Source organism: Caulobacter sp. GW821-FHT12F03 (genome assembly GCF_058806855.1).
Map to the genome: position 1 here is coordinate 1 of NZ_JBXAQC010000004.1, position 55,289 is coordinate 55,289.

Below are 55,289 nucleotides of genomic sequence, written 5' to 3' on the forward strand. Positions count from 1 at the left end.
GGCCAGGTCGGCGGCGGTCGGCGGGGGCGCGGCGTTCGCGGCGGGCGCGGCCTTGGCGTCGACCACCGGGACGGTCTGCGCCGGGCGATCGGCGACCGTCCTGGCCGGGGCGTCGGCGCGCGGCGGCTGGGCGGCGGCGGCCGACATCAGGACCGGAGCGGTGGGGGTCGGCGCGGGAGCCGTCCCGGCCGGCTGGGGGGCGACATCGGCGGGCGGAGAAGCCTCGGTCCCGGCCTGCGGCAGGGTGGAGGCCGGAACCCGGATCTGACGGGCGGCGAGGTCTGACGTCTCGGCCGCTTCACCTGTCGGCGCGGGCGCGGGAGTCGGCGCCGGCGCCGGGCCGGGAACCGCCAGCAGCAGCGCCAGGGCGGCGTCCTGCGGGGTCGTGGCCGCCTGGACGTCCGTATCCTCGGTCGAGTCCGTGTCCAGCACGCCGGTCGCCGGGCGGGGCGTCCCGGCGACGCTGGCGAGGCCGGCCTCCCCGGTCTGTTCGGCCAGCAGGCCCTCGAACAGGCCGCCCCCGGCGCCGGACGCGCCGCGACCGGCCGGCGCGCTGGGGGCGCCGGGCAGGACAACGGACGGACTGAACGCGGGCACGGTCATGGAGGGCGGAAACGCCTGTGTCTGGGGGAAACGGTCGGCGCCTGCTGCGCCCGGATCATTCGACAGGGTCAAAGCAACGGCCGGGCCAGTTTGGCGAAGCGGCCACAAACCCCTGCTACGCAAGGGATCACGCGGACTGGCGTTGATCGGTGGCCGGACGGGTCGAGGCGGTTTTTGCCGGGCCGGTTGCGTCCCTGGCGGCCTGAAACTGCCGCCCCCGCGCCGTGGCGCCACTCTTGCGTTTGGTTAACACGACCGGTCTGGCGGTTGGAACATAACCGCCAAGGAATTCAACGGGTTGGGTTTTGTCTACGCGAGCGCGGACGCGTTCGCCCGGCAAAAAACGCCAGAAAATGCGTCAGGCTTTGCCGGGCGCAGGGCAAAGTTCGCATGGGCCTGAACTCGATCATGTCGTCGGCGACGACCGGCCTGATGGCCGCCCAGACCGGTCTTCGGACGGTTTCGGACAACATCGCCAACGTCAACACGGCCGGCTACGTCCGCAAGACCGTCAACCAGGCCCCGCTGGTCTCGGCGGGCATGGGCGTCGGCGTCAACATCACCGGCATCAGCCGGGCGGCGGACGCCTTCCTGCAGCGCGCGGCCCTGACGGCCAAGTCCAGCTCGGCCCAGGCCGGGGTGCTGGCCAGCGCCTTCGACCGCGCCCAGGCCCTGTTCGGCGATCCGTCGTCCAGCAGTTCGTTCTTCAACCAGCTGGATCAGGTCTATTCGGCGTTCGCCGCGGCGGCGGGGGATTCCGCCTCGTCGATCCAGCGCGGCGCGGCGATCGACGGCGTCTCCAACTTCCTCACCGAGGCCTCGCGCATCTCGTCCTCGCTGAAGAGCCTGGCCAGCGAGGCCGACGCCCGCATCGGCGGGGCCGTCGACCGGGCCAACCAGCTGCTGGCCCAGATCGACGCCCTGAACACCGACATCAGCCGCGCCCAGGTCGGGGGCGGCGACTCGACGGGCTCGGAGAACATCCAGGGCCAGCTGATCAACGAACTGTCGACCCTGATGGACATCGGGGTCAGCGCCCGGGCCAACGGCGGGTCGGTGATCCGCGCGTCCGACGGCACGGTGCTGGCCGGCAACGGCGGCGCGGCGACTCTCTCCTATGTGCACGCGGACGGGGCGTCCGGGGAGATCGCCGTCACCCTGCCCGGCGCGGCGGGCCAGACCTCGCTGCGCGCGCGCCTGACCTCGGGCGAGATCCGCGGCCTGCTGGACCTGCGCGACCGCGAACTGCCGGCCGTCGGCGCCCAGCTGTCGGAGTTCGTCACCAAGGCCGTCGACGAACTGAACCGGGCGCACAACGCCTCTTCCAGCGTCCCGGCCCCGGCCACGCTCAACGGCCGCAATACCGGCCTGGACCTGCCAACGGCCGTGTCGGGCTTCACCGGCAAGACGACCATCGGCGTGGTCGCGGCCAACGGCCTGCTGCAGCGGCAGGTGGCGGTCGACTTCGACGCCGGGACCATGAGCGTCGACGGCGGGGCGGCGGTGGCGTTCACCGCCAACACCTTCCTCTCGACCCTCAACAGCTCGCTCGGCGGGTTCGGCTCGGCCAGCTTCACCGACGGCGCCCTGTCGCTGTCGGCCACCGGCGGCGCGGGCGTGGCCATCGCCGACGACGCGACGACCCCGTCGGCCAAGGCCGGCAAGGGCTTCTCCCACTACTTCGGCCTCAACGACCTCGTCAGCTCCGAGGGCTATCCCTATTACGACACCGGGTTGACCGCCACGAGCGCCCACGGCTTCACCGCCGGCGACACCATCAGCCTGCGGGTGGCCGACGCCGACGGCGGGCGGGTCAAGGATGTCACCGTGGCCATTCCAGCCGGCGGCACGATGCAGGACCTGCTCAACGCCCTGAACTCCAGCACCACCGGCGTGGGCCTCTACGGCGCCTTCAGCCTCGACGCCGACGGGGCGATGACCTTCGCCGCCAACGCCAAGGGCTCCAGCCTGTCGGTGCTCAACGACGACACCGAGCGCGGCGCCGGCGGCCCGTCCGTCTCCGAGCTGTTCGGCATCGGCGTCGCCCAGCGCGCCGGCCGCGCCGAGCGGTTCGAGGTGCGCAGCGACATCGCCGGCAACCCGATGAAGCTGGCCCTGGCCAGCCTCGACCTCAGCCAGGCGGCGTCGGGCAAGCCGGTGCTGGCGGTCGGCGACGGCCGCGGCGCGGTCAAGCTGGGCCAGGCGGGCGAGACCTTCGCCGGGTTCGACGCGGCCGGCGGCCTGGCCGCCTCGACCATGACCGTCTCGCGCTACGCCTCCGAGCTGGCCGGGTCGGTGGCCCGCAAGGCCGAAGCCGCCACCTCGCGCCAGTCGATCGCCGAGGCCGTCTCGTCCGAGGCCGACACCCGCCGCAGCTCGGCGGAGGGGGTCAACCTCGACCAGGAACTGATCAGCATGACCACCTACCAGCAGGCCTTCAACGCGTCCGCGCGGCTCGTCCAGGCCAGCAAGGACATGTACGACACCCTTCTGACGATGGTGAGATAAGCCATGAACCGCGTCGCCACCGGCAACAGCTACTCCTCGGTCCTCAACGACCTGATGCGCGCCCAGGTGCGCCAGAACGACGCCAACACCCAGGTCTCCAGCGGCAAGGTCGCCTCCGACCTGAAGGGCTACGCCAGGAACGCCGAGACCCTGCTGGCCACCCGCTCGATCCAGACCAAGGTCGACAGCTACCTGGCCCAGGGCAAGACGCTCAGCTCGAAGCTGGAGTCGCAGGACCTGGCGCTGACCCAGGTGACCGACGCCGCCGCCGGCGCGCGGCAGGCGATCAGCGAGGCCCTGGCCACCGGTCGCGGCGACTCGCTGATGAGCGAGCTGAAGAGCTGGTTCTCGTCGGCCTCGGACGGCCTGAACGCCAAGTTCGGCGGCCGCTACCTGTTCGCCGGCGGGCAGGTCGACACCGCGCCGGTGACGGCGACCAGCATGGCCGACCTGACCGCCAGCCCGACGGTCGCCGCCGTGTTCAAGAACGACAACCTCGCCCCGACCAACCAGCTGGACGAGTCGACGACCATCCAGTCCGGCTTCCTCGCCGACCAGCTGGGCACGGGTCTGTTCGACTCCTTCCGCCAGGTGCAGGCCTTCGTCGACGCCAACGGCGACTTCACCGGCCAGCTGACGCCGGCCCAGGAGACCTTCCTGCAGGGCATGCTCGGCGGCTTTGAATCGGCGCGATCGAGCCTGACCGACGCCACCGCCCGCAACGGCCTGATCCAGAACCGCGTCGACACGACGATGGAAAGCCAGGACGCCCGCAAATCGATGCTCGAGGGCATGATCGGCGGCGTCACCGACGTCGACATGGCCGAGGCCATCAGCCGCCTGGAACAGGCTCGCACCACCGTCCAGGCGACCGCCCAGGTGTTCAACACCCTCAGCCAGAGCTCGCTGCTGACGCTGCTCGCGCCGTAGCGGTCAGCGCGGCGACACCGGCGGGTCCGCACGGCGGACGTCACGGAAGAACCAGGCCTTCACCGCCTCGGTGGTCGCCGCGTAGGCGACCAGCGTCGCCAGCAGCGCGGCCATGATCGGCAGGGGCAGCGGGACGAGGTCGAACAGCGCCGACACCGGACCCAGATAGGGCGAGGCCAGCGCCGCCAGGGCGACGATCACCGTGCTCGTCACCAGCAGTCGCCCCGGTCGGCTGCGCCAGGCCGGCCCCTGCGTGCGCAGCACCAGCAGCACCGCCAGCTCCGTCAGCAGGGAGATGACGAACCATGCCGTCTGGAAGCCCGCCTCCCCGGCGTGGAACACCTTGAGCAACAGGCCGAAGGTCAACAGGTCGAACACCGAGCTGACCAGGCCGAAGACGATCATGAACCGCTGGATGTCGCCTATGCTGAGCCGCTGGGCCCGGGCGAGCCGCGCCGGCTCGACGGTGTCGCTCGACAGCGTCACGGCCGGCAGGTCCGAGAGGAAGTTGTTCAGCAGGATCTGCGCGGCGGTCATCGGCAGGAACGGCAGCAGCGGCGTGGCGATGGCCATGCTGATCATGTTGCCGAAGTTGGCGCTGATGGTGATGCAGATGTACTTCAGGGTGTTGGCGAAGGTGCGGCGGCCTCCCTCGACGCCCTGTTTCAGCACCTCCAGGTCGCGGCTCAGCAGCACCACATCGGCGCTCTCGCGGGCCACATCGACCGCGCCGCTGACCGAGATGCCGACATCGGCGGCGTAGAGGGCCGGAGCGTCGTTGATGCCGTCGCCGAGATAGCCGACCGAATGGCCAGTGCGCTGCAGGGCGCGGATGATCCGCTCCTTGGCCTGGGGATCGACCTCGGCGAACAGGCTGGTGCGGGCGGCGACGGCCCACAGCGCCTCGTCCTTCAGTCTGGCCAGCTGATCGCCGGTGACCACTTCGCCGACGTCGAGGCCGAGCGCGCCGGCGACGTAGGCGACCACGTGCCGGTTGTCGCCGCTGATGACCTTCACCGACACACCCAGCGCGGCCAGATCATGAATGGCGGCGGCGGCCTCCGGCTTGGGCGGATCCATGAACACCAGCAGGCCGCGGAGGCACATCGCCGTCTCGTCGGCGATGTCGTAGTCGGCGCGGGCCGGCAGGCGGCGGGTCGCCAGCGCCAGCACCCGGAACCCCTCCTCGCCGCGCTTGCGGAACCAGGCCTCGACCGCGTCGCGCGCCGCCGCGTCCAGCGGCGCCTCGCCGTCCGGCGTCATCCAGGTCGTGCAGAGGTCCAGCACATTGGCGAAGGCGCCCTTGGTGACCAGCAGCCGGCTGTCCGTCGCGTCGGGCGCCTGCACCACGATGGTCAGCCGTTTGCGCGTAAAATCGTAGGGAATCTCGTCGGCCTTCAGCCAGCCGTCGGTCTTGAGACCCGCCGCGCCGCCCCAGGCCAGGATCGCCTGGTCGAGCGGGTTCTCGATGCCGGTCTCGAAGGCCGCGTTGAGGTAGGCCAGCTGGCCGACCTCGGGCGACGGCGCCCCGAGCGGATCGACCGCCTCCTCAAGATGGATCTGGCCTTCGGTCAGGGTGCCGGTCTTGTCGGTGCAGAAAACCGTCATGCTGCCGAGGTTCTCGATCGCGTCCAGCCGCCGGACGATGACGCCCTTCTTCGCCAGTCGCCGGGCGCCGGCCGACAGGGTCACGCTGATGATCGCCGGCAGCAGTTCGGGCGACAGACCCACGCCCAGCGCCACCGCGAACAGCAGGGAGTCGAGGAACGGCCGCCCGAGCAGGTGATTGACGATCAGCACCGAGATCACGACCACGATCATGATGCGGATCAGCATCGCGCCGAACCGGCGGACGCCGCGGGCGAAGTCGGTCTCTTCCGGTTTGGCCTTCAGCCGCTCGGCGATGACGCCGAACTGGGTGCGCTCGCCCGTCTCGACGACGAGCACCTCGCCGGTCCCGCTGCGCACCGAGGCGCCGAGGAAGACCATGTTGGTGCGGGCGGCGACGCCGGCCTCTGCCGCGCTGACGCCGGGGCGCTTCTCCACCGGGAAGGACTCCCCCGTCAGCGCCGCCTCGCTGACCAGCAGATCCTGGGCCGACAGCACCACCGCATCGGCGGGCACGACCGCCCCGGCCGACAGCAGCACGATATCCCCGGCGACGATGTCGGCGAACACCATCGGGACGACCCGGCCGCCCCGCCGGACCCTGGCGGTCAGGGCCAGGCGCTGGCGCAGCTCGGCCACGGCGGCCGAGGCCCGGTATTCCTGAGCGAAGCCGAGCAGGGTGCTGCCGAGCACGATGGCCAGGATGATCGAGGCCTCCAGCCACTGCTGGGTCGCGCCGGCGATCAGGGCGGCGACGACGAGGATCAGCACGAGCGGACTCTGGAACTGGCGCAGCAGCAGGGCCGCGGCCGACAACCGGGTCTCGGCCCGGACGCTGTTGGGTCCGTCGCGCGCCAGGCGGGCCGCCGCCTCGGCGTCGGACAGGCCGGCGGCGGAGGCGCCCAGCTCGACCAGAAGCCGGTCGGCCGGCACGCTCCAGACCGGCGGGCCGGAAGGACTGGCGTTCATGATGACGGACCCGGTGGAACCTGACCGACGTTCTAGGTCGCCAGCCAGCGCCCGGGCTTGATGCTTGTCAAAGCGGTCGCGGTCGCAATTTTCGCGGCGAGCCTCTACATAGCGGCCCATGAACGCGCTCCCGCCCCTGATCGATATCGCCGACGACGTCGTGCGCGCGGCCGTCGGCCTGCCGACCGGCTCGCGGGTCGTGGCGGCCATGTCGGGCGGCGTCGACTCGACGGTCACGGCCGCCCTGATGGCCCGCGCCGGCTATGACGTGGTCGGGGTGACGCTGCAGCTCTACGACCACGGCGCGGCGATCCAGAAGAAGGGCGCCTGCTGCGCCGGCCAGGACATCCTCGACGCCCGCCAGGCGGCCGAGGCCATCGGCATCCCGCACTACGTGCTCGACTACGAAAGCCGCTTCAGGGAACAGGTGATCGAGGAGTTCGCCGACGCCTACCTGCGCGGCGAGACGCCGATCCCCTGCGTGCGCTGCAATCAAACCGTGAAGTTCCGCGACCTGCTGGACGTGGCGCGGGACCTCGGCGCCGCCGCCATGGCCACCGGCCACTATGTGCGGCGCGAGGACGGCCCGGACGGCCCGACCCTGCACCGCGCGGTCGACGCCAACCGCGACCAGAGCTACTTCCTGTTCGCCACCACGCGCGAGCAGCTCGACTACCTGCGCTTCCCGCTCGGCGGCCTGCCCAAGCCCGCGGTGCGCGGCGTCGCGGCCGGCATGGCGCTCAGCGCCGCCGACAAGCCCGACAGCCAGGACATCTGCTTCGTGCCCGAGGGCAAGTACCACACCGTCATCGACCGGCTGCGGCCGCAGGGCGCGGTGGCGGGCGATATCGTGCACCTCGACGGCCGGGTGCTCGGCCGACACGAGGGCGTGACCCGCTACACCATCGGCCAGCGCCGGGGCCTCAACATCGGCGGCGGCGACCCGCTGTTCGTCGTGCGCATCGACGCCGACGCCCGCCAGGTGATCGTCGGCCCGCGCGAGGCGCTGCTGACCCGGGCCCTGACCCTCAAGGAAGCCAACTGGCTGGGCGACGAGGCGACGCTCGAGGCCGCCGCCGCCATCGGTCGGCCGGTGCTGGCCCGCGTCCGCTCGACCCGCGAGCCGGTCGCCGGGCGGCTGGCGATGGTCGATGACCAGATCGGCGTCGCGCTCGATGTGCTGGAAGAAGGCGTCGCCCCCGGCCAGGCCTGCGTGCTCTACGCGCCGGAAGACCCCAGCCGGGTGCTCGGCGGCGGCTTCATCGAGCGCGCGGTGCGGGCGGGTTAACGGCGGTCGTTAGGACCTTCGCCCGCCGCGCGATCAGCAGACAGACCCATCGAGGGCGCGGCGGTTTGACTCACGCCGCGAATTTTTCGCCGAAAATGGGCCCGCGCCGGAGTCGGACCGGAGTCCATTCCCCCACTGTGGCAAGGGCTGGCTGAATCCCACGGGATTCACTGGAGATTCAGCGATCACGAAAGAGTCATCTTAACCTTCGGTCCACCCCGCCAGATGGTCGCTTGCTCCCGATTCGCAAATCGGCTTAACGATTCTTTCCGAGGCGGCGTTCACCATTAACCAGTCTTAAAGCAGCTTAATTCCAATGTCGGAATTGAGCTTCGGGAGCGGATTCCGCTCCGTCCAATCGTTACCGCGGGGGCCGCGGGGAGGGATCGATGCGCGTACTGTTGATTGAGGATGACAGCGCGACGGCGCAGACCATCGAGCTGATGCTGAAGTCCGAGGGTTTCAACGTCTATACGACGGACCTGGGCGAGGAAGGCGTCGATCTGGGCAAGATCTACGACTACGACCTGATCCTGCTGGACCTGAACCTGCCCGACATGAGCGGCATGGACGTGCTCCGCACCCTGCGCAATCACAAGATCAACACCCCGATCATGATCCTGTCGGGCTCGGCCGAGATCGACACCAAGGTCAAGACCCTGGGCGGCGGCGCCGACGACTACATGACCAAGCCGTTCCACAAGGACGAGATGGTCGCCCGCATCCACGCCGTGGTGCGCCGCTCCAAGGGTCACGCCCAGGCGGTCATCCAGACCGGCGAGATCGCCGTGAACCTGGACGCCAAGACGGTGGAAGTGAACGGCATGCGCGTCCACCTGACGGGCAAGGAATACCAGATGCTGGAGCTTCTCTCGCTGCGGAAGGGCACGACCCTGACCAAGGAGATGTTCCTCAACCACCTCTACGGCGGCATGGACGAGCCCGAGCTGAAGATCATCGACGTCTTCATCTGCAAGCTGCGCAAGAAGCTCGCCACGGCCTCCGGCGGCCAGCACCACATCGAAACGGTCTGGGGCCGCGGCTACGTGCTGCGCGACCCGCAGGAAGGCGTCGTCGCCGCCTGATCGACCCGTTCAGTAGCGTAAAGCGTACCAACGCCCGCCGGTCCCTCCGGCGGGCGTTGTTGTTTCCGCCCTACCGCCCGACCGGGCGGGCCGAGGAAATCTGGTTGTTCAGGCCCAGCGCGCCGAGGTCGTAGACGCTGTCGCCGAGAATCTCGCAGCGGCCGCCGTAGTTGATCTTGGTGCAGACCTGCCAGCGGCCGACGCCGCGGATCTGCAGCGACTTGGCCTTGTCGCCGAACGACCAGGGCGCCAGCGTCGGGGCCGGGCCGCGCAGGGTGATCTTCGCGCCGTTGTAGCCGGGCTTGCCGTACAGCGTCAGGCTGGCCGGCGGCAGCGGGCCGGGGTTGCCGCCCGGGCGCGGGCCGCCGGGAACGGGACTGGCCCGGCAGGTCAGCCGCCCGTCGACATTGGCGATGTCGCCGCGACAGTCGTCGAAGCGCAGGCTGCTCTGCATCCAGACGCCGTTGGCCCGGCGGCAGCGGGCGGAGACCTGCTTGCCGCCGTTCGGGCCGCGCCAGGCGCTGATGTTGCTGCAGCTGGTCTGATAGCTGCCGTTCGGGGCCTGGATCGACTGGGCCCGGGCGGCGACGGCGCCGACGCTGAGCGCGGAGGCTGCGGCAATGGCGAGGACGGTCGCGATTTTCATGATGGCTCCTGGTCACGGTCCCGACGGAACGCCACGCTAGCATCGGCGCCGGCGGTCCGCGACGTCAAGGACCTGTGATCGCCGAACCTGTTCGCCGTTGCGCCGGGCGGGCGGCCGTGGCTCCCTGCCCGCTCAAACGGGTTCGGGGAGACACCGGCATGGGACGGATGATCGCGCTGACGGCGGCGCTGGCGGGCGCCCTGCTGCTGGCCTGGACCGGGACGCGGACGCCGCCGCCCGAGCATGGTCCCGTCGTGCTCTCCACCGGCGGCTTCAATGTGCCGACCGCCGCCTACGACATCGGCCGGATCGCCGCGAAGCCCCACCCCGTCGGATCGGCGCAGAACGCGATGGTGCGCGACTATCTGATCGGCAGGATGACCACCCTGGGCCTGCAGCCGACGATCCAGTCCGGTCTGGCGATCAACAACGGGGCCCGCGCGGGCGGCATCCTGGCCGGCCAGATGCAGAACCTCGTCGGCGTGCTGCCGGGCCAGGACCGGTCGGCGCCGGCGCTGGCCATCATGGCTCACTACGACAGCGTGCCCGCCTCGCCCGGCGCGGCCGACGACGCCACCGGGACCGCCGTGGCGCTGGAGGTCATGCGCGTCCTGGCCGCGCAGGGGACGCCGAAGCGGGACGTGATCCTGATCCTGACCGACGGCGAGGAGGCCGGCCTGCTCGGCGCCCACCTGTTCTTCGCCGAGCACCCGCTGCGAAGCCACATCGGCATGCTGATCAACCTGGAAAGCCGCGGCGGCGGCGGCCGGGCCAACATGTTCCAGACCGGCCCCGGCAACGGCGCGCTGATCCCGCTGTTCGCGAAGACCGCCTGGCAGCCGATCAGCAACTCCCTGGCCGTGTTCCTCTACAGCAAGATGCCCAACGACACGGATTTCACCGTGTCGAAGGACGCCGGCATCCGCGGGCTGAACTTCGCCTTCATCGGCCGGCAGTTCGACTACCACTCGCCGACCTCGACGCCGGCCAACCTCGATCGCGGCTCGATCGCCAGCATGGGCCGGCAGACGCTCAACGCCGCCTCGGCCCTGGCCTTCGCGGACGCCCTGCCGGGCAAGGCGCCGGACCTTGTCTACAGCCAGACCTTCGGCGACCACCTGCTGGCCTACCCGGCCTGGGGCGGCTGGATCGCGCTGCTGATCGCCGCCGGGCTGATCGGGCTGGCGGCGCGGCGCGGCCGTCGCGACGACGACGTCCGTCTGATCGACGCGGCCCGCGGCGCGGGGGCGGCGCTGTTCCTGCTGCTGGCCGGCGCGCTGCTGCTGCATCTGGCGCGACGCGCTACGGGGGTCGAGTTCGGCTTCCTCGGCCAGCGGCCGCTGCTGGCCCAGTGGGCGCTGTGGGAGACGACGCTGGCGGTGCTGGGCGTCGGCCTGCTGCTGCTGGTTCCAACCCTGCTGGCGCGGTCCGGCACGCGGCTGTGGCTGGCAGGGGCGGGCCTGGCCGGCGGCCTGCTGTGCCTTGCCTTCGCGGGCTGGGACCCGGTCGGGGTCGGCCTGGGCGTGGCCACGGCGCTGGTCGGCTACGCCGCGTTCGGCAAGGCGGCGGCCCTGCCCGGCGCCTGGCTCGGCGTGCTGCTGACCGGCCTCGTCGTCGGCGCGATCCTGCAGATCACCCTGCCGGCCGTGGCCTTCCTCGTCGCCTGGCCCCTGGCGCTGGCGAGCCTCGGCGCGGCGGCCAGCCGGATGGGCGCCCGGATGGACCGGTCGCGGACCACGGCCCTGGTCCTGCTGGCCGCGCTCGGCGGCGGCTGGCTGGCGGTGATGTTCCATGTGGTGTCGCAGGGGCTCGACCTGCCCGAGCTGCTGGCCCTGTTCCTCTGGCTGGGCAGCTTCGTCCTCTGGCCGCTGGCCTGGCCGGAGAAGCGGCCCGGGCTGGCGGCGGCGCCGGCCGCGGGGCTGCTGCTGCTGGGCGTGATCCTGCTGGCGGTGGTGCGGTTCGGTGATCCGTGGAGCGAGCGGCATCCGCGCGCGACCTACGTGCTGCATGTGCAGGACGCCGTCACCGGCAAGGCCTGGCGCGTGGCCCCGACACCCGATCTGTCGCCCTGGGCGCGGTCGGTCCTGACGGCCGACGGCGGCGCTGTCGGCAAGACCGCCCTGCCCCCGCTGACGCGCGCGAAGGTCTGGACCGCGCCGGCCCGCGCCCTGCCGCCCCGGGCCGCGCCCGTCACGGCCGCCCGGCGGACGGACGGCCGGATCGAGATCATCCTGCCGCCGACGCGCGTCAGCGTCCTGGCCCTCGACCTGCCCCCGAGCCTTCGCGACCTGACGATCGACGGCAAGTCCGTCCGCCTCGCCGACGCGCCGGCCGACACGGCGACCCCGGCCGGGTCGCGGAACCTGACCCTGCGGTTCGCCGGCCAGCCGGTGGCGCACAGGATCGTTCTGGCCCCGACGGGTCACGGAACGCTCGACGGCCGCTACGGCGTGTTCGACGAGCACTGGCCGGCGACGGCAAGGCCGCTGCCGCCCCGGCCGTCGACGCTGATGCCGTTCGACCTGTCGGACTCGGCGGTGACCACCGGAGCCTTCTCGACCGCCTACTGATCGGGCGTGTCGACGCCGCCCTCCCCTTGACGACGGCTTATATTTCTATATTTCTCGAATAGTCGATTTATAGGAGACCGCCATGAAGCGTCTGCACCTGCATATTTCCGTCGAGGACCTGGGCCGTTCGATCGGCTTCTACTCCACCCTGTTCGGCGCCCGGCCGACCGTGGTGAAGGACGACTACGCCAAGTGGATGCTTGAGGATCCGCGCGTGAACCTGGCCATCTCGCAGCGTGATCGCGCCGCGGGCGTCGACCACGTCGGCGTCCAGGCCGAGACCGCCGCCGAACTGGCCGAGATGGCCGGCCGCCTGAAGGCCGCCGGCGAGACGACCTTCGACCAGGAAGCCACGACCTGCTGCTACGCGAAGTCCGACAAGAGCTGGGTCACCGACCCGTCGGGCGTGCGCTGGGAGACCTTCCATACGCTGGGCGAGGCGACCACCTACGGCGAGGACGAGGTGATGCCGGCTGTGGTTACCGCGGCGGACGTGGCGAAGGCGAGTTGCTGCGGCTGAGTGCGTGGTTCGAGACGCGGACCTGAGGGCCCGCTCCTCACCATGACGAACAGGGTGAACGATCAACCCCTCTTCGTCATCCTGAGGAGCGAGCTTCAGGCGAGCGTCTCGAAGGACGCACGTCTGTCACAAAATTCGTCTATTCTCGAATCATGGAACAGACTGACGCCGTCGCCGCCCTGTCGGCCCTCGCCCATCCCGGCCGGCTGGCCGTGTTCCGCCTGCTGGTGAAGGCCGGGGCGGACGGACTGCCCGCCGGGCGCATCGCCCAGGCCACGGGCACGCTCAGCAACACCCTGTCGACCAGCCTGGGCATCCTGACCCAGGCGGGTCTGGCCCGCTCGCGGCGCGACGGCCGGCAGATCATCTACACCGCCGACTACGAAGCCATGCGCGGCCTGCTGACCTTCCTGGTGGAGGACTGCTGCCAGGGCGAGCCGGCCATCTGCGGCCCGCTCACGGGCCTCGTCGGCGGGGCCTCGTGCGGAGCGAAGACCTGCTGATGACCCACACCGTCCTCTTTCTCTGCACCGGCAATTCGGCGCGCTCGATCCTCGCGGAATCGATCCTCAACCGCCTCGGCGCCGGAAGATTCACGGCATACTCGGCCGGCTCGATGCCGACCGGAACGGTGAACCCGCACGCCATCAAGCTGCTGGAACGGTTCAACTACCCGACCGCCCATCTGCGCTCGAAGCCGTGGGAAGAGTTCGACCGGGCGCACAATCCGGACGCCCCGGAGCTGAACTTCGTCTTCACCGTCTGCGACAACGCCGCCGGCGAGGTCTGTCCGATCTGGCCGGGCCAGCCGATGACGGCCCACTGGGGCGTGCCCGACCCCGCCGCCGTCGAGGGGTCGGACGCCGAGATCGCGCTGGCCTTCGCCGACACCTACGGGCGGCTGCACAACCGGCTCGAAATCTTCGTCAACCTGCCGATGGCCAGCCTCGACCGCATGTCGCTCCAGGCCCGTCTCGACGGCATCGGCAAGGCCTGATCCATGTCCATCTTCGAACGCTTCCTGACCCTGTGGGTCGCCCTGTGCATCGTCGCGGGCATCGCCCTGGGCCAGCTGTTTCCCGGCCTGGTCCAGACCATCGCCGGCTTCGAGATCGCCAGGGTCAACCTGCCGGTCGCCGGGCTGATCTGGCTGATGATCATCCCGATGCTGATGAAGATCGACTTCGCCGCCATGCGCGAGGTCGGCCGCCACTGGCGCGGTATCAGCGTGACCCTGTTCATCAACTGGGCGGTCAAGCCGTTCTCGATGGCCTTTCTCGGCTGGCTGTTCATCGGCGTGCTTTTCCGCCCGTTGCTGCCGGCGGTGCAGATCGACAGCTACATCGCCGGCCTGATCATCCTCGCCGCCGCCCCCTGCACGGCGATGGTGTTCGTCTGGAGCAACCTGACGAAGGGCGAGCCGCACTTCACCCTCAGCCAGGTGGCGCTGAACGACGCGATCATGATCGTCGCCTTCGCCCCGATCGTGGCCCTGTTGCTGGGCCTGTCGGCCATCACCGTGCCGTGGGAGACGCTGCTGCTGTCGGTCGGTCTCTATATCGTCGTGCCGGTGATCATCGCCCAGATCCTGCGGCGCCTGCTGCTGGCGCGGGGCGAGGCGACTCTGACCGCGGCGCTGGCGCGGCTCGGGCCCGCCTCGATCCTCGCCCTGCTGGCCACCCTGGTTCTGCTGTTCGGCTTCCAGGGCGAGCAGATCCTCGCCCAGCCGCTGGTCATCGCCCTGCTGGCCGTGCCGATCCTGATCCAGGTCTATTTCAACGCCGGCCTCGCCTATCTGCTGAACCGCCTGACGGGCGAGCAGCACTGCGTCGCCGGCCCCTCGGCCCTGATCGGGGCGAGCAACTTCTTCGAGCTGGCGGTGGCCGCGGCGATCAGCCTGTTCGGCCTGAAGTCCGGCGCGGCCCTGGCGACGGTCGTCGGCGTGCTGGTCGAGGTCCCGGTCATGCTGACCGTGGTGGCCATCGTGAATCGCTCGAAGGGCTGGTACGAACGCGGCCTTCGCGCCCGAGGAGACGCCTGATGACCGTGACCATCTTCCACAACCCCGCCTGCGGCACCTCGCGCAACACCCTGGCGGCGATCCGCGAGTCGGGCGTCGAACCGACCGTCATCGAATATCTCAGGACCGGCTGGACGCGTCCGCAGCTGGAGGCGCTGCTGGCGGCCATGGGCAAGACGCCGCGCGACATCCTGCGGGTGCGCGGCACGCCTGCGGAAGAGCTGGGATTGACCGCTCCGGACGCCACCGACGGCGCGACCCTCGACGCGATGGTCGCCCATCCGATCCTCGTGGAACGCCCTATCGTGCAGTCGCCCAGGGGCGCGGCCCTGTGCCGGCCGTCGGAGAACGTTTTTGCGCTGCTCGATACCCCGCCGGAAAAATTCACCAAGGAAGACGGCGAGACCGTTACCCCTGTTCGGTGAACGGGCAGAGCGTGACAAAAACGACGAAGCACCGAATATTGCTTGCGTTTCGGGTCGGGGCGCGGTGAAAACCGGCCCGCAGATTGCTGGGGTCATCCCGGCCGTGCCATTCTGACCGCGTACGGCATCGCCAACTGACGGGGGAACGATGCAGGAATTCGATCCCAGGCGCCAAACAGCCCGTTTCGCGCCCAAGATCCTGGTCGCCGTGGCCGGTTTCGCCATGCTGTCCATCGGCTGGAAGCTGACCGCCGGCCCGGCCGCGCCCGGCGCCAAGCCGCTCGATCCCGCCGCCCTCACCGCCCTGCAACACATCGCCTTCGCCCGCGCCGAAGCCCAGCCCGGCTTCGACCACGGCCAGAACATCGCCGTCGAGGTCCGCCCCGGCGAGACCCTCGAAGCCGCCGTGCTGCGCAGCGGCGTCGCCCCGACCGACGCCCGGCTGGCCGTGCGCGTGCTGGCCCAGGCGATGGACACCGTGAACATCCGCGCCGGCATGGACTTCGTCGCCTCGGTCGCCCGGCCGCAGGACCGCCGCGGCCCCGCCCGGCTGATCGGCCTGTCGATGCGCACCGGCGCCGCCAGCACCCTGACCGTCTCGCGCACCTTCGACGGCGCCCTTCGCCTGCGCGAACTCGAGGAAGTGGTGAAGCCGGAAACCGTGGCCGCCTGCGGCCGCATGCACGGCTCGTTCCACGAGAGCGCCATGGCCGTCGGCGCCAACGCCGGCGTGATCGCCGAGGCGTCGAAGCTGTTCTCGCACAAGATCGACTTCTCGAGCGACATCAAGGCCGGCGACCCGTTCTGCCTGGTGTTCGACCGCAAGGTCACCGAGAGCGGCCGCACCGTCGAGGCCGGCGGCCTGCAGTATGCCGAGATCAAGGGCCAGCGCTTCTACGGCTTCACCCGCGCCGACGGGAAGCGGACCTTCCTCGACTCCATCGGCAAGAGCATCAAGGGCTTCCTGCTGCGCGCGCCGGTCGACGGCGCCCGGATCACCTCGAGCTTCGGTTTCCGCCGTCACCCGATCCTCGGCTACAACAAGATGCACCAGGGCATCGACTTCGGGGTCGGCACGGGCACGCCGATCCTCGCCGCCGGCGACGGCGTGGTCGTCGAGTGCCGTCGCTGGGGCGGCTATGGCAACTGGGTGCGGCTGCGCCACGCCGGCGGCTACGAGACCGGCTACGGCCACCTGTCGCGCTTCGGCAAGGGCTGCAAGCCGGGCGCCCACGTCAGCCAGGGCCAGGTGATCGCCTATTCGGGCTCGACCGGCGCCTCGACCGGCCCGCACCTGCACTACGAGGTCTGGCTCAAGGGCAAACGCGTCAATCCGCTGGGCGCCAAGATCCCGACCGGCAACAGCGTCGACCCCCGCGACGTGGCCGCCTTCAACGCCACGAAAAAGCGCATCGAGGCCCTGATCGCGCCACGCCGCACGGCCGCCGCCATCCCCGCCCCCGAGGCGCCGAAGGTCACGCCCGCCGCCGCGACGCCGGAAGACAAGGCCCCGACCAAGAAGCTGGCCCGCGCCGACTTCACCGCCCCCCGCGCCGGCCTTCGCCCCCGCGCGGGGTGAGGCTGTCGACACGACGACCCCGACCACTGTAAACAGCGGCCCCTTCCCGTCGCTGTTTCCGGATTTTCCGCCTTGCGTCTTCCCCAGGCCCGCCTCGACCAGGTGCTCGACCGTTTCCGCGAGATCGAGGCCCGCATGGGCGCGGCCACGGAGGGGCCGGAGATCGTGCGCCTCGGCAAGGAGCACGCCGAGCTGAAGCCGGTGGCCGAGGCCGTTCAGGCGCTGCAGAAGGTTCTGGCCGAGAAGCCCGAGCTCGAGGCGATGGCCGCCGACACCGACCCGGAAATCTCCGAACTGGCGCGGGACGAACTGGAGCGTCTCGAGGCGAAGCTGCCGGACATGGAGCGCGACGTCGCCCTGCTGCTGGCCCCGCGCGACAAGGACGAGAACGCCTCGGCGATCCTCGAAGTCCGCGCCGGCACCGGCGGCGACGAGGCGGCGCTGTTCGCCGGCGATCTGTTCCGCATGTACCAGCGCTACGCCGCCAACCGGGGCTGGAAGGTCGAGATCGACAGCGTCTCCGAAGGCGAAATGGGCGGCTACAAGGAAATCATCGCCTCGGTCACCGGCGAGGGCGTGTTCGGTCGGCTGAAGTTCGAGAGCGGCGTGCACCGGGTGCAGCGCGTGCCGGCCACGGAGGCGCAGGGGCGCATCCACACCAGCGCCGCCACCGTCGCCGTCCTGCCCGAGGCCGAGGACGTCGACATCGTCATCAACGACGCCGACCTGCGCATCGACACCTACCGCTCCAGCGGGGCCGGCGGCCAGCACGTCAACAAGACCGACTCGGCCGTGCGCATCACCCACATTCCCACGGGAGTAGTCGTGACTTCGTCGGAGAAGAGCCAGCACGAGAACCGCCGCAAGGCGATGGCCAACCTCAAGGCGCGGCTCTACGACATGCAGCGCCAGGCGCTGGACGACGCCCGCTCCGACAGCCGCAAGAGCCAGGTCGGCAGCGGCGACCGCTCCGAGCGGATCCGCACCTACAACTATCCGCAGGGCCGGGTGACCGACCACCGCATCAACCTGACCCTCTACAACCTGCCCAAGATCATGGAGGGCGAGGCGCTGGACGACGTGATCAATCCGCTGATCGCCGAGGACCAGGCCGAACGGCTGGCCTCGCTGGAAAACAGCTTCGGCTAGCGCTTTCGCAGCCGCCTGATCGGCGCCAGCACGTGGCCGGCCTGGCGGCGGGCGACGCCGGCGCCGTAGCTCAGGCTCTCGTGCAGGATGAACGGCTTGCCGACCGTGTCGGCCATGGCCGCGCCGCGCTGACCCATGGGTCGCTCCGGCCCGGTGGTCGTGTCGACCGCCGTCTGGTGCTCGATCTCGGCGTTCAGCTCGGCCCCCGTCAGCAGGGCCATCACCGAGAACCAGACCCACATCATGAAGGCGACCACCGCGCCCAGCGGGCCGTAGGTGGCGTCGAAGTGGGCCACGTGATTGACGTACCAGGAAAAGCCCAGCGACCCGGCCAGCCAGGCGCAGGCGGCGAACACCGCCCCGCACACCACCCAGCGCCAGCGCGCCAGCGTGCGGCTCGGCCCGAGCCGGTAGATCATCGCGAAGCTGGCGGCCGTCACGGCCAGCACCAGCAGCCAGCGCAGGGCGATCCACAGGTCGTCGGCCCGCACCAGGCCCAGCTGTCGAAGCATCACCGGCGCGGCGACCAGCACCAGCGCCACGACGGCAAGGAACATCAGCGCGCCCAGCGTGGAGATGTAGGTTAGCGCCGTGCGGCGGACGAAGTGCCGCTTCTCGGTTTCGTCGTAGGTGACGTTCAGGCCCTCGACGAGCGCCTTCATCCCGGCGTTGGCGCTCCACACCGACAGCAGCAGGCTGACCACCAGCGCGAGGCTGAGCGGCGCCTCGTGCTGGGCGGCGAGGCGCAGCATCTGCTCGCCGACGATCTGCACCACGCTGGCCGGGAACACGCCGGACAGGCCCTGCAGCTGGCGCTCGACGGCGGAGACGTCGGACACCAGGCCGTACAGCGAGACGAAGGCGGCGATGGCCGGGAAGATGGCCAGCAGGACATAGAAGGTCACCCCGCCGGCCGTGCTGGGCAGCTTGTCGCGCAGCACCTCCCACAGCGTGCGCCAGAGGATGTCGCGCCAGCCGACCAGCGGGATCCGCAGCGGCGAGGTCGCGCCCCGGCCGCGGCCGGGCTCGAGCCGGTCGAAGGCGGCGGCGTCCATGATCCGGTCCTCGCTGAGCCCCGGAAGGGCGACCGGCGGCCCGGGACGCAGCGCCACGCCCGCCAGCAGGATGATCCATGGCACGAGATGGAGCGGTCGTGTCCGCGCCCACCGGCCGATCATCGTCAGGGTGTTCCGGTCACGGATATCCGTCATCCGTGCTCAACACCGCCGGAGGGCTCCGCGTTCCGGACTTGCCCGCGCGGGCCCGGTCGGGCACTCCTGCGGCCATGCAGGCCACCGTATCCGCCCTCTATCGTCATCCCGTGAAGGGCTTCACGCCCGAACGGCTGGCGGCGGCCGACCTGGCCGTCGGCGCGGTGTTCCCCGGCGACCGGATGTACGCGGTCGAGGTCGGCGACTGCGGCTTTGATCCGGCCGCGCCCGTGTTCGTGCCCAAGACGAAGTTCGCCGTGCTGGCCCACATCGCCGACGTCGCCCGGGCCCGCACCCGCTACGATGACGCCACGGGGCTGTTCCACGCCGCTGCGTCCGGCCATCCGGACTTCGCCGGCGACCTGACCGGCGAGGCCGGCCGCGCCGCCTTCGCGGCCTGGCTGACCGCGCTGCTGGGCGAGGACGTCCGCGCGCCCCTGAAGGTGCTCTGCGCCCCAGGCGGCTGGCGGTTCACCGACCACCCGCTGGGCCATGTGTCGATCATCAACCTGGCCAGCGTGCGCGATCTCGAGGCCCGCATCGGCCGGCCGCTGGACCCGCTGCGCTTCCGGGCCAACCTCTATGTCGACGGCTGGCCGGCCTGGGCCGAGAACGACTGGACCGGCCGGACCCTGACGCTGGGCGGCGCGACCGCCACGGTGTTCAAGCCGATCGTCCGCTGCGCGGCGACCCATGTCGATCCGGCGACGGCGGAGCGCGACATCGAGGTGGTCAAGGCGCTGTTCGACCAGTATGGCCACACCCTCTGCGGGATCTATGTGCAGACGACCGCCGCCGGCCGCGTGGCCGAGGGCGACCTCCTGGAGCTGATGGCGTGACCACCCTCGTGAAAGCCTGGAAGGCCGGCGGCGACCGCCTCAAGGCCATCGGCATCGACCAGCCCGCCATCGACGCGCGGCTGATGCTGGAGGCCGCCGCCGAGGTCAGCCGGCTGGAGATCGTCACCGACCCCTACCGCGAGATCACGCCCGAGCAGGAGGCGGTCTACGACAGCTATCTGGAACGCCGCAGCCGCCGCGAGCCGGTCAGCCTGATCCTCGGCCGCAAGGGCTTCTGGAAGATCATGCTCAACGTCAACAGCTCGGTCCTGACGCCGCGGCCGGAGTCCGAGGTGATCGTCGACGAGGCGCTGAAGGCCTTCCCCGAGCACATGGCCTTCAACGTGCTCGACCTGGGCGTCGGCTCGGGCGCGATCCTGCTGTCGATCCTGGCCGAACGGCCGGCGGCGAAGGGGCTGGGCGTCGACATCTCCGAGGACGCCCTGGCCGTGGCCCGCGAGAACGCGGCCAACCTCGACCTCGATGGCCGCACGGCCCTGCTGCGCGGCGACTGGGCCGCGGGGCTCGGCGACGCGGGCTTCGACCTGGTGGTGGCCAACCCGCCCTATATCCCCAGCGCCGTGATCGAGACGCTCGACCCGGAAGTCCGCGACCATGACCCGCGCCTGGCGCTGGACGGCGGCGAGGACGGTCTCGATCCCTACCGCATCCTGGCCCCCGAGATCCTGCGGGTGCTCAGGCCCGGCGGCATGTTCGCCGTCGAGATCGGCTACGACCAGAGCCTCGCCGTCGAGGCGCTGTTCCGCGACGCCGGCGCGGCGGGCGTGCGGACGATCAAGGACCTGGGCCTGCGCGACCGCGTTGTGGCCGGTTCCAAAAACCCCTTGGAAACAGGGGCCTGAGGCGCTACATCTGACTCGTCCCCACTCAGAACGCCGTAGAGATTGATCCCGAACGGCGGGCGCGCGAGGTCCCAAGAGGACCGGGTCGCGGCGCTGAAAGCCGGGCGGGGACAAAGAACAGCGTCTTTTTCGAAACAACAAAGCGGGCGGCAAGCCCGAACCAGTATCCAGAACCGGCCCGCGCCAACGACCGCTGAGTCGCGCGCCCGCCGGCAGGTCGAAGGGTAACATGAGAGATTTCAAGGGTATGAAGCGTCAGCGCGGCCGCAATCGCGGCGGCGGCAGTGGCGGCAACCAGGGCGGCAAGCCCCAGCACAACGCCAACCGCGCGTTCGACTCCAACGGCCCCGAAGGCATCAAGGTCCGCGGCGCGGCCCAGGGCGTGTTCGAGAAGTACCAGCAGCTGTCCCGCGACGCCGCCTCGGGCGGCGACCGGGTTCTCGCCGAGAACTACCTGCAGCACGCCGAACACTATTTCCGCACGCTGCGCGCCATGCAGCCGCACCGCCCGGTGTCCGACATCGTCGGCCGCGAGCAGTTCGCCTCGGGCTTCGACATCGACTTCGAGGCCGAACCTGAAGAGGCGCCCGAGGGCGGCTACGTCCCGGAGACGGACAACAGCGACAACGACGGCCAGCGCGACAACGCCGGCGGCGGCAATCGCGACAACAACCAGGGCGGCCAGCGCTTCGAGGGCAACCGTCCGCGCGACGGTCAGCGTTTCGAAGGCCGGGATCGTCAACGGGACGACCGTCAACGGGATGACCGTCCGCGCGACGATCGCCCGCGCGACAACCAGCAGCAGTCCCGCGAGGACCGTCCCCAGCAGCAACAGCAGCCCCGGGACGATCGTCCGCGCCAGGACGGCGAAGGCGGCGGACGCCGCGACCGCTGGCGGGAGCGCGACGAACGCCGTGACCGCGAACGCGCCGAGGCCGCCGCCCGCGATCCGCTGGCCGTGGTCGAGCCCCAGGCCGCCGCGCCGCTGGCCGCCGAACCGGCCGCCGAGTCCCCGCGCCTGCGCGGCCAGGACGGCGCCGTGAGCGAACTGCCCGCCTTCCTCGGCCGTCCGGCCGCGGTCAGCGAGGACGCCCCCGCCGACGAGGTCAAGAAACCCCGCCGCCGCCGCGCCCCGCGCAGCTTCGAGGGCGGCGACAACGCCAAGTCCGAGACGGAAGAAGCGTAGTCTGTCGATGCTCCCCACCCTTGTGGGGAGCTGTCAGGCGGAGCCTGACTGAGGGGCGGCCCGGGCGCCTGCCGGATCTGTCAGACGTCCGGTCGTTCCGGAGCGTTCGGCGCAGCCCCCTCCACCATGCTTCGCATGGTCCCCCTCCCCGGCAAGCCGGGGAGGATTATTCCTCAGCCATCTCCGCCGCCGTCTCCAGCGCGCCGATCAGCGCCGGGACGCAGCAGGCGTTGAGGAAGTGATCACCGCCGGGCACCGGGACCATGGCCGTCGGCGCGGTCCCCCGCCCGGCCGCCAGGGCCCTGGCCGACGCGATCGGCACGAAGGTGTCCGCCTCGCCGTGCAGCACCACCACCGGAATCGTCAGCCCGGCCAGCGCCGCCCGCGCGGCGGGCAGCTGCGGGGCCTGGCCGCGCACCTCGGCGATGGAGTTCTTCAGGTCGCGCGGCAGCATCGGCCGCACCATGCCGCCCAGCCCGGTCAGCCGCCGCGCCGTGCGGCCGCGGTCGCCGTAGAACGGGCTCATCAGCACCAGGGCCTGGACCCGGTCCGGATAGCGGGCCGCCATCAGGGTGGCGATCGGCGCGCCGTAGGACTGGCCGACGAGGATCAGCTTCTGTCCCGGCGCGGTCTCGAGCGCCGCCGACATGGCCTCGGCCTGGTCGCTGATCGACCCGACCACCTCGCGCGGTTCGCTGAGGGCGAAGCCGGGCCGGTCGATGACGGTCATGGTGAACCGGGCCGGCAGGGCCGCCAGCACCGGCGCCCAGTATTCCGACCAGGACGGCGTGCCGGTGATCACCACCACCTTCCACGGCGCGGCGCGCGGCGTGCGCAGCGTCGACAGCTTCCAGGGATGGCCGGCCGCCTGCACGGTCGCCCGCGCCATGGTTCCGGCCGGATAGTCGGCGGAGGTGGGATAGCGCTCGACCTTGGCCGCGCAGCCGGACAGCAGCGCGACGACGGCAAGCAGCGTCAACAGGGGAGCGGAACGGGCCAGGGCGGTCTCCTTTGCGGAGAAGCCTAGGCCCGACCCGTGTCGGTTTGAAGTTAAGCCTTGGTCATGGCGACGGGCCTGTCCCGTCGCGAGGGGCAGGATGGCCCACCCCTCGCCGGAAAGACGGCCCGCTAGACGACCATCCCGGCCAGGCGGCCGCGGATCAGGCCCTCGGCCTCGGAGATGATCCGGTCGACCAGTTCCTGCACGGTCGGGATGTCGTGGATCAGCCCCTGGACCATGCCGGCCGACCAGATGCCGCCCTGGGTGTCGCCATTGGCCAGGGCGTCGCGGCCCCGCGTGCCGGCGACCAGGTGCTGCACGTCCTCGAACCTGGCCCCGCCCTTGCGCTCGATCTCCACCACGGCCTGGCTGACCTCGTTGCGCATCACCCGCGCGGTGTTGTGCAGGGTGCGGAAGATGAGGTCGGTCTGGCGCTCGTCGTTGGCGACCATCTGTTCCTTGAAGGCCAGCGGAATCGGCGCTTCCTGGGTGACGCAGAAGCGGGTGCCCATGTTGACGCCGTCGGCGCCGAGCGCCAGGGCCGCGACCAGGCCGCGCGCGTCGGCGATGCCGCCCGAGGCCAGCATCGGGATCTTCACCTTGTCGGCGGCGGCGGCGATCAGGATCAGGCCGGGGATGTCATCCTCGCCCGGGTGCCCGGCGCATTCGAAGCCGTCGATCGAGATGGCGTCCACGCCCATCCGCTCGGCGGACAGGGCGTGACGGACGGCGGTGCACTTGTGGATCACCTTGATGCCGTGGGCCTTGAAGTCGTCGACGTGCTCCTGCGGCTTGTAGCCGGCGGTTTCGACGACCTTGATCCCGCTCTCGATGATCGCGGCGCGGTACTCGGCGTAGGGCGGCGGCTTGATCGCCGGCAGGATGGTCAGGTTCACGCCGAACGGCTTGTCGGTCAGATCCTTGGTGCGCTGGATTTCCTTCGCCAGGTCTTCCGGCGTCGGCTGGGTCAGGGCGGTGATGAAGCCCAGCGCCCCGGCGTTGGCCACGGCCGCCACGAGTTCGGCCTTGCCGACCCACTGCATGCCGCCCTGGGCGATGGGGTGTTCAACGCCGAACAGTTCCGTGAAACGGGTCTTGATGGCCATGGTGTTCCTCTCCCGAACAATCGTTTGAGAGAGTCTGGGCCACGTCACGCCACGTCAGGCAAGAGGCGGAAACCGGCGTCAGTCGTGGGACGGAATCATCCCGACGGAACCCGGCGGTTCGCTGTCCGCGGGGGCGGACCAGTCCGGCGAGAAGGCCTCAAGCTCCAGTGTCCGCTCCACGGTCCGCTGCAGCACGCACATATTGGCCGTGACGGTCGAAAGCGTGCCCCAGTCGGGGCTGTAGCGTGCGGCGCAGTCGGCGTCGCGGAAGGCGATCCAGGCGCGCTGCGCCTTCTGCAGGCCGGCCTTCTGGTCGGGCGTCATGTCGGCGACGAGGGCGCGGTAGGCGGCGTTCAGCGCCCCGTCCTGCACCTTGAGCTCGGCGCCGATGCACTGGACCGTCCCCATCGTCGACTGGCCGACGGGCGAGTCGAGGCACTGCTGGAAGGCCGGGCTGTAGCGGGCTTCGACGGCGGCCGTATCTACCGCCAGGGCCGGCGTGGCGACCAGGGCGCCGAGCGCCGCCAGCGCCAGAAGCGTCTTCACGCAACCCCCGTGCGGCCGATGGCGTAGTAACGCTCGGCGCGCTGGGTCAGCAGTTCATCGGCGCTGAGGGTCGACAGCAGCGCCAGTTCTTCCTCGATGGCGTCGCCGACGGCGAGGATGGCCGTGGCCGGGTCGGAGTGGGCCCCGCCCGGCGGTTCGTCGATGATCCGGTCGACCACGCCGGTCTTGATCAGATCCTGCGCCGTGATGTGCATCTGCTCGGCCGCGTCCTTGGCCCGCGCGCCGTCGCGCCAGAGGATCGAGGCCGCGCCTTCGGGCGAGATGACCGAGTAGATGGCGTGCTCGAGGATCAGCACCTTGTTGCCGGCGGCGATGCCGATGGCCCCGCCGCTCATGCCCTCGCCGGTGATGGTGGCGATCATCGGGGTCTTCAGGGTCAGGCAGCGCTCGGTGCCGCGGGCGATGGCCTCGGCCTGGCCGCGTTCCTCGGCCCCGAGGCCCGGATAGGCGCCGGCCGTGTCGATGAAGGTCAGCACCGGCAGGCCGAACTGTTCGGCCATGTCCATCAGCCGCACCGCCTTGCGGTAGCCCTCGGGCCGGGCCATGCCGAAGTTGTGCTTCAGGCGGGTGGTGGTGTCGTGGCCCTTCTCCTGGCCGATGACCATCACCGGCTGGCCGCGGAACCGGCCGAGGCCGCCGATCACCGCCTGGTCGTCGGCGAACTTGCGGTCGCCGCGCAGCTCGACGAACTCGTCGATCAGGCCTGCCAGGTAGTCGACGAAGTGCGGCCGCTCGGGATGGCGCGCGACCTGGGTCTTCTGCCAGGGCGTCAGGCGGGCGTAGGAGTCCTTGCGCAGTTCGCCGAGGCGCGCGCGCAGGGCGTCGATCTCGCTGTCGAACGATCCCGCGCCGGCCGTGTCCGAGAGCTTCGACAGCTCCTCGATCTTGCCTTCCAGCTCGGCGATCGGTTTTTCGAACTCGAGATAGTGCTGAACCATGAATCGCCTGACGCGGGCTGCCCCTGTGAGGGGGCGAAACTAGAGGGTGGCGGTTGGGGGGGCAAGGTAGGGGCTAGGGATTAGGGGTTAGGGACGAGTAGGTCCGTGCATCGGCACAACGGCGAATTCTAGCCCCTAACCCCTAGTCCCTAGCCCCTTCCCTTGGGGACGCCCACGAGGCATGTTCAGTCAAACAACCGTTTGAAGGAAACAGCTCCATGGGCAAGCTCGAAGGCCGGGTGGCCATCATCACCGGCGCGGCCAGCGGCATCGGCCGCGCGTCGGCGCAGCTGTTCGCCGAAGCCGGCGCGACCGTCGTGCTGGCCGACGTGTCGGACAAGGTCAACGAGACGCTGGAGCTGGTGACGAAGGCCGGCGGCCGGGGCGTGGCGATCGTCGGCGACGTCGCCACCCCCGAGGTGATCAACAAGGCCATCGAGGCGGCCGAGATGCTCGGCGGCGTCGACATCATGTTCGCCAACGCGGGCATCTCTGGCGGCCTGCCGGGCCTGTTCGAGCTGACCGCCGAGCACTGGACCGAGGTGCTGCGCATCAACACCGTCGGCGTGTTCCTGGCCGTCCAGGCCGCCGCCCGGCTGATGGTCGCGCGCGGCAAGGGCTCGATCATCTGCACCGCCAGCGTCGCCGGCATCCGCTCGGGCGCCGGCGGCATGCCCTACAGCGCCTCCAAGGCCGGGGTGATCAGCATCGTCCAGACCGGGGCCAACCAGCTGGCCGGCACGGGCGTGCGGATCAACGCCGTCTGCCCGGGCCTGACCGAGACCGGCATGACCCAGGTGGTGTTCGACCGCGCCCGCGAGCGCGGCAACGAGGGCAAGATCGGTCAGCTCAACCCGCTGCGCCGCGCCGCCGTCCCGGAAGAGATCGCCCGCGTGGCCCTGTTCCTCGCCAGCGACGACGCCTCCTACGTCAACGGCCAGTTCATCGCGGTGGACGGCGGGCTGTCGAGCAGCCACCCGGTGGTGCCGGGCAAGATGGCCTAGGCCGCGCCTCCACCGAACGCTGACACAATCGGAAGCGGAACATGACTTGAGCCGCCGCGCGGCGCGCGGCTGTATGCCCCGCTCGTCGGAGGAACAGCATGTCGATCTTCACCGGTCTCTCGGCCTTCCCGATCACGCCCGCGACGCCGGACGGACGGGTCATCGAGGCCGACCTGCGCGCCATTCTCCGGCGCATCGCGGCCGGCGGGGCGGATTCGGTCGGCCTGCTCGGCAGCACGGGAACCTACATGTTCCTGGACCGCGATGAGCGGCGCCGGGCCGTGGCCGTCGCGGTCGAGACGCTGGCGGAGACCCCGGTAATCGTCGGCGTCGGCGCCCTGCGCACCGATCACGCCCGGGCGCTGGCGAAGGACGCGTCCGCCGAGGGCGCGGCCGGCCTGCTGCTGGCGCCGGTCAGCTACACGCCGCTGACCGGGGAAGAGGTGTTCCGCCACTTCGCCGCCGTGGCCGAGGCGACCGACACGCCGATCGTCATCTACAACAACCCGTCGACGACCAACTTCACCTTTCAGCCGGACCTGGTCGCCCGCCTCGCAGACGCCATCCCGAGCATCGCGGCGATCAAACTGCCGTTGCCGAAGGACGACATCGTCGCCGACCTGAAGCGCTATCGCGACGCCGCGCCCCGGCTGGCGATCGGCTACAGCGGCGACTGGGGCTGCAAGGACGGGCTGCTGGCCGGCGCCGACGCCTGGTTCAGCGTCTCCGCCGGTCTCTTCCCGGAGCGCGCCGCCGCCCTGACCGCCGCCGCCCGGCGCGGCGACCGCGCAGAAGCCGACCGGCTGGACGCCGCCTTCGCGCCCCTGTGGGCGGTGTTCAAGGTCGTCGGCGGGATGCGCGCCATGTACGCGGCGGCTAACCACCTCGGCCTGACGGCGGCGCAACCGCCGCTGCCGATCCTGCCGCTGGAAGGCGAGCTGCGCACGAGGCTCGTGGCGGCGATCGCCGGCCTCTAGTCTCCGCGCACCCGCACGATCACCGTCTGGCTGGCCACGGCCATCAGCTCGCCGGTCTCGGCGAAGAGGTTCATCGCCCCGTGGCCGACGCCGGCGTGGATGCCGCTGATCGAGATCTCGGCCAGCACCCAGCGGGTCGGCACGATCTTCAGGACGCGCAGCGTGTTGTCGAGGCTGTTGCCGCCGGCCCAGACGCCCAGCGCGTGACCGAAACCGGACGGCACATAGTCGGCGAACACGGCCAGCATGGCCGCGTCGACCGGAACGTCCTCGACCGTGCGCAACCACATCTGCATGCGGCCGTCCTCGCTGATCTCGCCCTTGCGGTTCTTCAGGTCATAGCGGCCCTCGGGCGCGCGGCGCTCGATGCGACGGTTCAGGTTGTCGCCGTCGTCGCTCCACAGCATCACCGGCAGGCACTCCTCCGGCGGCGGAATGTCGGGCATCTTCGGCCACTGGTGGTCGCGCGTGTCCGGCCGGGCGCCGAGCGCGGCCATGACGCTGACCACCTCGGTCTCGCCGACGTGGGCGCTGACCCGGGCCTGGGTCGTGTACTTGCCCGCGTTCGAGATCCAGACGTCGAAGTCCACCACCGACGGCGGCCGGGCGTAGGACAGATACTGCGCCGTCGCCCAGACCACCGGCCGGCCACAGGTCTGCTCCAGCGCCGAGATCGAGGCGGCCAGGCCGATGCCGCCGTACATGAACAGGTGTTCGGGCGGCCCGACGCAGATCGGCGGCGTCAACGGCATGTGCCAGCGGTGCGGATTGTGCGACCCGCGGAGATCGAAGAAGGGCGTGGGCATGGGGGGCGGCCGGAACAGGGGCTGGGGGATAGGGGCTAGGGGCTAGGGGCTAGGGGCTAGGGGCTAGGGGCTAGGGGCTAGGGGCTAGGCGAGATTCTTACTAATCCCTAGCCCCTAATCCCTGGCCCCTCCCTCAACAACCGCGCCGGTGCTAGCCTCCCCCCATGGACGCCCCCGCCCGACCGATCATTCCGCCCGCGCCCTATGTGCACCCGGAGGACCTGTCGACGCCGCGGCTGGTGGTGGCGACGCTGTCCAACACCCTCGGCAACTGGTCGAAGAACGCCTTCGACATCCCCTGGGGCCGCCGCAAGGTGCTCGGCGTCGACAGCCTGCTGGTCAACGACCCGCCCGCGATCCGCGAGGTGATGCAGACCGGCATGAGCCACTACGCCCGCCCGCTGGCCGCCGTGCGGCCGGTGCGGCCGCTGGCCGGCGAGGGCGTGCTGCTGGCCGAGGGCGCGCAGTGGCGCGGCCAGCGGAAGATGCTGGCCCCGGCCTTCACGCCCGGCAGCGTCGAGTCCCTGCTGCCGCACTTCCACGCCGCCGCCGACAGCCTGGCCGCGCGCCTGACCGGCCAGTCCCGCGCCAATCTCGCCGACGCCTTCCACCAGGCGGCGCTGGAGGCGGTGCTGCGTTCGCTGTTCTCCCTGTCGGCAGGCCCGGAGCAGGTCGAACTGGCGGCCATGGTCCGCGACTATGTCGCCACCGCCGGCCGGCCGACCTTCTTTGACGGCTTCGCCAGGGCCGAGAGCGACTTCGCCTTCGTCGGCGGGGCCCGCCGCCGGTTCCAGAAGCGCTGGTTCGCGGCCGTCGACCGGCTCGTCGCCGCCCGCCGCGCCGAGCCGCCGGGCGCGACCCACGACGACATGCTCGACCGGCTGCTGGCCGTGCGCGACGCCGCCACCGGCCAGCCGCTGTCCGACGCCGAGGTGCGCGACCAGTGCGCGACCATGCTGTTCGCCGGCTTCGAGACCACCTCACGCCTGCTGTTCTGGGCCAGCTATCTGCTGGCGCTTGACGGCGCCGAACAATCCCGCCTGCGGGCCGAGGTCCGCGCCTTCACTCCCGACCGCGTGACCGCGCTGGAAGACCTGCAGCACTGGCCGCGGCTGAAGATGGTGCTGCTCGAGGCGCTGCGGCTCTATCCGCCCGTGCCGATCATCATGCGCCAGGTGGTCGAGCCGGTGGTGCTGTGCGGCGAGAGCCTCGGCAAGGGCTGCCTCGTCTGGATCAGCCCCTGGGTGATGCACCGGCACACCGGCTTCTGGGACAATCCGACCGCCTTCATGCCCGAGCGCTTCGCCGGCAAGGCCCAGCCGTGGATCAGCGAGCCGGCCTACCTGCCGTTCGGCGCCGGACCGCGCATCTGCATCGGCGCGGCCTTCGCCCTGGCCGAGGCCTCGATCATGCTGGCGACGGTGCTGGAGCGGTTCGAGGTCTCGCTGGAAAGTGACCGCCCGGTGATGCCCGTCGGCGGCGTGACCACCGCGCCGGACCACGAGCCGTGGTTCAGGGTCGAGCCCGTCGGCTGACGACTTTCCTTCCCCCGCGAAAACCCGCGCATTGAGAGTGGCATGGGACGATTCCACGAAGACACCGCCGTCGCCGAGATCGACGGCGTCCTGACCGCCACCCTGTCGAAGGACTGGGAGATCTGGGGGCCGAACGGCGGCTATGTCGCCGCCATCGCCCTGCGCGCCGCCGGGACCCGGGCGCCGGACGGGCATCGCCCGGCCAGCCTGTCCTGCCAGTACCTGTCGGCCGGCGCCTTCGGGCCCGCCCAGGCGGAGGTGCGCGTGCTGAAGGCTGGTCGGTCCGCAGCCTGCCTCGCCGTCGAGCTGTCGCAGGCGGGCAAGGTGTTCCTCACCGCCCAGGTCTGGACCACCAACCGCGAGGGCGGCCCGGAGATGTCGGCGACGACCCCGCCCGAGTCACCGCCGCCGGCCGAGCTCAAGCCGAACGAGCACTACCTGCCCGCCGATGCGCCGAAGCATCCGTTCTGGGCCAATTTCGAGACACGGCCGCTGGTCTGGATCCCCTGGGGCCAACAGCTGCCGCCCGGCGCGCCGATCCGGCAATGGCAGCGGTTCCTCGACTTCGAGCCGGTCGATGTGTTCGCCGACTGCGCCCGCTCACTGGTGTTGATCGACACCATCCTGTGGCCCGCCCATCGCCGGGCCCAGCCGCCGGAAGCCAACTACATCGCGCCGAGCCTGGACCTGGCCGTCTGGTTCCACGAACATCCGCAGGGGGCGGACTGGCTGCTGGTCGACGCCCGCTCTGAGAAGGCCCACGGCGGCCTGATCCACGGCAGCGGCCAGGTCTGGAGCGAGGATGGCCGGCTGCTGGCCAGCGGCGCCGGCCAGATGCTGCACACGCCGGGACGGTAGGACCTGGGGACAGGCACTTCAGTGCGTGGCCCCGTCGGGCTCAGTCCCGCCCGTCGCGGCCGTATCCCCTGAACGTCAGCAGCCCGCCGATCAGCGTCAGCAGCGCCAGCAGGGCGAAGGTTGCCGGCCCCTCGGCCAGCTGGGGCGCGGCGGGAAACGCCATCCGGTAGACGCCGGCGATCGTGAAGGCCCACCCCGATAGCGTCACCAGCGCCGAGAGGCTCCACGACCAGCGCCCGTAGGCCTGCAGAATCGCCACCCCGGCCACGAAGAGCAGCGTCCCGTTCAGAAAGACGACCTGGGCAGGATTGCCGGCGAACACGCGGATGTTGGCGCCCTCGGTCAGCGCCAGCACGACCAGCGTGGGACCGACGATGCGCGCGATGCGCCGGGATATGTCCATGTGGAGGGCCCCTGCCGCTTGAGATCGAGCCAAGTCTGCGAGGGCGATGCCCCGGGGGCGTTGCGCTGGGTCAAACAGGAAAGGGGACATGTACCGAAGGTACGTGTCCCCTGGTCGAGCGACAGTGGCGGTTGGTTTGGGGACACGTACCTTTGGTACGTGTCCCCGCCGCGTATCAGAGGCCGTAGAGCGCCGCGTATTCCGGGTCCTTGGCGGCGATCTGTTTCGCGCAGTCGATCATCACCTTGGCCTGCTTCCAGGTGGCGTCGTCCTGCATCTTGCCGTCGAGCATGACCACGCCGGTGCCGTCAGGCATGCCCTCGAGGATGCGCTTGGCGAAGGCCACTTCGCCCGGATCGGGGCTGAACACCCGCTTGGCGATGGCGATCTGGTTGGGGTGCAGGCTCCAGGCCCCGGCGCAGCCGAGCAGGAAGGCGTTGCGGAACTGCTGCTCGCAGGCCTCGCCGTCGGAGATGTCGCCGAACGGGCCATAGAAGGGCTTGATGCCGTAGGCGGCGCAGGCGTCGACCATCTTGGCGAAGGTGTAGTGCCAGATGTCCTGCTGGGCGCTGAGGCGCGGCTGGCCATCGTCGCGCGGGTCTTCCATCACCTTGTAGAACGGGTGGCCGCCGCCGACGCGGGTGGTCTTCATCTGCCGGCTGGCGGCGAGGTCGGCCGGGCCGAGGCTGATGCCGTGCATGCGCGGCGAGGCGGCGCAGATGGCCTCGACGTTGTTCACGCCCTCGGCGGTTTCGAGGATGGCGTGCAGCAGGATCGGCTTCTTCAGACCATGCTTCGCCTCGAGGATGGCGAGGAACTGATCCATGTAGTGGATGTCCCAGGGCCCCTCGACCTTGGGCACCATCATCACGTCCAGCCTGTCGCCGACGCCGGCGACGATGTCCTGCACGTCGTCCAGATGCCAGGGCGAGTTGAGGCAGTTGATGCGGGTCCACAGCCCGACGCCCAGGCCGGCGAAGTCGGTGGCGTTGGCCATCTCGATGAAGCCCGCGCGGGCCGCGTCCTTGGCGTCGGCGGGAATGGCGTCTTCCAGGTTGCCGAGGATCACGTCGACGGTCGGGGCGATCTCGGGAACCTTGGCGCGGACCTTTTCGAGGTGGGTCGGCACGAAGTGGATCATCCGCTCGACCCGCACCGGCAGATCGCGCAGCGGCGCCGGGGCGCCGATGGCCAGTGGCTTGAAAAACCCGCGCGGCGTCTTCATGGCGTCATCCCCGTCCCTGCTTTTCGCAATTGCGAAGGCTTTTGCGGCGGCGCCGCGAGGGCGTCAAGACTTGCGCGGCTCGGTCTTCGGCTCTTCGTCCTCGCCGGCCGGACGCAGCAGATCGTCGACCGCGTCGTTGCTTGAGGTCCGCGCCTTGCGGCCGCGCGTCGGCGTCGCCGGCTCCGACTGCAGGCCCAGCGTGCGGCGGGCGGAGTCGCCCTCCTCCCCGAACAGCGAACGCACGCGCAGGTCCAGCTGCGGCGCCGGGGTCTCGATGCCGGCCTTGCGCAGGGCGTCGTCGATCGCCCAGGTGTAGGCCGCCTGCATGGCGTTGGGCCGCTTGACCGCCTCCAGCCTCGGCCAGACCACCAGCTCGAAGTTCAGGCCCGACTCGCCGAAGCCGACCAGCCAGACTTGGGTGCGATAGGTGCCGCTGTCGGGCAGGGTGAAGGGCACGGCCATGGCCGCCTCCAGCACCGCGTCGCGCACCTTCTCCTTGTCGACGCCATAGGCCGCCCGGAACGGGATGCGGATGCGCCGCGTATGCCCGCGCAGCGTCCAGTTGGTCACCGTGCCCTGGATCAGCTGGCTGTTGGGGATGAGGATGTCGACGCTGTCGTTGTTGCGGATGCGGGTCGCCCGGGCGCCGATCTCGTGGATCACGCCGCGCTGGCCGCTTTCCAGCTCGATGTAGTCCCCGACCCGCAGGGACTCGTCGAAGATCAGCACGATGCCGGAGACGAACTCCTTGACCACGCCCTGCAGGCCGAGGCCCACGCCGACGCCCAGCGCCCCGCCGAACACGGCCAGCGACGACAGGTTGACGCCCAGCGTCGACACCCCGGCGATCGCGCCGAACACGACCAGGCCGTACACCGACAGCTTCTCGACGATGTAGAGGCCGGCCCCGCCGCGCGTGGCCCTGGCCCGTACGCGCTGCATCGCCAGGCTGACCAGTCGGGCCGCGACCAGGGCCACGACGACCGTCAGGACCGCCGCGATCAGGCCGCCGGACGTGACCTGCGTCTTGCCGATGTTGAACAACACCAGCTTGTCGATGTTGCCGAGGGCCTGCAGGTCCTTGTCCATGCGCGCGGGCTCCTACGCCTTCTTGATGAACTCGGTCCGCAGCACGAGACCCTTCACCTTGTCGACGTTGGCCTCGATCTCGTCGGGGTCGCCGGTCAGGCGGATCTTCTTGACCATGGTGCCGCGCTTGAGCGTGACGCCGCCCGAGCCCTTGACCTTGAGGTCCTTGATCAGGGTGACGCTGTCGCCGTCGGCCAGGATGGCGCCGTTGCTGTCGCGGGTTTCCGACATGGGGGTATTCCTTGAAAGAGCCGGGAGAGTCGCGAAAGGCCCTAACATGCGTCAGGGCTTTTTCGCTAACGGATGCTTGGTCCGGACCACCTCGGCCAGCCGTTCGCCGGCGACGTGGGTGTAGATCTGGGTGGTGGCGATGTCGGCGTGGCCCAGCAGGGTCTGGACGACGCGCAGGTCGGCGCCGCCCTCCAGCAGGTGGGTGGCGAAGGCGTGGCGCAGAACGTGCGGGCTGACCCGGGCCGGGTCGATGCCGGCCCCGGCGGCCGCCTCCTCCAGCAGCTGCGAGAACCGCCGCGCAGTCAGCCGCCCGCCCTTGCCGCGCGACGGGAACAGCCAGGGATTGGCGGCGTCGCCCTTGGGGATGAAGGTCTTGCGCACCTCGAGCCAGGCCTTGACCGCCGTTCGCGCCGCGTCGTTCAGCGGAGCCAGCCGCTCCTTGCCGCCCTTGCCCTTGACCATCAGGAAGGCCGGATCGCGCGCCAGCGCCGTCAGCGGCAGGGCCAGCAACTCGGACACCCGCAGGCCCGAGGCGTAGGTCATCTCGATCAGGCAGGCGAGACGCAGACCCTGGGCCCCGTCCTTCGCGGCGGCGGCGGCGATCAGCCGCTCTACCTCGTCGCGCGACAGCACCTTGGGCAGCGGACGGCCCTGTTTGGGCGCCTCGACGCGGCGGGAGGGATCGTCGCTCCGCCAGCCCTCGCCGAGCACGAAGCGGTAGAACTGCCGCACGGCCGCCCGCCGCCGGGCCGCCGTCGCCGGCGACAGGCCGGCCGCGCCCATGGCCGCGAAATAGGCCTCGATATCCTCCGCCGAGGCGGTCGACAGGTCCTGGCCGCGCGCCTTCAGGAACGCCGTCGCGTCGGTCAGGTCCTTGCCGTAGGCCGTGAGCGTGTTGCGCGCGGAGGCGCGCTCGACGGCCATCATTTCCAGGAAGGCCTCGGCCCAGGCCTGGCTCATCGGGCCGGGACCAGCAGGCCCTCGACGGCGAAGGCCTCGGCCGGACCGGTCAGGCCGACCTTGCGCAGGGCCGCGACGATGCGGGCGCGGTCGGGCGCGCCCGGGCCGGCGACTCCGGCGTCGGACGCGATCAGCAGGGCCGCCATCGCGGTTTCGCCCTTGAGGCCCGCTTCGGCGGCCCGGTCGAGCGCCAGCAGCAGCGCCGGCGAGGCCGCGCTCCTGCCGACATCCGCCTTCGCCAGTCGGGCGCGGGCGTCGGGACCGGGCCGGCCGCCCATCGCCTCCAGCAGCAGGATGCGCCCGATCAGCACCGGCCGCGCCTTCGGCGTCGCCGCATCGGCCTCGTCCAGCAGGCTGTCGAACAGGGCCGGCGTGGTGGTCGCGCTGGCGATCAGCGAACGGGCGACGGTCACCGCCTCGGTGTCGGGCGTCGGCGCGGCCGGCCAAAGCACCGCGGCCACGGCCGGGGAGGCGGTCGCCTTCGCGGCCTGCGGATCGAGTCCCAGCTTGCGCGACAGGGCATAGTCCAGTCCGTTGCGCAGCGAGGCCGCGCCGGGATCGCCCGCCCCGGCCAGCAGGGCGCCCATCAGTCGGCCGTAGACGGGATCCTTCGCCTTCTCGCCGGCGAGGGTGAAGGTCAGCTGGGCCGCCTCGGCCTGGCCGGCGACCGCCTGGCAGAAGGCCCGCAGCCGCAGCCAGTAGAGCTCGCCGCGATTGACCGTCAGCTGGTCGGAGATGCGGCAGGCGGCGTCATCCTGGCTGTTGACCAGCGCCGCCTCCGCGGCGGCCTGGGCCAGGGCGGCGTTGGTGGTGACGTTCGGCGCCCGCTCGACGGCGGCCCAGGCGGTGCGTGTCTGGCCCAGCGCCAGCAGCGCTTGCACCCGGGCGGCGGCGACCTCCGGATCACGGCCCGCGCCCTCGGGCCCGGCCACCCCGCCCCCCAGCACCCAGCCGGCGAACACCGTCGCGGCGGGCGACAGGGGCTTGCGGCCGATCTGCGGGAGGCTGTCGCGCAGCAGCGCCGGCGAGGTTCCCGCCCAGAAGTCCGCCGGCAGGCCGCTCTCGCGGTCGCCGAGCGAGAAATAGTCGGGCGGCGCCAGCGTCGACACCGCCACCTGGGCGACGGCTGGTGCGGCGCAAACCAGCGAAACGGCGAGGGCCAACGCGGAACGGACAGACCGGCGACTGTGCATCCGGCGATTATGCCTGACGGAATGCCATCCTGAAACTTGGCTCAACCGCCCGCAGTCGTGTAAGCCAAGCATGGCCATGACCGCCGACCCAAGACTCCGCCGCAAGACCATCGCCCTCGTCGGACTCATGGGCGTGGGCAAGAGCAGTATCGGCCGCCGGCTGGCCTCGGCGCTGAACCTGCCGTTCCGCGACGCCGACTCCGAAGTCGAGGCCGCCGCCGGCCAGTCGATCTCCGACATTTTCGCCTCGATGGGCGAGGCCGCTTTCCGCGACGGCGAACGCCGGGTGATCGCCCGGCTGCTCGACGAGGGCCCGCATGTGCTGGCCACCGGCGGCGGGGCGTTCATCAATGACGAGACCCGCGCCCTGATCAAGGAGCGGGCGATCTCGGTCTGGCTGAAGGCCGACCTGCCGCTGCTGGCGCGCCGCATCGGCCGCAAGGACACCCGGCCGCTGGTGCGCGGCAAGGATCCGCTGGCGGTGCTGACCGAGCTGGCCGCGGTCCGCGACCCGATCTACGCCCAGGCCGACATCGCCGTCGAGACCAGCGACACCCCGCACCAGGAGGCCGTCGAGGCCGTCCTGCGCGCCCTGACCGACTACATCGCCGGAGCCCCGACTTGACCCGCAGCATTCCCGTCGCCCTCGGCGGATGGTCCTACGACGTGATCGTCGGCCCCGGCCTGATCGACCGGGCGGGCGAACACATCGCCCCGCTGCTGAAGACCAGGCGCACGGCCATCGTCACGGACTCCAACGTCGGCGCGCATCACGGCGAGCGGCTGTCGGTTTCGCTGGAACGGGCCGGCGTGGCCGTCGACGTGATCACCGTGCCCGCCGGCGAGGAGAGCAAGAGCTTCGAGGGCCTGGCCTCGCTGTCGGACCAGCTGCTCGACCTGCAGCTCGACCGGGGCGACGTGATCGTGGCCTTCGGCGGCGGCGTGGTCGGCGACCTCGCGGGCTTCGCGGCGGCGATCTACAAGCGCGGCATCGACTTCATCCAGGTTCCGACCAGCCTGCTGGCCCAGGTCGACAGCTCGGTCGGCGGCAAGACGGCCATCGACACCCCGCGCGGCAAGAACCTCATCGGCGCCTTCCACCAGCCCCGGCTGGTGCTGGCCGACCTCGACGTGCTGGCCACCCTGCCCGCGCGCGAGATGGCCTGCGGCTACGCCGAGGTGATCAAGTACGGCATGCTCGGCGACGAGGCCTTCTTCAGCTGGCTGGAGGCGCACGGCGCGGCCGTGCTGGCCGGCGACATCGAGGCCCTGACCCACGCCGTCGGGCGGTCCGTCGAGATGAAGGCCGAGATCGTCGCCGAGGACGAGAAGGAACAGGGCCGCCGCGCCCTGCTCAACCTCGGCCACACCTTCGGCCACGCGCTGGAGGCCGAGACCGGCTACGGCGAGACGCTCAAGCACGGCGAGGCGGTCGCCGCCGGCTGCGACCTGGCCTTCCGCTTCTCCGCGGCGCTCGGCCTGTGCGACCCGGCCGAGGCGGCCCGCGTCGAGCGGGCCCTGACCGCCGCCGGCCTGCCCGCGGGCATGAAGGACGTGCCCGGCCATCCGTTCAGCGCCGACCGCCTGATCCATCACATGGGCCAGGACAAGAAGACCGAGGGCGGCGCCCTGACCTTCATTCTCGCCCGCCGCATCGGCGAGGCGTTCACGGCGAAAGGGGTCGATCCGGACGCCCTGCGCCGCTTCCTGATCGAACAAGGAGCCAAGCCGTGATCGCGGCCCTCATTCTGACCCTGGCCCCGGCCCTGATCATCCTGCTGGGCATCGGCGCCCTGATCTCCGCCGCCGAGACCTCGATGACCGCCGCCAGCCGCGGCCGCATGCACCAGCTGGAACGCGACGGCGACCGCAGCGCCGCCCGCGTCAACCGGATGATGGGCGACCAGGAGAACATGATCGGCGCCATCCTGCTGTCCAACAACGTGGTCAACATCGGGGCCTCGGCCCTGACGACCAGCGTGCTGGCGGCGGCGTTCCCCGGCCCGATCGGGGTCGTCGCCTCGACGGTGATCATGACGGTGCTGGTGGTGATCTTCGGCGAGATCCTGCCCAAGACCCTGGCCATCACCCGGCCCGAGATCGTGGCCCGTTTCCTGTCGCTGCCGACCTACTGGCTGGTGCGCATCTTCGGTCCGCTGGCGCGCGGGGCCCAGTGGGTCGTGCGCCAGACCCTGCGGCCGTTCGGCATCAACCTGTCGATGGAGACCGATGTCCTGGCGGCCCACGAGGAGATCCGCGGCGCGGTCGAGTACCACCACTCCGAAGGCGTGGTCGAAAGCCGCGACCGCCGCATGCTGGGCGGGGTGCTGGACCTGTCGGAGATGGACGTCTCGGAGGTCATGGTCCACCGCAAGTCGGTCGAGATGCTCGACGCCGGCCTGCCGCCGCGCGAGCTGGTGCAGCATGCGCTGGACTGCAACCACAGCCGCCTGCCGCTGTGGCGCGACGACCCGGACAACATCGTCGGCGTGCTGCACGTGCGCGATCTGGTCAAGGTCATGGCGCAGACGGGCGTCGACCTCGACACGCTCGACGTCATGGCTTTGGCCCGCAAGCCCTGGTTCACGCCGGAGACGACCAAACTGAAGGACCAGCTCAACGCCTTCCTCAAGAAGCGCAACCACTTCGCCCTGGTGGTCGACGAGTACGGCGGCCTGCAGGGCGTGGTGGCGCTGGAGGACATCCTCGAGGAGATCGTCGGCGAGATCGACGACGAGCACGACGCGGCCGTCGAGGGCGTCAAGGTCCAGCCCGACGGCTGGGTCGAGACGGCCGGCACGGTGACGGTGCGCGACCTGAACCGCGCGCTCGACTGGGACCTGCCCGACGACCAGGCCGTGACCATCGCCGGCCTGCTGATCCAGGAGGTCGAGAAGATCCCCGAGGAAGGCGAGACCTTCACGGTCTTCCAGCACCGCTTCGAGGTCGCCCGCCGCCGCCGCAACCAGATTACGGAGCTGCGCATCAGCCCGCGGATGGACGCCGACGGGGGCTGGATCGACTCCGGCTGATTATCTTCGGAACCGAACGGTAACCGACGCGTTGACGCTGATCGCGCCTGGGCGCGACTGGCTGACCGGCGTGTACGGGCCGGCGGGGGGCTTGTGGTGACCGATACGACACTGACCGGACTGCGGGTTCTCGTCGTCGAGGACGAGATGCTCGTCTCGATGCTGCTGGAGGACATGCTGGCCGACTTCGGCTGCAGCGTCGTCGGCCCGGCCCCGACGATCGATGAGGCCATGCCCCTGGCCACCGGCGCGGCGATCGACGCGGCGGTGCTGGACCTCAATCTCGGCGGCCAGCCGATCTTTCCGGTCGCCGACGCGCTCAAGGCCCGCGGCGTGCCGTTCATCTTCGCCAGCGGCTACGGCGACAGCGGCCTCAGCGACGCCCATCGCGGCGCCCCGATGCTGCAGAAGCCCTTCCGCCAGGCCGACCTGGAAAAGGCTCTCGCCGGGCTGAAGCTGTAGTTCACAATTCCCGCTCATCCCGGCGAAGGCCGGATCAATTCGGGGACAGTTTACCGATTTCACCCGCGTCGTCGGAACGTCAGGGCGCGAGCCTGAAATCGGTAAACTGTCCCCGAACTGGCGCCGCGCTCACTCCCCCGGCGCGAGCGCCTTGAGCGACAGCGCGTGCACCGGTCCGGCCAGAAGCTCGGCCAGCACGCCGTAGACCTGCCGCTGGCGGGCCACCTTCGACTGGCCGGCGAAGGCGTCCGCCTCGATCACCACGTTGAAATGGCTCTCCCCGCCCGGTCGGGCGCCGGCGTGTCCGGCATGCCGCGCGGAGTCGTCGACGACCTCCAGGCGGGTCGGCGAGAAGGCGTCGGCCAGTTTTGTGCGGATAGAGTCAGATATGGAGGGCATTTTTCGAAGGTCAATTCTTGAATGAGAAAGGTTGAGCCTCATACTTCGGCTCATGGCGAACGCCTTTCAATACCGACCCCGCTTTGTCGACATCCGTGTCCGTCCCCCCAAACCCGGGGAGGCCGAGGCGGAGGCGGACGTGAACGCCCTCAAGCCGGGCGAGCGTCGCTGTGACCATCCCGACTGCCTGGCCGTCGCCACGGCCCGGGCGCCGAAGGCCCGCGACATGCCGGGGCAGTTCTATCATTTCTGCCAGCCGCACGCGGCCGAGTACAACAAGGCGTGGAACTTCTTCGCCGGCATGAGCGATGACGCCATCGCCCAGGCCCAGGCCGCGCGCGCCACCGGCGAGCGGCCGACCTGGAGTTTCAAGGCCTCCAACCGCTCGCGCGAGGCCGCCGCCCAGGCCAAGGGGCCGATGGGCTGGAACGACCCGTTCAGCCTGTTCGGCTTCGGCCGCGCGGACCGTTCCGGCGTCGAGGGTACCGGCGTGCGCGCCGACGGCCGCCAGCTGGGCAAGATGGAGCGCGGGGCCCTCGCCGACCTCGACCTGCCCGACACCGCCGACAAGGCCCTGATCCGCACGCGCTACACCGAGCTGGTCAAGAAGTGCCACCCCGACTCCAACGGCGGCGACCGCAGCGCCGAGCACAAGCTGCAGCGCGTGCTGAAGGCCTGGAAGACGCTGAAGAAGTCCGGGCTGGCCTGACCGTGCGTCCTTCGAGACGCGATCCTGAGGGATCGCTCCTCAGGATGACGAATACCTATGATCGTCATGGTGAGGCGCGAGGCCCCGGCCGAGCGTCTCGAACCACCCACACTGCTACCCCTCGGCTGACACAGGCGGCCTGACCGGCCACCGCCGATCCACCGCCTGCGCGGCCAGCCACCAGGCCAGCGCCCAGGCGGCGCCCAGCGACCAGCCGGCCAGCACGTCGCTCGGCCAGTGGACGCCGAGATAGACCCGGCTGATCCCGACCAGCAGCGTCACCGCCGCCGCGCCGACCAGCGCGAACACCTTGACCCGCCGCCGCTTGACGAACCGCGCGGTCAGCGCGCCTAGTGTCAGCCAGACCACCGCCGACAGCATGGCGTGGCCGCTGGGAAAGCTGGCGTTGATGGCGTCGACCAGATGCAGCGCGGCATCCGGCCGGGCCCGGCCGAACAGCGCCTTCAGCGCCTGGCTCAGGGCCACCCCGCCGCCGGCCGCCAGCACCAGCATCCCGGCCTCGCGCCAGCGCCGCAACGCCGCGAACAGCCCGGCGACGAACAGCACCGTCAGGCTGAGCACCGTCACCGAGCCCAGCGCGGTGACGTCCATCGCCGCCGTAGTCAGCCAGGCCGGGCCCAGCGGCGTCGACGGATCGCCGTGCGACCGCAGCGCCAGCAGCACCGCCAGGTCGAGGCGCCGGGTCTCGCCCTCGGACACCTCGTCGGCGATGGCCAGGAAGGCCTGCACCCCGGCCGCCAGCAGCAGCAGACCGGCCAGAAGCCCGACCTCACGCCGCGCCCAGGCCAGCCATGCGCCCATTCGTCGCCTGTCGATCATGTCGCCTGCACCGTTTTTTCCTCGAACGAATGTTTGCTGAACGCTGATAAGGCGCTAATCGGTCAATCATCATGGCTGACCAGATCGACACCGCTTCCGACCCCCTGCTGGGCCTCGTCCCCGACAAGCAGGTTTCCATCCGCGACGTCTTCGGCGTGGACTCCGACATGATGGTCCCGGCGTTCAGCCATCGCGACCCGCATGTGCCGGACCTCGACGAGTCCTACCGCTTCGATCCGCAGACCACGCTGGCGATCGTCGCGGGCCTGGCCTTCGACCGCCGCGTGATGGTCCAGGGCTATCACGGCACGGGCAAGTCGACGCACATCGAACAGGTCTGCGCCCGGCTGAACTGGCCGATGGTCCGCGTGAACCTCGACAGCCACGTCAGCCGCATCGATCTCGTCGGCAAGGACGCCATCGTCCTGAAGGACGGCAAGCAGATCACCGAATTCCGCGAAGGCATCCTGCCGTGGTGCCTGCAGCGGCCGATGGCCCTGGTGTTCGACGAGTACGACGCCGGGCGCCCGGACGTGATGTTCGTGATCCAGCGCGTGCTGGAAGCGGGCGGCAAGCTGACGCTGCTCGACCAGAACCGCGTGATCCGCGCCAACCCCTATTTCCGCCTGTTCTCGACGACCAACACCATCGGTCTGGGCGACACCACGGGCCTCTATCACGGCACCCAGCAGATCAATCAGGGCCAGATGGACCGCTGGTCGATCGTCACGACGCTCAACTACCTCGACCACGACGCCGAGGCCGAGATCGTGCTGGCCAAGAACCCGCGCTACGCCACCCCGGAAGGCCGCCGCACCCTGGCCGCCATGGTCCGCGTCGCCGACATGACCCGCAACGCCTTCATGAACGGCGACATCTCGACCGTCATGAGCCCGCGCACGGTGATCACCTGGGCCCAGAACGCCGAAATCTTCGGCGGGGATCTGGCCCTGTCGTTCCGCATGACCTTCCTGAACAAGTGCGACGAACTGGAGCGGCCGACCGTCGCGGAGTTCTACCAGCGGGCGTTCGGCGAGGACCTTCCGGAGAGCGCGGCGCGGGTGAAGGTGGCTTAAGGGGCTCCCACACACTCCGCTCATCCCGGCGAAGGCCGGGACCCAGGTGTTTTTGACGCAGCGGCTCGCCCTTCCGGTTGGCCGCTCGCCATGCCTGCTCCATGAGCCGAAGCTCTGAAAAAGCTTGGGTCCCGGCCTTCGCCGGGATGAGCGGCATTGGGGGGTATCCGCCGCGCGTCGCGGCACAGGCCCGCACCGCGCCCGCACGCTCCCGACGTGCGAGACTCGCGGGACCAATACTCCCGGGACAAGGCGGGACATCCTGAAGACTCCCGCGCTCAAAATGCCGCCGCCGACCTCTCAGTGTTCGGCGCGGGGTTATCCTGTGGGCATGACGAGCGCTCGGCACGCCCCGGGGACGGCTTCGCGAAGCGTAGCGGTCCCCAACAACGCCCGGAACACAGGGACAGCTACCCTCTGCGGGCGAAGCCGTCCCGGCGGCGGGTCCCGATCCCCCGCCCAGGGACGAATTTCCCCTCGCCACTCCCGATCCGGGGACGGGCTGAAAGATTCCCGGGACTTCCCCGCCGTCACGGGGGCGAATCCGCCTTGCCCGTTGCGTCTCCCCTGCTAGAAGCCGCCCAACGTCCCCAGCGCGAAGAGTCGTCCGATGAAGCTGCTTGCAGGCAACTCAAACCGTACGCTCGCGACCGCGATCGCCGAATATCTCGACATGCCGCTGACGCGGGCCCAGGTGCGGCGGTTCGCCGACAACGAGGTGTTCGTCACCATCGACGAGAACGTGCGCGGCGAGGACGTGTTCGTCATCCAGTCGACCAGCTTCCCGGCCAACGACAACCTGATGGAATTGCTGATCTGCATCGATGCCCTGAAGCGGGCGTCGGGGCGGCGGATCACGGCGGTGCTGCCCTACTTCGGCTACGCCCGGCAGGACCGGAAGACGGGCGGGCGCACGCCGATCTCGGCCAAGCTGGTGGCCAACCTGATCACCCGCGCCGGGGCGGACCGGGTCCTGACCATGGACCTGCACGCCGGCCAGATTCAGGGCTTCTTCGACATCCCCACCGACAACCTGCTGCCGGTGCCGCTGCTGGCCCAGGACATCCGCGCCCGCTACGGCAAGACCGACGACCTGCTGATCGTCTCGCCCGACGTCGGCGGCGTGGTGCGCGCCCGGGCGCTGGCCAACCGGCTGACCGCCGACCTGGCCATCGTCGACAAGCGCCGCTCGGGTCCCGGCCAGAGCGAGGTGATGAACATCATCGGCGAGGTCTCCGGCCGCCGCTGCATCCTGTTCGACGACATCGTCGATTCCGCCGGCACCCTGTGCAACGCGGCCAAGGCCCTGACCGAGCACGGCGCGACCGAGGTCTCGGCCTATGTCACCCACGGCGTGCTGTCGGGCGCCGCGCCCGAGCGGGTCGCCACCTCGGTGCTCAAGGAACTGGTGGTCACCGACTCCATCGAGCTGTCGGACACCGCCGCCGCCTGCAAGAAGATCCGCGCCGTCTCCTGCGCCCCCCTGATCGGCGAGGCCATCCGGCGCATCGCCAATGAGGAGTCGGTGTCGAAGCTGTTCGACTAGGGCGTAGGGGCCAAGGATTAGGGGCTAGGGGCTAGGGGCTAGGGGCTAGAAGGCTCTGCCGGGAGCCCGCCGCGCCAGCGCTCCAACTAACCCCTAGCCCCTATTCCCTAACCCCTTCATCTCGGTCCCGATCTGTTTACCCCTCCCCCAACCTTCCCGTGCTAAGAGAGCCTCTGGGCGGCGGCGTCACATTCTCGCCGCTCAGGCGCGTTGTATTGACTTGGTCCGGGTGTGACGGGGAAGCTGCCTTCATGACAAACCTCCTTCCTGCGCGTTTCGCGCCGGCGCTTGCCGCCTTCGCCCTGGCCGCCGTGCTCGGCGGCTGTACGCCCGTGACCCCCGCGCTGCCGCCCGCGCCGCCCGCGCCGCCGCCGCCGCCGCCGATCACCCTGGCGCCCAGCCTGATCCAGGAAGCCAGCGCCTGGCGCGGCTACATGACGCGCGCCAACGCCATCTCGCCGGACTTCCAGAGCGGCGAGCAGATCCAGAATTCCCTGCGCACCGCCGCGGCCTACGAGCCCAAGCAGTTCCTGCGCGGCGCCGTGGCCTACGCCGCCATCGTGGCGCTGCAGGACCCGACCTTCGTCGCCGAGCTGCGCAAGGTGGCCGCCGACCCGGCGCAGCGCCTCGCCATGCGCGACCAGCTGATCGCCAACCCCAACATGGCCACCGTCCTGCCGGGCGCCGACAGCGCCGCCGGCCTGATCCTCCAGGCCCTGGGCAATGAAGGCCAGCGGATGGTCATCAACGGCCGCGCCGTGAAACAGGCCGCCTACTCGGTTCAGCACAGCGCCTGGTCCAAGGCCTCGGTGCCCGACCGCGAGGGCCGGCTGATCGCCGCCAAGTCGCTGTCGTCCTCGCCGATGTCAGGCGACGCCGCCGACGTGATGCTGCTGCAGCAGGCCAGCACCGGCCCCGCCGCCGCCGCCCCGCTCGGCCTGACCGCCTCCAGCGCGCCGCCGCCCTGGTCGCCGCTGGTCGTGCGCGGCCTGACCCTGGCCGCCCTGGCCGCGATCGGCGAGGCCGGCGACCAGAATCTCGACGCCATCACCACCCTCTCGGCCGAGCCGAACGCCGCCTACTGCCTGAACATGGCCAAGCTGAACCTCTACCAGTGCCTGGCCGTGTCCAAGCCGCACTACGAGGACATCTTCTGTCTCGGCCAGCACATCCTGATCGACACCGGCTCCTGCATGGTGAAGTGGTCGGGGGCGACGATGCCGCCCGAACCGATCCGCGAGCCGGTCGTGGCGCCGACCACGCCGAAGAAGAAGACCGCCGCGGCGACGCCGGCCAAGAAGCCCGCCGTCAGCCGTTAAGACTCTTCAGCGGGCGGCGTTGCGCCGTCCGCTGAAAGCGTGTATCGAGCCCCACCCTGAATTCACCGACCGTCGCCGCGCGGAAACTGTCTGCCGCGGCGACTTCGTTTTGAGAACCGTAAGACCATGGCCGAGATCGTCCTGAACGTCGAAGTCCGCGACCGCACCGGTACGGGCGGCGCCCGTGAAGCCCGCCGCGCCGGCAAGGTGCCGGGCATCCTGTACGGCGGCCCCAAGGGCCCCGTCTCGATCTCGGTGAAGGCCAACGAGTTCCGCAAGTCGCTCCAGACCGGCCAGCTGCACGGCCACCTGGTGACGCTGAAGTACGGCGACGAGAGCCAGCCGGTCATCGCCAAGGACATCCAGTTCCACCCGGTGACGGATGAGCCGATCCACTTCGACCTGCTGCGCGTCGAGGAAGGCTCCACCATCCGCATCGCCATCCCGGTGCACTTCAAGAACCAGGACATCTGCCCGGGCCTGAAGGCCGGCGGCTCGCTGGAAATCGTGCGTCACGACGTCGAGCTGAACTGCCCGGCCGACGCCATTCCGGAAGAGCTGGTGTTCGACCTGTCGAAGTCCAACCTGGGCGACACGATCCGCATCGGCGACATCACCCTGCCCAAGGGCGTGACCCCGGCGATCGCCGACCGCGACTTCGTGCTGGCGACCCTGAAGGTGTCCTCGGCCGGCATGTCCGAAGCCGCCGCCGAAGGCGAAGCCGAAGCCTGATACGGCCTCGCAACGTGATCTGGAAACGGGCGGGCCTTGGCTCGCCCGTTTTCGTTTGAGCCCCCGCCCGCAATCGCCGCAGGGAGATCGACATGACGCTGATCCTCGCCGGCCAGGGCAACCCCGGGGCCAGGTACGAGAAGAACCGCCACAACGTCGGCTTCATGGCCATGGACGCCATCGCCCGCCGCTGGGCCACGGCGCCCTGGCGCGCGCGGTTCCAGGGCCTGGCCTGCGAGGGCCAGGTCGACACCCCGGCCGGCCCGGTCAAGCTGCTGATGCTCAAGCCGCAGACCTTCTACAACGAGAGCGGCCGCTCGGTCGGCGAGGCCGTGCGCTTCTTCAAGCTCAAGCCGGCCGATGTGATCGTCTTCCATGACGAGATCGACCTCGCCCCCGGACGCTTCCGCATGAAGACGGGCGGCGGCGCGGCCGGCAACAACGGCATCCGCTCGGTCACGGCCCAGGTCGGCGCCGACTTCCGCCGCGCGCGCATCGGCGTCGGCCATCCGGGCGACAAGGACGCGGTGATGCACTACGTGCTCGGCGACTTCCACAAGGTCGACCGGGTCTGGCTCGATCCGATGCTCGACGCCTTGGCCGACGCCCTGCCGTTCGCCGCCGCCGGCGACGACGACCGCTACCAGGCCGAGGTCATGCGCCTGGCCCCGGCCGCCAAGGCCGACCCGCGCAAATCGCCGCGCGAGAGTGATTGACGGCGGCTCCGCTCGCGTCAGAGTAGCGCCATGCTTCCCGCCTTCGGATTCTCCTACCTCATCGCCATCGCCCTGTGCGTCCATGTCATGCGCACGGGCCGGCCGATGTACTGGATGTTCATCCTGCTGGCCTTTCCCTTCCTCGGCAGTCTCGTCTACGCCCTGACCTCGCTGCTCCCCGACCTGATGGGCGGTTCGGCCGCGCGGCGGATCGGCCAGGCCGCGCAGCAGGCCCTCGATCCCGAGCGGGAATACCGGACGGCCAGGGCCGCGCTGGACGACAGCCCGACCGTCGGGGCACGCATGCGCATGGGCGCGGCGGCCATGGCGCTGGCCCGCTATGACGAGGCCGAGCAACTCTACGGCGAGGCGCTGGTCGGGGTGCATGCGGACGATCCCACCCTGCTGCTGGGTCGCGCGCGGGCGCTGATCGAACTGAACCGCCCGGCCGAGGCCCTGACGCTGCTGGAGCGGCTGGGCGAGCAGGGCGACGCCGGACGCACGCCGGCGGCGGCCCTGGCCCTGGGGCGCGCCTACCAGGCGCTGGGGCGGGTCAGCGAGGCTGACACAGCCTATCAGTGGGCGGCCGGCCGCCTGCCGGGGCTCGAAGGTCTGGCGCGCTACGCGGCCTTCCTCGTCGAGACCGGACGCCGCGCCGAGGCCGAGGACGCCCTCGCCGAGATCGACAAGCGGGCCGCGAAAACGACTGCCCATTTCCGCCGCGAGGCCCGCGGCTGGCGCGATTTCGCCGCCGCCGCACTGCAGGGCGCCGCCTCGCGTTGAGATTGGCCGGAAAAGCCCTATAAGACCCGCCGATCTCCTGGCGACCTAGCGTCGCCTCCCCCTGTTTCCCGGACGACCGATGGCCCTGAAAGTCGCGATCGTCGGCCTGCCCAACGTGGGCAAGTCGACCCTGTTCAACGCCCTGACCCAGACGGCGTCGGCCCAGGCCGCCAACTATCCGTTCTGCACCATCGAGCCGAACACCGGCGACGTGGCCGTGCCCGAGCCGCGGCTGGAAGTGCTGGCGAGCATCGTCGGCTCCAAGGAAATCATCCCCTCGCGGATCAACTTCGTCGACATCGCCGGCCTGGTGCGCGGCGCCTCGAAGGGCGAGGGTCTGGGCAACCAGTTTCTCGCCAACATCCGCGACTGCGACGCCGTGGCCTTCGTCGCCCGCTGCTTCGAGGACACCGACATCACCCACGTCGAGGGGCGAATCGATCCGCTGTCGGACCTCGACATCATCGAGACCGAGCTGATGCTCGCCGACCTCGAGAGCCTCGAGAAGCGCAAGCCGAACGTCGAGAAGAAGGCCAAGTCGGGCGGCGACAAGGAGGCCGCCAACACCCTGCGGCTGATCAACATCGCCCTGGAGCAGCTGAGCAACGGCCGCCCCGCCCGCGCGGCCGAGATCAGCAAGGATGACTACAAGGCCTGGCACATGCTGCAGCTGCTGACGTCGCTGCCGGCGCTGTACGTCTGCAACGTCGACGAAGGTTCGGCCGACAAGGGCAACGCCTTCTCCGACAAGGTCGCCGAGCGGGCGAAGGCCGACAACGCCAAGAGCGTGGTCATCTCGGCCCAGATCGAGAGCGAGATCGCCCTGCTGGATCCGGCCGAACGCGCCGAGTTCCTCGAGACCCTCGGCCTGCACGAGCCGGGCCTCAACCGCCTGATCCGCGAGGCCTACGCCCTGCTCGGGCTGCAGAGCTACTTCACCGTCGGCCCCAAGGAAGCCCGCGCCTGGACCATCGAGGTGGGCTGCACCGCGCCCCAGGCCGCCGGCGTGATCCACAACGACTTCGAGAAGGGCTTCATCCGCGCCGAGACCATCGCCTACGACGACTTCGTCGCCTTCAAGGGCGAACAGGGGGCCAAGGACGCCGGCAAGATGCGTTCCGAAGGCAAGGAATACATCGTCAAGGACGGCGATGTGATGCACTTCCGGTTCAACGTCTAGGCGCACTTGCGGCCACTCTCGGCCTCGGCGAATAATGTCCTCCAGTGTTGGGGGGAGATGTCAGGATGAACCGCTTCGGTCGCGCCGGACTGGCGGCTGGCGCCGTGCTTGCGGCGGTCCTTCCGGGCGCCGCGCCCGCCGGCGCGCAGACCTATACCAGCCGCACATGGACGACGTTCGTGGTCAATGCGGTGTCCGTGCCCGACGAGGAGCGGGAGGCCGCGCCTGGAACCTCCCTGCTGACCCAGCCGGTCACCTCGACCCGCGCCGCCCGGCTCGACGCCGAAGCCCCCAGCCTGCTCGGCATGGGCTCGGCCAAGACCTTCCCGGCCGGGACCAAGACGTTCGGCGTCAAGGTGCCGGACGGCTGGATCTACTGCGCGGTGGCCGCTTCGACGGTCAAATGGCTCTTCAACGACATGACGGCCTGCTACCAGGACGTCGACGGCGACGGGGCGTTCGAGATCGTCCGCAACTCGGGCATGCCGTTCAACGGCATTCCGCTGTTCGTCTTCCAGCCGGGCCCGCCGCAGAAGCTGCCCGCGCCGATTCCCTACAGCGCCCTGCCGTACAAGGAAGGGCCGACGGTCGACCTGGGCTTCGTCTGGCGTCCGGTGGTGGTCAAGGTGAAGCGCGATGAGCCGCCCGCGCCCGTCACCCAGGTGACGATCACCCAGTCGATGATGACCGGCGACAAGATCGAGGGCGTCACGCGCGCCCAGACCTTCAACGTCACCGGCGGCCCGCAGACGATGCGCCAGGACGGGGCCACGATCACGGTGCTCGGCCTGACCCCGGAAGGAAACCTGCGCTACCGCGTCCGAAGCGCGATGCCGGCCCAGATCCAGCCGCTGGAAATGGTCCTGACGACCTCGACCTACTACTACGTCGTGACCTACTGACGGGATCGCCATGCGCGGACTTCTTGCCCTGGCGCTGTGCGCCGTCGCCCTGCCCGTCGCCGCCGCCGCGCCGCCGAAGCCGCCGCCGCCGCCGGTGCTGGTCGTGCCGCCCGTTCAGGCGGCTCCGCGGCCGATCCCGCACAGCTGGGACGAGATCCCGCCCGCCGTCCGCGCCCGCCTCGAGCGCCAGACGCGGCCCCTGGCCTACCAGTCGGTGCTGCAGATCGAACCGGTGACGCTCACCGGCGAGGCGACGGCGGTCGAGGCCGGGACCCGGCTGTTCCGCCAGTGGGTGTCGCCGGCCCGGGCCGTGAAACTGACCTCCGCGCCGCGCCGCGCCTATTACGGCGACGTGGGCTCGGTGCTCTGGCAGGTGCGCGACGAGGCCGGCGAGTACTGGTGCCGCCTGTCGGCGTTCAACCTGTCGACCGGCTACAACTACTACTGCTACCAGGACACCAATAACGACGGGGTGTTCGACGCCCTGTTCGAGGCGCCCTACAGCACGACCTATCTCGGCTTCCAGACCTTCGCGAAGGGCCATGACGAAGATCTGCGCAAGCCGGTCAGCTATGTCCCGACCGACCCGCCGACCGACCGGCGTGAGTATGTCGCCGTCCGCTACGAGGGCGTGCACGGCGGGCTGATCGCCGACGACGGCTTCGTCCGCCCCGGCCTGGTCAAGCTGGCGCTGATCGTCGGATCGGACTCGCCCGACCCGCGCCAGCGCGGCGAGCGGCTGGTGAAGACCTATGACGTCGAGCTGAACCGTCAGGGCCGGGCCCAGGTCGAACTGCCCAGCGGCTACCGGGTGACCATCGACCAGGTCGAGGTCGGCGGCCGCGCCCGCATCGCCGTTAGCGGCGGAATGCCCGCTGGCGAGGGCTACCTGTTCCCGAAGGTCACCCAGGACGACCTGCTCAAGCGCTATCAGCGGTCGCTGGGCGCGCCGCCCAAGGCCGCCCGGGCGCCCCCCTTCCGCTTCCGCGCGCGATCCCGCAAACTGCGTCGCATGACCGATCACGCCGACGCCATCGCCGCCGCGCAGGGTGTGCTGGACGCCTTCATGGCGGCCTTCAACGCCCGCGACCTGGCCGCCTGGGAAGAGACCTTCAACTTTCCCAGCGTGCGGCTGGCGTCCGGGACGCTGGCGATCATCGAGCCCGGCTATCACCAGCCGGCCATGTTCGAGCAGGGTGCGCTGAGCGACTGGGACCACTCGGCCTGGGAGCGGCGGGCGGTGATCCACGCGGGGCCGGACAAGGTGCATTTCGACACCCGTTTCACCCGCTATCGCGCCGACGGTTCGGTCATCGGCGGGTTCGATTCGATCTATGTCGTGACGTGCGAGAACGGCCACTGGGGCGTGAAGGCCCGCTCGAGCTTCGCGCCCTGATGAGCCCCCGCCCATGAGCCGACGCGCGGAACTGGCCCGGATGATCGACGACGCCCGGCGGGTGGTGGTGTTCACCGGCGCGGGCATGTCGACCGAGTCGGGCATTCCCGACTTCCGCAGCCCCGGCGGGGTCTGGTCGAAGATGAAGCCGATCCAGTTCCAGGACTTCGTCGCCCGCGAGGACATGCGCCGCGAGGCCTGGACGCGGGTGTTCAACGGCTCGGCCGGCTGGGTCGGCCGCGCGCCCAACGCCGGCCACGACGCCGTCGCCCGGATGGTCGCCATGGGCAAGGTGATGACCGTCATCACCCAGAACGTCGACAACCTGCACCAGGACAGCGGCATCGCCGACGAGCGGATCATCGAGCTGCACGGCAACGCCAGCTACGCCACCTGCCTCAGCTGCGCCCGGCGGCATGAACTGCACCACCTGAAGCCTGCCTTCGTCGAGCGCGGCGAAATCCCGACCTGCCGGTCCTGTGGCGGGCTGGTGAAGACCGCGACCATCTCGTTCGGCCAGCCGATGCCGCAGGACCAGATGGAGCGCGCCGAGGAAGCCACCCTGGCCTGTGACCTGTTCCTCGTCCTGGGCTCGTCCCTGGTGGTGTTTCCGGCCGCGGGCTTCCCGCTGCTGGCCAAGCGCAACGGGGCCCAGCTGGCGATCGTCAACCGCGAGGCCACCGACATGGACCGCTACGCCGACCTGGTGCTGCACGACGAGATCGGCCCGGTGCTGACGGCCATCGCGCCGGACCTGAATCTCTGACTTGCGGACCACGCCGACGGCTGTTTCAGTCGATCCATGCCTGTCTCCCGATCGTTCCTCCCCGCCCTCGCCGCCTTCGTCACCGTGCTGTTCGGCGCCGCCGCCGCCCAGGCGGCCGACTCCTGCACGCTGGAAAAAGGCGACTCCTACCGCCTCGCCCTGACGCCGGAGATCACCCGGCAGGGCGCGACGCTCGCGGTCAGCGCGCTGTCGGTCGGCGGTGAGGAGGACACCTGGGGCGGACGGGTGCCGCTCGACTGCCTGAAGGGCTGGACCGTTTCGGCGCCGGAGCGCGCGTCCCTTTCGCCCGACCATCGGAGCCTGACCATCGCCTCCGACGCCCCGCCGGGCGCGCCGGTCACCGTCTCGGCGCGCCTTGCCGGCAAGCCGGTCACCGCGAGCTTCACGGTCGTCGCCCGCGACGCGGTCGTGCTCACCGGATTCTGGAAGGAGGTCGGCGACCCCGACTGTCCAGTCGGCAATCCGTCGATCATGGAGCTGCACTTCCTGCCGGACGGAAAGTTCGAACTGACCTGGCAGCCGTTTGAACGGTACATCGACTACTGGGGCGACTACAGTTTCGACCCGGCGACGGGGACGATCACCTTCCGGCCGACCGGCGGCAACCACGTCCCAACCGACGCCGACTGGGAAGGGCGCGCCACCGTGGAAGGCGACGGCCTGCTCCGGTTTGATGCGCTGTTCTTCGGTTCGCCGAGCCATGGCCCGCGGCCGCCGACCCCCTGCATCGTTTTCAAAGCCCGCTAGAGCCCCGGAGTCCCCATGGCCGACATGATCACCCTCACCTCCGGCCACGACGGCTTCGCGTTCTCGGCCCTGCACGGCCGGCCGAACGGCGCCCGCAAGGGCGGCGTCATCGTCATCCAGGAGATCTTCGGCCTCGACAAATACGTCCAGGAGGACGTCGCCCGCTGGGAAGCCCGCGGCTACGAGGTGCTGGCCCCCTCGATGTACGACCGCCAGCAGCCGGGCTTCACGGCCGAACACAGCGACGAGGGCGTCCAGACGGCGGTCAAGCTGGCCATGGCCAACGGCCCGGACAACGCCATGAGCGACATCCAGGCCTGTATCGACTTTCTCAAGCCCCGCGGGCCGGTGTTCATCGTCGGCTACTGCTACGGCGGGACGATGGTCTGGCTCGCGGCGTCGCGCTGCACGGGGCTCAGCGCCGGCTCCAGCTACTACGGCGGTCAGGTCGCCGGCATGGCCGCCCTGCCCCTCTCCTGCCCCGTGGAGCTGCACCTGGGCCGCAAGGACGCGCACATTCCCGCCGACGAGGTGAAGGCGAAGGTCCAGGCCGCCCATCCGGACGTCCCGGTGTGGATCTACGAGGCCTCCGGCCACGGCTTCAACAACGACGGCCGGCCGGACTCGGACCTCGCCGACGCCGAACTGGCGCGTCAGAGAACGGTGGCGCTGTTCGAGGCCAACGGGGCCGGCTGACCATGGGCGAGCGCATCGCCCTCGCCACGCGCGACGGCAAGCCCTTCTCGGCCTGGCGCGCCGCCCCCGGCGACGCCCGCCGCGGCGGTCTGGTGGTGCTGCACGCCATCTGGGGCGTCACGCCGCATATCCGCGACTTCTGCGATGGACTGGCGGCGCAGGGCTACGAGGTCATCGCCCCCAGCCTGCTGGACGGGACCAACGCCTTCCCGGATCGCGACACGGACTTTCCGATCCTCGACGAACGACTGGCGCTCGGCGAGGCGTCCGGCTGGGGTCTGGCGACGATGGACGTGGTCCAGGCGGCGATCGACGCCCTCGACGGGCCGGTCTATCTGCTCGGCTTCTGTTTCGGCGGCAGCACCGCATGGCTGGCCGCAGCCCGCTGCGAGGGCCTCGCCGCCGTCGCCTGCTTCTATGGCGGGGACATCGTCAACCGCCTCGACGAGACGCCGAAGGTCCCGACCATCCTGCACTTCGGCGCCCAGGACGAGACCATTTCGCCGGACGCCGTGGCGGCGATCACCGCCGCCCATCCGGACCTTCCGGCCTGGATCTATCCTGCCGGACACGCCTTCGTCGCGCCGAGCGGCCATCACCCCGACAGCGCCCGGCTGGCCATGCTCCGCACCCTGCAGCTGTTCCACCGCAGCAGCGGGGTGAAGAGCGAGATGTAGTCAGAGAACCCGCCCCGCCACCGCGTCCAGCCGCGCCATCACGGCCGGATCCCGGGCTTCGGGCGCGGTGAGGATCGCGCCGTCAAGGCAGGTGTCGATCGGCGAGGCAGGCCGCTCGGTCGGCAGCCCCTCCGCCAGACGCCGGACCAGGTCGCGGGCCATGGCGGCGTTGCCGTGCAGCACGGCGAGGATGTCGCCGACCTCGACCGGCGCCTCACCCACCCGCCAGCAGTCATAGTCGGTGACCATGCCGATCGCGGCGTAGGGCAGCTCCGCCTCGCGGGCCAGCCGGGCCTCGGGCAGGTTGGTCATGCCGATGACCGCGCACCCCCACGACCGGTAGAGCTCGCTCTCGGCGCGGGTCGAGAACTGCGGCCCCTCCATGCACAGATAGGTCCCGCCCTCGACGACCCGCGCGCCGGCGGCCCGGGCGGCCGTGGCGGCCAGATGCGCCAGCCGCGGGCAGACCGGGTCGGCCATCGACACATGGGCCACCAGTCCCTCGCCGAAGAAGCTTGAAGCGCGGCCGACCGTGCGGTCGATGTACTGGTCGACCGCGACGAACGTCCCGGGCGACAGGTCCTCGCGCAGGGAGCCCACGGCCGACAGCGACAGAATGTCGGTGCAGCCGGCGCGCTTGAGCGCGTCGATATTGGCCCGGGCGTTGATGCCGCCGGGCGGAATGCGGTGGCCGGGGCCGTGACGGGGCAGGAAGACCAGCCGCGTGTCGCCGATAAGCCCGGTGGTCAGCGGGCCCGACGGCGCGCCGAACGGACCGACGGACGTCAGGGTCGCGCGATCCTCAAGGCCGCTGATGTCGTAGAGGCCCGAGCCGCCGATGATCCCCAGGGTCCAGCCCGCCATGCCCGCGCTCCCGTGTTGGTGTCCGCCTGAAGTCCGACAGATCGCGCGCGATGTCCACGCTCCCGGCGCCGAGACGCCGTTTGCCCGCCGGAGATTCGCGGTTCAGGCTGAGGTCATGCGCTGTCGTCCCGCCCTGCTGCTCGGCCTCGGCCTGACCCTCGGCTCGCCCGCGATGGCGCGGGCGGACGCGGCGGCCTGCTGGTTCGAGAACGGCGCGGTGGTCGTGCCGGCGGAGATCGGCGGGATCGCCGGCGACTGGCTGCTCGATCCCTCCACGCCGCGCACCGAACTGCACGAAACCCGCGCGCAGATGGAAGGCCTGCCCGCGACCTTCAGCGCGCCCGGCCACCTGGCCGGCCGGGCCCTGGCCCCCGTGATGGTCACGGTGGTCGATCTGGATGGCCGGGCGCCGGGTTTTCAGACCCCGATCGCCGGCGTCATCGGCGCGGATGTGCTGGGCCGCTATGTGGTCGATATCGGCTTCGCCCCCTGCCGGGTCCGCCTGTCGCCCGCGGCGGGCCGTCGGAGGCCCCGC

At 70.5% G+C, this 55,289-nt stretch carries 54 protein-coding genes and 2 pseudogenes (1 of these 56 running past the window's edge); 38 read left to right on the forward strand and 18 right to left on the reverse strand.

What is annotated here, in order from left to right:
* Positions 1-603 (reverse strand): annotated as a pseudogene (locus tag AC1RN0_RS11185) (hypothetical protein); the annotation flags it as partial.
* Between the two features lie 390 nt (positions 604-993).
* Between AC1RN0_RS11185 and flgK the strand changes: the two are divergent.
* Both flgK and AC1RN0_RS11195 read left to right on the forward strand, forming a co-directional pair.
* The gene (gene flgK, locus AC1RN0_RS11190) at positions 994-3,111 is read left to right on the forward strand and encodes a flagellar hook-associated protein FlgK (protein WP_492787510.1); all 2,118 of its coding nucleotides are present in this window, start codon (positions 994-996) and stop codon (positions 3,109-3,111) included.
* Positions 3,112-3,114: 3 nt separating this feature from the next.
* Positions 3,115-4,041: a flagellin gene (locus AC1RN0_RS11195; protein WP_492787511.1), complete on the forward strand. Its 927-nt coding sequence runs from the start codon at positions 3,115-3,117 to the stop codon at positions 4,039-4,041.
* 3 nt (positions 4,042-4,044) lie between these two features.
* On the opposite strand, the gene mgtA is transcribed toward AC1RN0_RS11195, so the two are convergent.
* Positions 4,045-6,618: a magnesium-translocating P-type ATPase gene (mgtA, locus tag AC1RN0_RS11200; protein WP_492787512.1), complete on the reverse strand. Its 2,574-nt coding sequence runs from the start codon at positions 6,616-6,618 to the stop codon at positions 4,045-4,047.
* A 154-nt stretch (positions 6,619-6,772) separates the two neighbouring features.
* Between mgtA and mnmA the strand changes: the two are divergent.
* A pseudogene (gene mnmA, locus AC1RN0_RS11205) lies at positions 6,773-7,906 on the forward strand (tRNA 2-thiouridine(34) synthase MnmA); the annotation flags it as partial.
* Between the two features lie 389 nt (positions 7,907-8,295).
* Positions 8,296-8,991 carry a response regulator transcription factor CtrA gene (gene ctrA, locus AC1RN0_RS11210; protein ID WP_492787513.1) on the forward strand — a complete coding sequence of 232 codons (696 nt, stop codon included), beginning with the start codon at positions 8,296-8,298 and terminating at the stop codon, positions 8,989-8,991.
* A 70-nt stretch (positions 8,992-9,061) separates the two neighbouring features.
* Here ctrA and AC1RN0_RS11215 read toward each other — a convergent pair whose 3' ends face one another.
* Entirely contained in the window at positions 9,062-9,637 is a 576-nt protein-coding gene (locus AC1RN0_RS11215; RefSeq protein WP_492787514.1) for a beta/gamma crystallin-related protein, read from the reverse strand.
* A gap of 158 nt (positions 9,638-9,795) precedes the next feature.
* Here AC1RN0_RS11215 and AC1RN0_RS11220 point away from each other — a divergent pair, with 158 nt between their 5' ends.
* The 8 genes from AC1RN0_RS11220 to prfA all read left to right on the forward strand — a co-directional run bounded on the left by AC1RN0_RS11220 (position 9,796) and on the right by prfA (position 17,900).
* On the forward strand, positions 9,796-12,207 hold the full coding sequence (locus tag AC1RN0_RS11220; RefSeq protein ID WP_492787515.1) for a M20/M25/M40 family metallo-hydrolase: 2,412 nt from the start codon (positions 9,796-9,798) through the stop codon (positions 12,205-12,207).
* A gap of 82 nt (positions 12,208-12,289) precedes the next feature.
* Positions 12,290-12,727 (forward strand): ArsI/CadI family heavy metal resistance metalloenzyme, encoded by a 438-nt coding sequence (locus tag AC1RN0_RS11225; protein WP_492787516.1) that lies wholly within the window; start codon positions 12,290-12,292, stop codon positions 12,725-12,727.
* 152 nt (positions 12,728-12,879) lie between these two features.
* On the forward strand, positions 12,880-13,230 hold the full coding sequence (locus tag AC1RN0_RS11230) for an ArsR/SmtB family transcription factor (protein ID WP_492787517.1): 351 nt from the start codon (positions 12,880-12,882) through the stop codon (positions 13,228-13,230).
* A complete protein-coding gene (locus AC1RN0_RS11235) occupies positions 13,230-13,724 on the forward strand; it encodes an arsenate reductase ArsC (protein WP_492787518.1) in 495 nt (164 codons plus the stop codon). Before AC1RN0_RS11230 ends, AC1RN0_RS11235 begins: the two co-directional genes overlap by 1 nt.
* Before the next feature lie 3 nt (positions 13,725-13,727).
* Positions 13,728-14,768 (forward strand): ACR3 family arsenite efflux transporter, encoded by a 1,041-nt coding sequence (gene arsB, locus AC1RN0_RS11240; protein WP_492787519.1) that lies wholly within the window; start codon positions 13,728-13,730, stop codon positions 14,766-14,768.
* Entirely contained in the window at positions 14,768-15,172 is a 405-nt protein-coding gene (gene arsC / locus AC1RN0_RS11245) for an arsenate reductase (glutaredoxin) (protein ID WP_492787520.1), read from the forward strand. The genes arsB and arsC overlap by 1 nt, the downstream gene beginning before the upstream one ends.
* A gap of 148 nt (positions 15,173-15,320) precedes the next feature.
* The gene (locus AC1RN0_RS11250; protein ID WP_492787521.1) at positions 15,321-16,751 is read left to right on the forward strand and encodes a peptidoglycan DD-metalloendopeptidase family protein; all 1,431 of its coding nucleotides are present in this window, start codon (positions 15,321-15,323) and stop codon (positions 16,749-16,751) included.
* A 72-nt stretch (positions 16,752-16,823) separates the two neighbouring features.
* On the forward strand, positions 16,824-17,900 hold the full coding sequence (gene prfA / locus AC1RN0_RS11255; RefSeq protein WP_492787522.1) for a peptide chain release factor 1: 1,077 nt from the start codon (positions 16,824-16,826) through the stop codon (positions 17,898-17,900).
* On the opposite strand, the gene AC1RN0_RS11260 is transcribed toward prfA, so the two are convergent.
* Positions 17,897-19,111: a YihY/virulence factor BrkB family protein gene (locus AC1RN0_RS11260; RefSeq protein ID WP_492787523.1), complete on the reverse strand. Its 1,215-nt coding sequence runs from the start codon at positions 19,109-19,111 to the stop codon at positions 17,897-17,899. The two genes, prfA and AC1RN0_RS11260, sit on opposite strands and share 4 nt — an antisense overlap.
* Positions 19,112-19,185: 74 nt before the next feature.
* Between AC1RN0_RS11260 and AC1RN0_RS11265 the strand changes: the two genes are divergently transcribed.
* The 3 genes from AC1RN0_RS11265 (at position 19,186) to AC1RN0_RS11275 (ending at position 21,999) form a co-directional block, all read left to right on the forward strand.
* A complete protein-coding gene (locus AC1RN0_RS11265) occupies positions 19,186-19,950 on the forward strand; it encodes an MOSC domain-containing protein (protein ID WP_492787524.1) in 765 nt (254 codons plus the stop codon).
* Positions 19,947-20,813 (forward strand): peptide chain release factor N(5)-glutamine methyltransferase, encoded by an 867-nt coding sequence (prmC, locus tag AC1RN0_RS11270; protein WP_492787525.1) that lies wholly within the window; start codon positions 19,947-19,949, stop codon positions 20,811-20,813. Before AC1RN0_RS11265 ends, prmC begins: the two co-directional genes overlap by 4 nt.
* A 229-nt stretch (positions 20,814-21,042) precedes the next feature.
* Positions 21,043-21,999 carry a DUF4167 domain-containing protein gene (locus AC1RN0_RS11275; RefSeq protein ID WP_492787526.1) on the forward strand — a complete coding sequence of 319 codons (957 nt, stop codon included), beginning with the start codon at positions 21,043-21,045 and terminating at the stop codon, positions 21,997-21,999.
* Between the two features lie 166 nt (positions 22,000-22,165).
* On the opposite strand, the gene AC1RN0_RS11280 is transcribed toward AC1RN0_RS11275, so the two are convergent.
* From AC1RN0_RS11280 to AC1RN0_RS11295, 4 genes are all read right to left on the reverse strand, one after another.
* Positions 22,166-22,978 carry an alpha/beta fold hydrolase gene (locus AC1RN0_RS11280; protein ID WP_492787527.1) on the reverse strand — a complete coding sequence of 271 codons (813 nt, stop codon included), beginning with the start codon at positions 22,976-22,978 and terminating at the stop codon, positions 22,166-22,168.
* A gap of 149 nt (positions 22,979-23,127) precedes the next feature.
* On the reverse strand, positions 23,128-24,105 hold the full coding sequence (locus AC1RN0_RS11285) for an NAD(P)H-dependent flavin oxidoreductase (RefSeq protein ID WP_492787528.1): 978 nt from the start codon (positions 24,103-24,105) through the stop codon (positions 23,128-23,130).
* A 78-nt stretch (positions 24,106-24,183) separates the two neighbouring features.
* Positions 24,184-24,651, reverse strand: a complete 468-nt coding sequence (locus AC1RN0_RS11290; RefSeq protein ID WP_492787529.1) for a lysozyme inhibitor LprI family protein — start codon at positions 24,649-24,651, stop codon at positions 24,184-24,186.
* A complete protein-coding gene (locus AC1RN0_RS11295) occupies positions 24,648-25,610 on the reverse strand; it encodes an acetyl-CoA carboxylase carboxyltransferase subunit alpha (protein ID WP_492787530.1) in 963 nt (320 codons plus the stop codon). The genes AC1RN0_RS11290 and AC1RN0_RS11295 overlap by 4 nt, the downstream gene beginning before the upstream one ends.
* 218 nt (positions 25,611-25,828) lie before the next feature.
* Between AC1RN0_RS11295 and AC1RN0_RS11300 the strand changes: the two genes are divergently transcribed.
* Together AC1RN0_RS11300 and AC1RN0_RS11305 are read left to right on the forward strand one after the other, a co-directional pair.
* Positions 25,829-26,614 (forward strand): SDR family NAD(P)-dependent oxidoreductase, encoded by a 786-nt coding sequence (locus tag AC1RN0_RS11300; protein ID WP_492787531.1) that lies wholly within the window; start codon positions 25,829-25,831, stop codon positions 26,612-26,614.
* A gap of 98 nt (positions 26,615-26,712) precedes the next feature.
* Positions 26,713-27,591 carry a dihydrodipicolinate synthase family protein gene (locus tag AC1RN0_RS11305; protein ID WP_492787532.1) on the forward strand — a complete coding sequence of 293 codons (879 nt, stop codon included), beginning with the start codon at positions 26,713-26,715 and terminating at the stop codon, positions 27,589-27,591.
* Here AC1RN0_RS11305 and AC1RN0_RS11310 read toward each other — a convergent pair.
* A complete protein-coding gene (locus AC1RN0_RS11310; protein WP_492787533.1) occupies positions 27,588-28,397 on the reverse strand; it encodes an acyl-CoA thioesterase in 810 nt (269 codons plus the stop codon). The two genes, AC1RN0_RS11305 and AC1RN0_RS11310, sit on opposite strands and share 4 nt — an antisense overlap.
* Before the next feature lie 164 nt (positions 28,398-28,561).
* On the opposite strand from AC1RN0_RS11310, the gene AC1RN0_RS11315 reads away from it, so the two are divergent.
* On the forward strand, positions 28,562-29,932 hold the full coding sequence (locus AC1RN0_RS11315) for a cytochrome P450 (RefSeq protein WP_492787534.1): 1,371 nt from the start codon (positions 28,562-28,564) through the stop codon (positions 29,930-29,932).
* Positions 29,933-29,974: 42 nt separating this feature from the next.
* Complete coding sequence (locus AC1RN0_RS11320; RefSeq protein ID WP_492787535.1) at positions 29,975-30,790, forward strand: thioesterase family protein; 816 nt, start codon at positions 29,975-29,977, stop codon at positions 30,788-30,790.
* A 40-nt stretch (positions 30,791-30,830) separates the two neighbouring features.
* Here the strand turns inward: AC1RN0_RS11320 and AC1RN0_RS11325 are convergent, their stop codons facing one another.
* From AC1RN0_RS11325 to AC1RN0_RS11350, 6 genes are all read right to left on the reverse strand, one after another.
* On the reverse strand, positions 30,831-31,193 hold the full coding sequence (locus tag AC1RN0_RS11325) for a hypothetical protein (protein ID WP_492787536.1): 363 nt from the start codon (positions 31,191-31,193) through the stop codon (positions 30,831-30,833).
* 175 nt (positions 31,194-31,368) lie between these two features.
* Positions 31,369-32,418, reverse strand: coding sequence for an HpcH/HpaI aldolase/citrate lyase family protein (locus AC1RN0_RS11330; RefSeq protein WP_492787537.1), 1,050 nt, complete (start codon positions 32,416-32,418; stop codon positions 31,369-31,371).
* A 63-nt stretch (positions 32,419-32,481) separates the two neighbouring features.
* Entirely contained in the window at positions 32,482-33,507 is a 1,026-nt protein-coding gene (locus AC1RN0_RS11335; RefSeq protein WP_492787538.1) for a mechanosensitive ion channel family protein, read from the reverse strand.
* 12 nt (positions 33,508-33,519) lie between these two features.
* Entirely contained in the window at positions 33,520-33,738 is a 219-nt protein-coding gene (locus AC1RN0_RS11340) for an alkylphosphonate utilization protein (RefSeq protein ID WP_492787539.1), read from the reverse strand.
* Positions 33,739-33,789: 51 nt separating this feature from the next.
* The gene (locus AC1RN0_RS11345) at positions 33,790-34,698 is read right to left on the reverse strand and encodes a tyrosine recombinase (RefSeq protein WP_492787540.1); all 909 of its coding nucleotides are present in this window, start codon (positions 34,696-34,698) and stop codon (positions 33,790-33,792) included.
* The gene (locus AC1RN0_RS11350; RefSeq protein WP_492787541.1) at positions 34,695-35,861 is read right to left on the reverse strand and encodes a hypothetical protein; all 1,167 of its coding nucleotides are present in this window, start codon (positions 35,859-35,861) and stop codon (positions 34,695-34,697) included. The genes AC1RN0_RS11345 and AC1RN0_RS11350 overlap by 4 nt, the downstream gene beginning before the upstream one ends.
* Before the next feature lie 100 nt (positions 35,862-35,961).
* Between AC1RN0_RS11350 and AC1RN0_RS11355 the strand changes: the two genes are divergently transcribed.
* From AC1RN0_RS11355 to AC1RN0_RS11370, 4 genes are all read left to right on the forward strand, one after another.
* Entirely contained in the window at positions 35,962-36,516 is a 555-nt protein-coding gene (locus AC1RN0_RS11355) for a shikimate kinase (RefSeq protein ID WP_492787542.1), read from the forward strand.
* Positions 36,513-37,625, forward strand: coding sequence for a 3-dehydroquinate synthase (gene aroB, locus AC1RN0_RS11360; protein WP_492787543.1), 1,113 nt, complete (start codon positions 36,513-36,515; stop codon positions 37,623-37,625). The genes AC1RN0_RS11355 and aroB overlap by 4 nt, the downstream gene beginning before the upstream one ends.
* On the forward strand, positions 37,622-38,923 hold the full coding sequence (locus AC1RN0_RS11365; RefSeq protein WP_492787544.1) for an HlyC/CorC family transporter: 1,302 nt from the start codon (positions 37,622-37,624) through the stop codon (positions 38,921-38,923). The genes aroB and AC1RN0_RS11365 overlap by 4 nt, the downstream gene beginning before the upstream one ends.
* Positions 38,924-39,019: 96 nt before the next feature.
* Positions 39,020-39,385: a response regulator gene (locus tag AC1RN0_RS11370; protein ID WP_492787545.1), complete on the forward strand. Its 366-nt coding sequence runs from the start codon at positions 39,020-39,022 to the stop codon at positions 39,383-39,385.
* Between the two features lie 129 nt (positions 39,386-39,514).
* Here the strand turns inward: AC1RN0_RS11370 and AC1RN0_RS11375 are convergent, their stop codons facing one another.
* On the reverse strand, positions 39,515-39,784 hold the full coding sequence (locus AC1RN0_RS11375; RefSeq protein WP_492787546.1) for a BolA family protein: 270 nt from the start codon (positions 39,782-39,784) through the stop codon (positions 39,515-39,517).
* A 52-nt stretch (positions 39,785-39,836) separates the two neighbouring features.
* Here AC1RN0_RS11375 and AC1RN0_RS11380 point away from each other — a divergent pair, with 52 nt between their 5' ends.
* Positions 39,837-40,493, forward strand: coding sequence for a J domain-containing protein (locus AC1RN0_RS11380; protein ID WP_492787547.1), 657 nt, complete (start codon positions 39,837-39,839; stop codon positions 40,491-40,493).
* A gap of 114 nt (positions 40,494-40,607) precedes the next feature.
* Here the strand turns inward: AC1RN0_RS11380 and AC1RN0_RS11385 are convergent, their stop codons facing one another.
* Entirely contained in the window at positions 40,608-41,333 is a 726-nt protein-coding gene (locus AC1RN0_RS11385; protein ID WP_492787548.1) for a phosphatase PAP2 family protein, read from the reverse strand.
* Positions 41,334-41,404: 71 nt separating this feature from the next.
* Between AC1RN0_RS11385 and cobS the strand changes: the two genes are divergently transcribed.
* The 13 genes from cobS (at position 41,405) to AC1RN0_RS11450 (ending at position 53,890) form a co-directional block, all read left to right on the forward strand.
* Entirely contained in the window at positions 41,405-42,409 is a 1,005-nt protein-coding gene (gene cobS, locus AC1RN0_RS11390) for a cobaltochelatase subunit CobS (RefSeq protein ID WP_492787549.1), read from the forward strand.
* A 610-nt stretch (positions 42,410-43,019) separates the two neighbouring features.
* Positions 43,020-43,955, forward strand: coding sequence for a ribose-phosphate pyrophosphokinase (locus AC1RN0_RS11395; protein ID WP_492787550.1), 936 nt, complete (start codon positions 43,020-43,022; stop codon positions 43,953-43,955).
* A 251-nt stretch (positions 43,956-44,206) separates the two neighbouring features.
* Positions 44,207-45,274, forward strand: coding sequence for a hypothetical protein (locus tag AC1RN0_RS11400; protein WP_492787551.1), 1,068 nt, complete (start codon positions 44,207-44,209; stop codon positions 45,272-45,274).
* A gap of 126 nt (positions 45,275-45,400) precedes the next feature.
* A complete protein-coding gene (locus AC1RN0_RS11405) occupies positions 45,401-46,006 on the forward strand; it encodes a 50S ribosomal protein L25/general stress protein Ctc (protein WP_492787552.1) in 606 nt (201 codons plus the stop codon).
* Between the two features lie 92 nt (positions 46,007-46,098).
* Positions 46,099-46,722: an aminoacyl-tRNA hydrolase gene (gene pth, locus AC1RN0_RS11410; RefSeq protein WP_492787553.1), complete on the forward strand. Its 624-nt coding sequence runs from the start codon at positions 46,099-46,101 to the stop codon at positions 46,720-46,722.
* Positions 46,723-46,752: 30 nt separating this feature from the next.
* Complete coding sequence (locus AC1RN0_RS11415; protein WP_492787554.1) at positions 46,753-47,505, forward strand: tetratricopeptide repeat protein; 753 nt, start codon at positions 46,753-46,755, stop codon at positions 47,503-47,505.
* Between the two features lie 79 nt (positions 47,506-47,584).
* The gene (gene ychF, locus AC1RN0_RS11420; protein ID WP_492787555.1) at positions 47,585-48,685 is read left to right on the forward strand and encodes a redox-regulated ATPase YchF; all 1,101 of its coding nucleotides are present in this window, start codon (positions 47,585-47,587) and stop codon (positions 48,683-48,685) included.
* 65 nt (positions 48,686-48,750) lie between these two features.
* Positions 48,751-49,587, forward strand: coding sequence for a hypothetical protein (locus tag AC1RN0_RS11425; protein WP_492787556.1), 837 nt, complete (start codon positions 48,751-48,753; stop codon positions 49,585-49,587).
* A 10-nt stretch (positions 49,588-49,597) separates the two neighbouring features.
* Complete coding sequence (locus AC1RN0_RS11430; protein WP_492787557.1) at positions 49,598-50,983, forward strand: DUF6841 family protein; 1,386 nt, start codon at positions 49,598-49,600, stop codon at positions 50,981-50,983.
* A gap of 13 nt (positions 50,984-50,996) precedes the next feature.
* The gene (locus AC1RN0_RS11435) at positions 50,997-51,749 is read left to right on the forward strand and encodes an SIR2 family NAD-dependent protein deacylase (RefSeq protein WP_492787558.1); all 753 of its coding nucleotides are present in this window, start codon (positions 50,997-50,999) and stop codon (positions 51,747-51,749) included.
* Between the two features lie 36 nt (positions 51,750-51,785).
* Complete coding sequence (locus AC1RN0_RS11440; protein ID WP_492787559.1) at positions 51,786-52,517, forward strand: hypothetical protein; 732 nt, start codon at positions 51,786-51,788, stop codon at positions 52,515-52,517.
* A 15-nt stretch (positions 52,518-52,532) separates the two neighbouring features.
* Entirely contained in the window at positions 52,533-53,213 is a 681-nt protein-coding gene (locus tag AC1RN0_RS11445; protein WP_492787560.1) for a dienelactone hydrolase family protein, read from the forward strand.
* A gap of 2 nt (positions 53,214-53,215) precedes the next feature.
* On the forward strand, positions 53,216-53,890 hold the full coding sequence (locus AC1RN0_RS11450) for a dienelactone hydrolase family protein (RefSeq protein WP_492787561.1): 675 nt from the start codon (positions 53,216-53,218) through the stop codon (positions 53,888-53,890).
* Here AC1RN0_RS11450 and mtnP read toward each other — a convergent pair whose 3' ends face one another.
* Positions 53,891-54,754 (reverse strand): S-methyl-5'-thioadenosine phosphorylase, encoded by an 864-nt coding sequence (gene mtnP, locus AC1RN0_RS11455; RefSeq protein WP_492787562.1) that lies wholly within the window; start codon positions 54,752-54,754, stop codon positions 53,891-53,893.
* Positions 54,755-54,869: 115 nt separating this feature from the next.
* Between mtnP and AC1RN0_RS11460 the strand changes: the two genes are divergently transcribed.
* A protein-coding gene (locus tag AC1RN0_RS11460; RefSeq protein ID WP_492787563.1) for a hypothetical protein crosses the window boundary here: on the forward strand, positions 54,870-55,289 show its 5' portion. Its footprint extends 360 nt past the window's final position; 420 of the gene's 780 nt are visible here — the first part of the coding sequence; its start codon is at positions 54,870-54,872; its stop codon lies off the right edge, out of view.

Coding starts and splice junctions, on each gene's coding strand:
- AC1RN0_RS11445 (WP_492787560.1), top strand. CDS start 52,533: ATGGCCGACATGATCACCCTCACCTCCGGCCACGACGGCTTCGCGTTC.
- AC1RN0_RS11400 (WP_492787551.1), top strand. CDS start 44,207: ATGACAAACCTCCTTCCTGCGCGTTTCGCGCCGGCGCTTGCCGCCTTC.
- ctrA (WP_492787513.1), top strand. CDS start 8,296: ATGCGCGTACTGTTGATTGAGGATGACAGCGCGACGGCGCAGACCATC.
- AC1RN0_RS11335 (WP_492787538.1), bottom strand. CDS start 33,507: ATGGACAAGGACCTGCAGGCCCTCGGCAACATCGACAAGCTGGTGTTG.
- AC1RN0_RS11385 (WP_492787548.1), bottom strand. CDS start 41,333: ATGATCGACAGGCGACGAATGGGCGCATGGCTGGCCTGGGCGCGGCGT.
- AC1RN0_RS11295 (WP_492787530.1), bottom strand. CDS start 25,610: ATGGTTCAGCACTATCTCGAGTTCGAAAAACCGATCGCCGAGCTGGAA.
- AC1RN0_RS11300 (WP_492787531.1), top strand. CDS start 25,829: ATGGGCAAGCTCGAAGGCCGGGTGGCCATCATCACCGGCGCGGCCAGC.
- AC1RN0_RS11250 (WP_492787521.1), top strand. CDS start 15,321: ATGCAGGAATTCGATCCCAGGCGCCAAACAGCCCGTTTCGCGCCCAAG.
- ychF (WP_492787555.1), top strand. CDS start 47,585: ATGGCCCTGAAAGTCGCGATCGTCGGCCTGCCCAACGTGGGCAAGTCG.
- AC1RN0_RS11215 (WP_492787514.1), bottom strand. CDS start 9,637: ATGAAAATCGCGACCGTCCTCGCCATTGCCGCAGCCTCCGCGCTCAGC.
- AC1RN0_RS11315 (WP_492787534.1), top strand. CDS start 28,562: ATGGACGCCCCCGCCCGACCGATCATTCCGCCCGCGCCCTATGTGCAC.
- AC1RN0_RS11425 (WP_492787556.1), top strand. CDS start 48,751: ATGAACCGCTTCGGTCGCGCCGGACTGGCGGCTGGCGCCGTGCTTGCG.
- AC1RN0_RS11395 (WP_492787550.1), top strand. CDS start 43,020: ATGAAGCTGCTTGCAGGCAACTCAAACCGTACGCTCGCGACCGCGATC.
- mtnP (WP_492787562.1), bottom strand. CDS start 54,754: ATGGCGGGCTGGACCCTGGGGATCATCGGCGGCTCGGGCCTCTACGAC.
- AC1RN0_RS11375 (WP_492787546.1), bottom strand. CDS start 39,784: ATGCCCTCCATATCTGACTCTATCCGCACAAAACTGGCCGACGCCTTC.
- AC1RN0_RS11450 (WP_492787561.1), top strand. CDS start 53,216: ATGGGCGAGCGCATCGCCCTCGCCACGCGCGACGGCAAGCCCTTCTCG.
- AC1RN0_RS11310 (WP_492787533.1), bottom strand. CDS start 28,397: ATGCCCACGCCCTTCTTCGATCTCCGCGGGTCGCACAATCCGCACCGC.
- AC1RN0_RS11220 (WP_492787515.1), top strand. CDS start 9,796: ATGGGACGGATGATCGCGCTGACGGCGGCGCTGGCGGGCGCCCTGCTG.
- cobS (WP_492787549.1), top strand. CDS start 41,405: ATGGCTGACCAGATCGACACCGCTTCCGACCCCCTGCTGGGCCTCGTC.
- arsB (WP_492787519.1), top strand. CDS start 13,728: ATGTCCATCTTCGAACGCTTCCTGACCCTGTGGGTCGCCCTGTGCATC.
- AC1RN0_RS11415 (WP_492787554.1), top strand. CDS start 46,753: ATGCTTCCCGCCTTCGGATTCTCCTACCTCATCGCCATCGCCCTGTGC.
- flgK (WP_492787510.1), top strand. CDS start 994: ATGGGCCTGAACTCGATCATGTCGTCGGCGACGACCGGCCTGATGGCC.
- AC1RN0_RS11405 (WP_492787552.1), top strand. CDS start 45,401: ATGGCCGAGATCGTCCTGAACGTCGAAGTCCGCGACCGCACCGGTACG.
- AC1RN0_RS11275 (WP_492787526.1), top strand. CDS start 21,043: ATGAGAGATTTCAAGGGTATGAAGCGTCAGCGCGGCCGCAATCGCGGC.
- AC1RN0_RS11380 (WP_492787547.1), top strand. CDS start 39,837: ATGGCGAACGCCTTTCAATACCGACCCCGCTTTGTCGACATCCGTGTC.
- AC1RN0_RS11325 (WP_492787536.1), bottom strand. CDS start 31,193: ATGGACATATCCCGGCGCATCGCGCGCATCGTCGGTCCCACGCTGGTC.
- AC1RN0_RS11285 (WP_492787528.1), bottom strand. CDS start 24,105: ATGGCCATCAAGACCCGTTTCACGGAACTGTTCGGCGTTGAACACCCC.
- arsC (WP_492787520.1), top strand. CDS start 14,768: ATGACCGTGACCATCTTCCACAACCCCGCCTGCGGCACCTCGCGCAAC.
- AC1RN0_RS11330 (WP_492787537.1), bottom strand. CDS start 32,418: ATGAAGACGCCGCGCGGGTTTTTCAAGCCACTGGCCATCGGCGCCCCG.
- AC1RN0_RS11235 (WP_492787518.1), top strand. CDS start 13,230: ATGACCCACACCGTCCTCTTTCTCTGCACCGGCAATTCGGCGCGCTCG.
- AC1RN0_RS11435 (WP_492787558.1), top strand. CDS start 50,997: ATGAGCCGACGCGCGGAACTGGCCCGGATGATCGACGACGCCCGGCGG.
- AC1RN0_RS11355 (WP_492787542.1), top strand. CDS start 35,962: ATGGCCATGACCGCCGACCCAAGACTCCGCCGCAAGACCATCGCCCTC.
- AC1RN0_RS11265 (WP_492787524.1), top strand. CDS start 19,186: ATGCAGGCCACCGTATCCGCCCTCTATCGTCATCCCGTGAAGGGCTTC.
- AC1RN0_RS11260 (WP_492787523.1), bottom strand. CDS start 19,111: ATGACGGATATCCGTGACCGGAACACCCTGACGATGATCGGCCGGTGG.
- AC1RN0_RS11430 (WP_492787557.1), top strand. CDS start 49,598: ATGCGCGGACTTCTTGCCCTGGCGCTGTGCGCCGTCGCCCTGCCCGTC.
- AC1RN0_RS11225 (WP_492787516.1), top strand. CDS start 12,290: ATGAAGCGTCTGCACCTGCATATTTCCGTCGAGGACCTGGGCCGTTCG.
- AC1RN0_RS11195 (WP_492787511.1), top strand. CDS start 3,115: ATGAACCGCGTCGCCACCGGCAACAGCTACTCCTCGGTCCTCAACGAC.
- mgtA (WP_492787512.1), bottom strand. CDS start 6,618: ATGAACGCCAGTCCTTCCGGCCCGCCGGTCTGGAGCGTGCCGGCCGAC.
- AC1RN0_RS11305 (WP_492787532.1), top strand. CDS start 26,713: ATGTCGATCTTCACCGGTCTCTCGGCCTTCCCGATCACGCCCGCGACG.
- AC1RN0_RS11230 (WP_492787517.1), top strand. CDS start 12,880: ATGGAACAGACTGACGCCGTCGCCGCCCTGTCGGCCCTCGCCCATCCC.
- pth (WP_492787553.1), top strand. CDS start 46,099: ATGACGCTGATCCTCGCCGGCCAGGGCAACCCCGGGGCCAGGTACGAG.
- AC1RN0_RS11440 (WP_492787559.1), top strand. CDS start 51,786: ATGCCTGTCTCCCGATCGTTCCTCCCCGCCCTCGCCGCCTTCGTCACC.
- AC1RN0_RS11320 (WP_492787535.1), top strand. CDS start 29,975: ATGGGACGATTCCACGAAGACACCGCCGTCGCCGAGATCGACGGCGTC.
- AC1RN0_RS11340 (WP_492787539.1), bottom strand. CDS start 33,738: ATGTCGGAAACCCGCGACAGCAACGGCGCCATCCTGGCCGACGGCGAC.
- AC1RN0_RS11345 (WP_492787540.1), bottom strand. CDS start 34,698: ATGAGCCAGGCCTGGGCCGAGGCCTTCCTGGAAATGATGGCCGTCGAG.